Here is a 54,757-nt window from a genome sequence, read left to right as displayed (position 1 = left end):
TATTCCCGGGGTCTCCACGATCAAACGGGACGGAAAGGAAAGTTTGAGCGAGCGCGATCGGTCAATGCGAATTACATGACGTACACGGTTACTCTGCACAACGTTACCCGCGAGTCCGCGTCCGCGATCGAATCGTCACTGCGCGGCGTCAACGGTATCGATTCCGTCGACATCGACGTGGCCTCGGAGCGCGCGCTCGTGAACTCGACCACGCTGACCTACGGTGAAGTCCTCGACGCGATCCGGCAGACCGGAGCCGCCGCCTCCTGATCGGCGCGCAGCACGCACCTGGCAGCCCTCGGCAGCCACCGTCCCCAGGACACAGTGCGGAATGATGGGCGAGTGACGGATGTGTTCGACTCCGACTTCGCCCGTAACCCGTGGCCCACGCTCGAGCGACTGCGCATCGAAGGGGGCATTCACCGCGTTCGCACGCCCGATGGGCCACCGGCCTGGCTGGTGACGCGATACCGCGACGTACGGGCCGGGCTGCTGGATGAGCGGCTCTCCACCCGGGTCCGGTATGCCCAGGGAGACGACTACCGGGGCTTCTCGGTGCCGCCACCGCTGGACGCGATGCTCAGTGCCGCGCCGGCCGACCATGCACGCCTGCGCGGACTGGTGACCTCCGAGTTGTCGCCACGCCGATTGGCCGAGTGGACCGACCGCGCGCCCCGCTTGGTGGATTCGCTGCTGCACGAGGATGATTCGGGCGAGACCGTCGATCTCGTCGAGCGTCTTGCCGTGCCGCTTCCCGCCGCCGTGCTGGGCGAACTACTCGGCCTCGACGACCACACTGCCGAACGCCTTCGCGGCTGGGCGAATTCGACGCTACTGCCGTCGGCCGCACCACCGCGCGCCCGCGACACCCTGGCCACCATGCTCACGATCATCGCGGACGCCACCGCGCGGGCACCGCGCTCCGACACCGCGCTGGGGCGCTGGGTAGGGGCACACCAGACCTGCGGGTCGCCGACCGGTGCTGAGCTGACCGGGCTGCTGTTCTACCTGCTGTTCGTCTGGTATGAAGTGCTCGCCGATCTGATCGCCGGTTCGGTGCTCACCTTGCTCGGCAGTCCGGGCCTGCGGCAGACGTGGTACGCCCTGGGCGACAAGCGATCAGCCGTGGACGAGCTGCTGCGGCACCTCTCCCCGCAGGTGCTGGCCGGACCGCGCTTCGCGACCACCGACCTGGTCATCGGCGACACGACGATCGCCGCGGGACAGACGGTACTGCTGTGCCTGGCATCGGCCAACCACGATCCGGAAATCTTCCCGCGCCCAGCGGTACCGGACCTCGCCAGGGACCGCGCGGACCAGCTCGCGCTCGGCTACGGCATGCACGCCTGCTTGGGGAACGCGCTGGTACACACCGTCACCGCGGCCGCTCTCGAGCACGTCCTCAGCCGATGGCCGGATGCGGCGCTCGCGGTGGACGAACGAGAGATCGCCTGGCGCTCCGGTTTCCGCCATCGCGGACCACTGACACTACCGGTGCGGCTCCGATGAAATGGGGCGAGCGACGATGATCGCCCCACCTGCTACCGCTCTGGGATGCCGGGCCTCTCGTGGCCGACGCCCCTTCGGGGGCGACCACACCGGCATGTGCTGGCGGAGCAGGGACGAGTATGATCTACGCCACAGGCCCTGTCAACCACAGGAGACACGCTGATATGGGGGACGGCTTACACCCGTTTACACGGGCTCTCAACACACTCATCAACGGAATGCACCCGCCCGCAGGCAAAGACGGGCGACCGCAGGAGATCACCCACCGGGCGCTCGCCGAAGACATCCACCGCACCACCGGAACGCGCCTGTCCGCCAACTACCTCTGGAAGCTGCGCACCGGGCAGGCAGTGAACCCGTCCTACGAGACGCTGGAGGTGTTGCGCGGCTACTTCGGGCTCGACAGCCTGGATCCGTTCACCGACCCGCGACTGGCGGCAGCGCGCGGCAGCGAATTGGCATTGATCAACGCGCTCAAGGGAAATGCCGAACACGAGGTACTCGAACTGGTGCTGCGCGACGGGCTGCAACAGGGTACGGTCCGCGCTGAATCGGTGCTGGCGATGCTGGACATCCTGCGACGCATCGAGAACGAGCACAACGGGTGAGCGATGCGGATCGCGGCTTGGAGCAAGGACGGAGGTGACCAGCCGGTGCCGGATCGTCGCTGGCTGCGCCGGGAGCTGCGCGCCATGGGACTGCCCGGCCGGTTCACCGTCGGCGAGCTGGCCGAGGCCGTCGCCGAGCGGCGCGCCCGTCCCCTGCGGCTGCGCCCCGAGAGCTTCCCGGTCACCGGCCTCACCGGCGGCCTGCTGGTCACCGACGCGATCGATTTCATCGCCTATCAGCGCAACACATCCAAGATGCATCAGGATCACATCGTCTGTCACGAACTCGGCCATCTGCTCGCCGGCCACCGCACCGTCGACGTGCGCGGCGCGGAAGCCGTGCGGCTGCTCGCGCCGAACATCGACCCCGCGGTCGTGCGGCGCATGCTCGGGCGCACCAGCTACGCGCAGCCGCAGGAACGCGAGGCCGAACACCTCGCGAATATGCTGATGACGCACCACATCACGCAGTGGACGGCACGGGAGGAGTGGGTCCTGCCCGATTCCGCGCCGGTCGCCGCGCGCCGACTGCTGGACGCGCTGGGGCCGGGGCAGGGCTGAGCATGTGGTTCGCGCTGGTGTACGGCGGCGTGGGCGTCTTCGCCTTCGCGGCGTTCCTGTGGCGAACCGGTCTGGCCCTGCGCAACCCGGGCAACCCCGCGCGCTGGGCGGTCGCGTTCGCCATCCTCGCGGCGGGCATCGGGTTCGAAGCGGCTGTGCCGCGCACCTATACCTGGATCGATGACGTCTCCGGCGTGCCCAACCTGGCGTCTCTGGTGGTGTACGGGGCCATCGCGGGCGCGGTGCTCGCCCAAGTGGTCTGGACGGGGTTCATGGTGGCGGAGCGGGAACCGGACGCGAGCGCGGCACGGCGCGTGCTCGTCCCGCCGGTGCTCGTGCCCGTCGTGCTGGCGGCGCTGTTCACGGCGGCGCCGGTGCACGACGAGAGTCATCCCACCGACTTCGACGACCACTATGCGAAAGTCCCGCTGGCGGTGGCGTTCCTCGGCGTCTACCTCACCGTCTACTCGGCGGCGCTGATCCGCATCATCGTGTTGTGCCGCCGGTGGATGGGCGAGGTCGATCGAATCTGGTTGCGCCGCGGCCTGCGGCTGCTCGCGCTCGGCAGCGCCGTCGCGCTCGGCTACAGCGTGGGCAAGGTGATCGCGATCGGCGCGGCGTGGGCCGGTATCGATCTGCGTCTCCTCAACACCGATATCGCGCCCGCGTTCGCGAGCCTGGGCGCCACCGTCATGCTGGTCGGCTACCTGTGCCCCTCGTTGGCGCCGTGGCTGCTGCACACCACCGCCCGGCTGCGGGCGCTGCCGCGGCTGCGCCCGTTGTGGCTGGCCCTGCGCGAGGTGGACCCGGAACTGGCGCATCCGCCGGACCGGCGCGGCACGGCGGCCCGAGATCGGGTGTACCGCAGGGTGATCGAGATACGGGACTGGCTGTTGCGGTTGCGACCGCATCTGTCCGCCGAAGCGGTGGCGATCGCCGAGCGCTTGGCGACCGAACTGGCGATCCCGGATCGCAGCAGAGCCGCCGGGATCGAGGCCGCCCGCATCGCCGCGGCGCTACGGGCGCACCGGCTCGGTCTGCCGCCCACCGGCGACGACCAGTCGTTCCGTGAACCGAGTCGTCCCACGCTGGCCGCCGAGTCGGCCTGGCTGGTCGAGGTCGCCGTCCAATTCGAGACGGGGCCATTGGTTTCGGCGACCCTGGCCGAGCTGGAGAACACCGGCGATCCGGCGGCCCCGCGCTGAACTCAGTACGGGCGGCTCGGCACGCGCGTCCGCCGGATCGGCACCACGGTCCACCAGGTGACGCAGCGCCACACCCATTCCAGCGGGCCGTACTCGAACAACCGCAACCACACGGCACTGCACACCGCCTGCACCGCGATGATCCCGACCGCCAACCCGAGCACCGCCGCGTAGCTGCCGGAGCCGGACAGGCCGAGACGCGGTGCCGCGAGCAGGATCAGCGCGGTGGCGCCGACGTAGTTGGTCAAAGCCAGGCGACCCAGCGGTCGCAACACCTCCGCCAGTACCTGGCCCGGCTCGATGCGCAGCAACAGCAGCAGCCCGGTGACATAGGCCAGCGCGCCCAGTAGCCCAGCGACAGCCACGGCGGGAGTGGACCACAGCTCCAGATACGGCGTGCGGTATTCCCACCTGCCCGCCACTATCGCGGCGGGCAGGGCGAGGGCGAAGACCGCGGCGATCTGCCAGCCCCGCTCATCGAGTGTGTCCACGATCCCGGCGCGCGCGGTGGCCAGGCCGAGCAGGAACAACCCCGGCGCCAGGGCCAGCCCGCCGCCGAGGGCCAGCGCCACGCCGAAGGTCCCTACCAGTCCCGCCAGCAGCACCGCCCAGTTCGGCAGCGCCGCGGCGGGCAGCAGGATCGCCAGCCCGGCCAGCGCGTACGGCAGCAGCGCCTCACCCGGCTGGAACTGCTGATGGACCAGGCCGATCACCCCGAGCGCGAGCAAGCGGCGGATCAGGACCAGTCGCGGGCGCTCGCTCCGTTCCTCGGCACTGTCCAGCAGCAGTGCGAAGCCGATTCCGAACAGGAACGAGAAGATCGGGAAGAACCGTCCCTCGAACACCACCGACAGCGTGTGCCGGATCGGTAGCACCACGCCCGATTCGTCCGTCGCCGCGATGTCGGTGATCCGCCAGATGTTCACCACCAGCATGCCGCACAGCGCGAAGCCACGAACCGCGTCGAGTTCCTCGATGCGTAGCGGACCCGCGTCGTGGTGCATGGATTCACGGTATCCAGCGGCGGCCCCGAAGCCGGTATCTCGCGCCGAGATGTCGCCCACATTGATTAACGCACTAACTATTCATGCGCTAATTTAAGGGAGGACAAGGAGGACCGATGGAGACCGAGATCGAGGATCCGCTGCGCCTGGACCGGCAGGTGTGCTTCGCGCTGGCCGTGGCCAATCGCGCGGTGCTGGCCGTCTACCGTCCGCTGCTCGAACCGCTCGGGCTCACCCACCCGCAGTATCTGGTGATGCTGGCGCTCTGGGGCGAGGCGCCGATGTCGGTGAAAGCGATCGCCGAGGCCATCCAGCTCGACTCCCCCACACTGTCCCCGCTGCTCAAACGCCTCGAAGCCGCCGGGCTGATCAGTCGCGAACGCGACAGCCGAGACGAGCGCAACCTCGTGGTGAACCTGACCCCGGCCGGAGCCGAACTGCGCGCGAAGGCCGAGCGGATACCGCCCGCTGTCGTCCAACGCCTCGGCGTGACCCTGGCCGACCTCGAGCAGTTGCGCGATGTCCTCACCCGGGTGAACGAGGCGGCCCGCCGGTCGGTGCTCGCCGAGCCCCACGCCCCGTCCTCGAACCCAGGAGCCCGGTCATGACCCGAGAGCAACGACGGCCCGGTCCGATCCAGTGGATCGGCTACGCCTTCGGCCGCCGCCTGCCCGATTCGATGCGTGAGTGGGTGCGCGACGACCTGACCGGCAGGTTCGCCGCCACCCGGCACGTGCTGCGCGGACTGGTGCCGTTCACACCGTTGTTCGCGGTGTTCCTGCTCTTCCCCGGCGAGCTGTGGCTGCGCGGCGCGATGGTCCTGCTGGCGCTGCTGCTGGCCCTGTTCTACACGGTCGCTTTCATGCCGATGAACCGCGCGCATCGGCTCGCGAAGCACGGCTTGCCCGCGGATCTGGAGAATCCGCAGCGCGCGCGGCGCCGAGCGCTGGAACGAGCCAGGTACGCGGCTCAGCACCCACACTGAGCGCGCGGCTCGCGACCACCGGAGGCGGGGTGTCGCCCGTCCGGCGTCCCCGTGTTCGCACCGCTGGCGCCGCACCGATTCGGCGGTGACCGCGTCGAGGCGCTCGTCTGAGCCGCCCGCTAGGGGCTGGCGGCGAGGCCGACGAAGGCGGCGAACACAGCCAGGTGGACGCCGCCCTGCAGCAGCGTCGCCCGCCCAGGAACGATCGTCAGCCCACCGACGACGACGGTCAGCGCCAGCAGCACCATCTGCGTCGCCCCCAAGCCGAGCACCAAGGGGCCGTCCAGCCAGATGCTGGCCACGGCGATCGCCGGAATGGTGAGGCCGATGCTCGCCATGGCCGAACCCAGCGCCAGATTGAGACCGATCTGCACCTGGTCGCGGCGCGCGGCCCGCACCGCGGCGATCGTCTCGGGAAGCAGCACCAGCAACGCGATCACCACGCCGACCGCCGATTGCGGTAGACCCGCCGACTGGACGGCCGATTCCACGGCGGGCGAGACCACCTTCGCCAGCCCCACCACGCAGACCAGGGCGACCAGCAGCAGACCGAGGCTGGTGACGGCGTCGCGCACGGTGGGTGGCTCGACGCGCTCGTCGTCCTCGGCGACGACGCCGTCCGCCTCCACCGGCAGGAAGTCGTCCGGATGGCGCACGGTCTGCACCATCACGAACAAGCCGTACAGCGCGAGCGAGGCCACCGCGGCGAAGGCCAGCTGCGCGGGCGAGAACTCCGGGCCGGGTTTGCTCGTGGTGAAGGTCGGCAACACCAGGCTGAGCGTCGCCAGCGTCGCGACGGTGGCCAGCGCCGCACCCGTGCCTTCGGCGTTGAACACCGCCACGCGCCTGCGCAACGCCCCCACCAGCAGACAGAGACCGAGGATGCCGTTGCAGGTGATCATCGCAGCGGCGAAGACCGTGTCGCGGGCCAAGGTCGCGGTCTTGTCACCGCCCTGGGTCATCAGCGTGAGAATGAGCGCGACTTCGATCACGGTCACCGCGATGGCCAGCACCAGCGAGCCGAACGGCTCACCGACCCGGCGCGCCACCACCTCCGCGTGATGAACCGCCGAGAGCACCGCCCCGATCAACGCCACCACCACAACCGTCACCGCGACACCGGGCAGACTTCGGCCCCAGGTGACCGCGAGGGCGACGACGGCGAGCAATGGTACGAGCACGGTCCAACGGGCGATGAACAGACGGATCATGCCCACCATGCTCCCAGCAAATCGCTCGCATCCAGGTCAGGCGACCAATGTCCCCGCCCCGCCGCGGGTTCAGTCGTCCAGATCGATGCGCAGCGTGAGCAGGTCGGTGCCGACCAACCGGACGGCCGCGCTGTTGGCGCGCGGCAGGGCCGCCAACCGGGCACGCGGGTCGTCGTCGGGCAGCAGGTGGGCGGTGCCCGCGTGCCAGCGGCCGTGCAGCCGCAGCCGGACTCGATTGTCCGCCTTGATGTTCCGCACATACTGGGATCGCTCGCCGAACTCGGAGACCAGCCAGAATTCCCGGCCGATCTTTCGTCCGCCGATCGGAGTGATCCGCGGCTGACCGCTCACCCGGCCGGTGGTCTCCAGGAGAGTCTGCCCGGGCAGCGTACTGAGGATCGGATTGCCCAGTCGGCGCTGGAACGTCGTCACCACACGATGCTGGATATCGCGCAAGTTCGGCATGCCGCGACCGTAACACCGGGCGCACCCGTCGGCTGGCTTCGCCGCGTGTGCGATTCGGGCGTTGACCAGGGCACGGACCCGCACGCGGCGGACCGCGGCAGCCACAGGAACCGGGACGCAAACGCCCGCCCATCACGTCGCGCAGTATCGACCGTCCACGCCGCCGCACGGAGCCGAACAGGGCACGCGACGAGCAACCACGCGAGTCGCCATGCGCCGCAACAGCGCAATGTGATGCGCGCCATAGATCGCCGATCGGGCAATGCATCTCCTCCGCTGCCCCGGCCGGCATGCGTGCGCGAGTGCCGCCGTCCCTCGAGCGCGCCGGTGCGTCCGATCCGCCATAGCGTGTTCGGCCGCGAAAAGTACTGCCTGAACTGTGTTTTCCCGTCGTCCTGCTGGCGAAGCGATCGCGCGTGGTCCAGCGTTCCCGTCCGCGACGGCATGTCGAGGCGATGTCGTTACCGAAGAACATCCGACAAGGAATCGACCCCGCCCCGGTCGATAGGTGAGAATTTGGCGGTGCGCACCCAGTTCACTGCCGAGCTCATCGCGTTGACCAATGATCTGACGCTGATGTGCACGCTGGCCCACGACGCCGTCGAGCGTGTCACCGACGCGCTCGTCGACGCCGACCTCACCGCGACATACGAGGTCTTCGCGCTCGACGAGCAGTTGCAGAAGATGTACGGCGCTTGCGAGGCGCGCACCGTGGTGTTACTGGCGCTACAGGCTCCGGTGGCCCGCGACCTGCGGCATGTGGTGACCGCGATCCAGATCGCCGGTGAGCTGTCCCGCATCGGCTGGCTCGCCAGCCGGGTCGCCGACAAGGTGTATCAGAGTCACCCCGGACACGCTGCCGAGCAACCCATCCTGGACATCCTCGCCGCGATGGGCAAGCTGGCGGCCGAGCGTACGGCTTCGGCCGGGCGAGCGGTCGCCGGTCGGCATCCGCTGCCGGAGGAGGAGACGCCCGCGGACCATTCGATGGAAACGCTGCACCGGCAACTGCATTCCGCGCTGCGCGACCCCGCGTCCCAGCCGTCCACCGAAGTCGCGATCGACAACGCACTGCTGGGACACCACTTGGAGCGCTGTGCCGATCACACCGCGCGCATCGACCGGCTCATCCGTTTCCTCGACACCGGGGTACCCCCGACCGCCCAGCCCACCGACGACGAGTGAATCCGCGTCCTACAGTGGAGCCGTGCTGTTCGACCCTGCGGCGGGGGCACTGATCTCGGACGGTGGACTGGCCACCGAGCTGGAGGCGCGCGGCCACGACCTGTCCGACGCGTTGTGGTCGGCCCGTCTGCTCGTGGACGATCCCGCCGCGATCCGGTCCGTGCACGAAGCCTATTTCCGAGCAGGCGCCGACATCGCGACCACCGCCACCTACCAGGCTTCTTTCGATGGCTTCGCCGCGCGCGGGCTGACCAGGGCGCAGACGGTGGAGCTATGGCGACGCGGCGTGGCGCTGGCCCGTGCCGCGTGCGACGCCGAGGCCGCAGATCGACGCCGCTGGGTCGCCGCCTCGGTCGGCCCCTACGGCGCCGCGCTGGCGGACGGATCGGAATACCGTGGCCGCTACGGGCGCACCGTGGCCGAACTGCGGGCCTGGCACCGACCGCGCATGGAGGTGCTCGCGGAGGCGGGCGCGGACCTGCTGGCCCTGGAGACCGTTCCCGACGTCGACGAAGCCGAAGCGCTGGTCGACCTGGTGAACGACCTCGGCGTGCCCGCATGGCTGAGCTACACCGTCGACGGCGCGCGCACCAGAGCCGGGCAACCGCTCACCGATGCCTTCGCGGTGGCCGCGGGCTCGGACTCGATCGTCGCGATCGGCGTGAACTGCTGCGCGCCCGCCGATGTCGCCGCCGCGGTCGAACTCGCCGCGGGAACCGGCAAGCCCGTGGTCGCCTACCCGAACAGCGGTGAGGACTGGGATGCGGCGCGCCACCATTGGACCGGCCCCACCCGGTTCACCGCAGGGCAAGCCAGGGACTGGTTCGCCCGAGGCGCACGGATCATCGGCGGCTGCTGCCGGGTCGGCCCCGCGCAGATCACACGCCTGGCAACGGAACTACGAGGAACCTCGCCCGCCACCGGTTCACCCGACGCGGAAGCACCGGGCTGATCACCGACGCGGCGGGTTCACGTCTCCTCGAGCATGGGGAAACGCCCCGAACCGAGCAGCCCCGCGATCGCGTCCATCTTCGCCTGCGGCGCGGCGTAGTCGGGATGCGCGCGCAGCACCGACGCCGCGTCGTGCAGCCGGATCATCTGCCGTTCGGCCTCGGCCGCGGTGCGCCCGCCCGCGCTGACCGGATGGCGCGCGTACACCGGACGGCTCCGGTCGACCCGTCCCAGCGCCAGAGCTTTGTCCACGCGGCGTGAGCAGCGGCAGAACGCCGTCGGGTCGACCAGGCCACAGGTCGAGTTCAGGAAGTTCCCGAGCCGTTTCTTGGCGCGTTCCAACCGCTTTCGATAGGCGGCGGGGGTGATGTCGAGGATCCAGGCGGCCTCGGTGGAGTTCAGCTCGAACACGTCGCCGAGCACGAACGCGATCCGTTCGTCCCGGGCCAGGCATTGCAACATGCCTTGACTACAGGTGAGCCGCACCTCGGCAGTTAGAAGCACCGCTTCCGGTCCGCGATAGTCCGCCTCCGACAGACCGTCGGCCAGCCCGTCCCGGTAGGCGTCCAAGCTCAGTTCCGCGGCCTCCTGCGGGGTCTGCCGCCGCAGATTCAGCAGGTGGTTGACGCCGATGCGGTAGGCCCAGGTGAGCAGCTTCGCCTCGCCGCGCCAGGTGTGCAGATGATCGAGGACGCGCACCATGATCTCCTGCGTCGCGTCCTCGGCCTCCGCGGGCCGCCAGACCATGCGCAGCGCCAGCCGGTACAGCGGGTCCTGCAACAGGCGCACCACCTCGGCGACGGCGTCCCGGTCACCCGCGACCGCGCGGGCGACCATGGCCTTCTCGTCCGCCGCGACCCGCTCGTGCTCCGTGCTCATCCGGCCATCATTCGGCCCGCGCCGCGGTCGGCGCAAGCACTGCCGGGTCACAGCGCGGCCGAGATCACGCGCGAGCGGCGGCGCCGACCAAGGCGTGCCGATCGAGCCACTGCGCGACCGCCCGGCCGATCTCGTCCGGCCGATCCTCCGGCGCGTGGTGGCCCGCCGGAGGGATCGCGACGACCTCGGCGCTCGCGAAGGTGCTCGCGGCCCAGTCGATCGCCTCCGCCGATCCCAGCCCGACGCCGTTCTCCAACGCCATCAGCAACTTGGGCACCTCGGGCGTCGCGGCCGCCCAATCGTCGTAGTTCCGCACCACGGCGACCACGTCGGCGGGCTCGCCGTCCAGCGGGAACTCCCGCGGCCACACCAGCAGCGGCTTGCGCGAGGCCGGGGTCGGATACGGCGCCCGGTACACGTCGTGGTCCTCGGGCGACAGGTCGGCGACGCCCTTCGGCAGGTTGAACTCGATGAATATGTTCTCCTCCAGGATCATCCGCTCCCCTTCCGCCGAGCGAAACTTCCGGAACAGCTCGGCGCCGAGCGGAGGCAGCTCGTCGAAGCGCATCGGCCGCAGGAACGTTTCGATCAGCGCGATCCCGCGCACGCGGCCGGGATGCCGCGCGGCCCAGTCCATGCCCAGCGCGCCGCCCCAGTCGTGTCCGACCAGCACCACTCGGTCCAGCCCGAGCGCGTCGAACCAGGCGTCGAGGTAGGCGGCGTGATCGGTGAAACGGTAGGCGCTGTCCGGCTTGCCCGACTCCCCCATGCCGATCAGGTCCGGCGCCAGCACTCGGGTCCGGTCGGCCACGTGCGGAATGACGTTGCGCCACAGATGCGAGGAGGTCGGATTGCCGTGCAGGAACACGACGGGGATCTCTCCCGCACCGGTGTCGCGGTAGTTGATGAACGAGTCGATGACGTCGACGGTGGGCATGATGTGGTCCTTTCGGGTCCGGCTTTTCGCCTGCACCCGTTTGGACACAGGAATCACACCGCCTGTGACCGGATGTGGAGTGAGCATCGTCACAGGCCCGTCGAACCGGTCGTCGCGAGGGCGGCAACTCTCGGATACATCCGTACTCATGCAGTAGATGTGTGGCCGAAACTGAAGATCGGCTGAGAAACTTTTCGAACCGTGCGAACGAACTTGCCAATTCGCGCGGCATCTATCTACTGTCTTGATACGTAGAACAAAGCGTGATCGAGACGGAGCGGATGCGTGCTGCAACCGGAGAGCGGCTTCCCTGGTCACCGGCGCCCGCCGGACATCGATCACCCCTGATCATCACGAGTGAGTCCGGAGCAGGCGCGGCTCGACACCTCGGGACCTCCCCCTCATCAGCCCCGTGGTGTCGTCCCAGTGCGGGCTTCGGAGTGGACAACCATCCGCACAACCGCGCGGCTCCACCGGCCTCCTCGTGATCACCGCCCCCGAATCGGCGCCGGCACGGCGATTCGGGGGCGGCCCCGTTCTCCGGCTCGGCAGCTCTGGCGCACGGCCCGTTACCGGCCAGCTGTGCCGAATCTCATACGCGCCGATCGGTTGCGCGAAGCCGGTCCCTGGATACCTTTTCGCCGGTTACAGTTTCAAAGGGATTCGGCGTTAGGAAGTTCGATGAAGTCCACAGTGCAACGGCTGGCTCTGATCGGCATCATGGTGGCGACTTCCATCGGACTGGTCTCCTGCACAACCGTTCCGCCCGGCCAGTCGACCGCGTCTGGCTGCGGTTCCGGCGGACGGGCCTGCGCCGACGCGCCCGCCCCGATTCCCTCGCGCGACGCGCTCGCGCTGTTGAACGCGCTGCGCGTGGCCGACCGTGCGCCCAAGACCGGATACAGCCGTGACGAATTCGGGCCGCCCTGGTCCGACAACGTCTCGGTGCCCGGCGGCAACAACGGCTGCGACACCCGCAACGACATCCTCCAGCGCGACATGACCGACGTGACGTTCAAGTCGGGCAAGTGCATCGTCGCGACCGGAACGCTCGCCGACTTCTACACCGGAAAGACCATCGACTTCAAGCGCGGCACGAAGTCCTCCGACGACGTGCAGATCGACCATGTCGTCGCGCTCTCGGACGCGTGGCAGAAAGGCGCACAGAAGCTTTCCGCCGAACGCCGCCGCGACCTGGCCAACGACCCGCTGAACCTGCAGGCCGTGGACGGTCCGACCAACCAGTCCAAGAGCGACTCCGACGCGGCCGATTGGCTGCCGCCGAACAAGGGTTACCACTGCGCCTACGTGACCAGGCAGATCCAGGTGAAGACGGCCTACCAACTCTGGGTCACCGCGGCCGAAAAGGACGCCATGACGCGGATTCTCACCGCCTGCCCCTGAGTCCTAGGGGAACTCGATCACCACCTTCCCGAAGGGGTCTCCGGTGCGGAAATACCGGTAGGCCGCTTCGGCTTCCTCGAACGCGAACACGCGGTCGATGACGGGACGCATCCCGTGGGCGGTGATCGCTCGGTTCATCGCCTCGAACTGCGTCCGGCTGCCCACCGCGATGCGGCGAATCGACAGATACGACGTCCCGAACGGGTTGCCTACGGGCGCGTCGGTAGCGGGCAACGCGCCGATCATCGTGATCCGCGCGTTGTATCCGCCCGACCGCACGGATTTCGCCAGGGTCGGCATGCCCACCGCGTCGAGGATGTGTTCCACACCGTCGCCTCCGGTGCGGTCCAGCACGGCCAGCTCCCAGTCCGGTGTCCGGCTCCGATCGATCACCTCGTCGGCTCCCAGCGCGCGCAGCCGCTCGGCCTTTCGCGCGCTCGAGGTCACCGAGATGACGTGAGCGCCCAGCATTTTCGCGTGCTGCACACCGAAAAGGCCCACCGATCCACTGCCGACGGTCAAGACGGTCTCGCCGGGCAGCACCGGCAGCGGCGTGGTCAGCGCCGCCCACGCCACCACTCCGGCGCAGGTCAGCGTGGCGGCCTCCACGTCGGTGAGATGGTCGGGGACGTGCACCACCGAATCCTCCTCCAGCACCGCGTACGTGGCGAGCATGCCGGGATAGGTGGCGCCGTACTGCTCGACCACGTGCGCTTGGCGCTGTGGCCCGTCGATCCAGCGGACGAAGTAGGAGGCGGTCACCCGGTCGCCCAGCGCGGCGCGCGTCACTTCCTCGCCCACGGCGATCACCGCGCCGACACCGTCGCTGAGCGGGACGACGCCCGGGGTCGCGGGCAGCGGATACGTTCCGTCCAGCAACATCAGATCGCGACGATTCAGTGACGCCGCCAGCATCTGGATCACCACTTGGCGTGGCCCTGGCTCTGGCATCTCCTGCGGCGCGACGGTCAGCGCGTCCGCCCCGCGCGCGGGGTCGAGATGGTAGGCGACGGCCCGCATCATGCGACACCGATGTACTGGTGGTCCCACCGGATCCGGCCCGCGTCGTCGAGCGCGATGACGTCGTATCCGCCGCCGACGACCGCCCCGTCGGTCTTCGTCACCATGTGCCAGGTCAGGCCGATCAGGTTCAAGGACAGACGAACCGCCTGCCCCTTGGGTACGAACACGTGCTCACCAGGGGCGACGAATTCCTCGTAGGCGCGATCCACGCGCCGGTCCAGCGCTTCGTAGCCGCGGATCTCCACGGTCGGGATCGGGAAGGACAGTCGGGCAAGCGCCTCCCGCATCTCCTGCGGCGGATCCACCAGCACCTGGGCGCCGTCCTCGGACCACAGTTCCCGGATCAGCTTGTGCCTGGCCTGCGCGTCGGATTCGTTCCACAGCGCGATGTAGCGATCGGCGAATCGGGACAGTTCCTGTGCATCGAGTTGATTGCTCATGGGACGGAGTCTTGCCGTCGTTCGGAGCCTGCGCGATTCCCCGCAAGGTATGGCGAAGCCGCCGCCCGACGCCCGATACTGCTGCCATGACGACGGCGGCCGAGTCCACCGGGTTCGCCCGGCAGCTCAAGCATTGGCGCACGCTGCGACGGGTCAGCCAGCTGGATCTCGCGATCCGCGCCGACACCACGCAGCGTCATCTCAGCTTCCTGGAACAGGGCCGCTCACGCCCCGGACGCACGATGGTGGTGCGGTTGGCCGAATCACTGGAGCTGTCACTGCGTGAGCGCAACGGACTGCTGCTCGCCGCGGGTTACGCGCCGGTCTTCCCCGAATCGGCGCTCGATACCGCGGAATTGGCGCCGATGCTGGAGGCGTTGCGGGCGATCCTGGACGGCCACCTGCCCTACCCGGCGCTGGTGGTCCGGCCGCACGGCGTCCTGCTCGCCGCCAACGCGGCCTTCGAGGTACTCACCGAGGGCGCCGCGCCGTGGCTGCTGGAGCCGCCGGTCAACGTGCTGCGGCTCGCGCTACACCCGGACGGCTTGGCCGCCCGCGTGCTCAACCTGCCGGAATGGGGACGGCACGTCACCGAGGCGCTGCGCAACCGGATGGCCCGCAGCCCCGATCCCGCCTTGGACGAGCTGATCGCCGAGCTGGAGACGTATCTGCCCCAGGCCGAACCGGGACCGGACCATCTCGGTTTCGCGGTGCCGCTGCGCCTGCGCTGCGCCGAAGGGGAATTGCGTTTGATCACCACGCTCACCTCGTTCGCCACCGCGGTGGACGTCACGCTCGCCGAGTTGCAATTGGAGGCGTTCCTGCCCGGCGACGAGCGGACCGCGCGAATTCTGCGCGACCGCGCGGCGCGATACTGAGCGGGCCCGCGCTCACCAGTGCAGCGCCGCGGCGGTCAGCCGCTGACGGACCAGCTCGACGTGCGGGCGGACAGCGGGTCCGGGCCGACGCACCAGGAATGCCGTGTTGATCGGCGGATCCTCCGGTTCCAACAGCGCGACGAGCGATCCCGAATCCAGTTCGGCCGCACAGAGATATCGCGGCAGCACACTGATCCCCGCGCCCGCCGCGACCGCCGCGGCGACCGCGCGCAGATCGGCGACGACCACCGCGGCCTCGGCGGCGAGCCGGACGCCGAAGACGTGCCGCCAATACCGGCGCAGGATCGGCAGATCCGGGGCGTAACTGACCAGCGGAACATCGGACAACGCGACCGGGCCCTTGGTCCGCAACAGGTCGCCGTCGACGCGCGCGGCGACCTGCGGCCCGGCGACGAGCACGAACTCCTCGTCACCCAGCGGTTCGGCGACCACCGTCCGGCCTCTGGGCCGGACCGTCGACACCACCAGGTCGAAGTGGCCGGCCCGCAGCCCGCCGAGCAAGTCGTCGGTCAGCCCCGCGTGGACCGCCAGTCGAACCCCTCGCTCGACCAGTGGCGCCAGCGCGGGGAGCCCGTGCACCGCGAGGAACTCGGCGGGTCCGGCGAGACGAACGGCGGGCTGTGGCGCGGGTTCGGCCCGGTGGACCGGACCCGCCACGGTGTCCAGCGCGTCCAGCGGCGCGGCGATGCGCGCCGCCAGCTCGGTCGCCGCCGCGGTCGGCGCGACGCCGCGCGGCAATCGGTCGAACAGTCGCGCGCCGAGCCGCTTCTCCAACGCCTGCAATTGGCCGGTCACGGTCGGCTGGGACAAGCCGACCAGCCGCGCCCCGGCTGTGATCGAACCGGCCCGGTGCACGGCCAGGAAGGTGCGCAACTGGTTCAGATCCAGATTTCCATCGGAATCCCTATCGCTCACCACGCAACTCTATTCCGCCGCCGATAGCCGCACCGGAGGTCCCCCGGGTCGCTCGGACCCGAGGGACCTCCGGCCGACTCAGACCGACGCGAGCTCGTGCTCGGCGGGAGCGTCCCAGTCGATCCGGTAGCGCTGCTCCGGTCCCATGGTCTTCTCCGGTTTCATCACGGTCTTGGCCATGACCGGCATGAGCAACTGCATGACCTTGCGTCCCACCGGCCCCGGCGTCTTGCTGTGATTGATCTTCGCCGCGCGCGCCGCGACGCCTTCCACCCGCTCGCGCCGCAAGCGCTCGTACACCGCGAACGCCTCCGGAGCGGGCAGATCACGCAAGCAGCGGGCCAGCTGCACGGCGCTCTCGATCGCCAGCGACGCGCCCTGACCGGAACTGTTGGACGGAGCGTGCACCGCATCGCCGACCAGCACCATCCGCCCGCGATACCAGTGCGGCACCGGCGGCATGATGTGCAGCGCGCCGACCACCTCCAACTGCTCCTCGGTGGTGCGCCGAGCGAGCTCGCCGCCAGGGGTGTCGTCGCCGTAGACCTCGCGCAAGATGCGCAACCAGTGCGCGCTCGGCACCGCCCGCGCCGCGGTGAGCGACAGATACTCCTTGTGCGGCAGGTTCGCTCCCCATGCCACCCGCCCGTCCCCGAGCGGCCAGTACAGGTAGTAGGCCCGCTTGCCGAACGCGAAGGTCATGGTGTCCGGGGGGATGTCGGCGTCGCACTCGGTGGTCGCGCCGAAGCCCAGCATGCCGGTGTAGTCGGGGCCGGGCGCCTTCGGGTCGATCAGCGTGCGCACCCGCGAGCGGATGCCGTCCGCGCCGATCAGCACGTCGGCGGTGGCTGTGCTGCCGTCGGCGAACTGGGCGGTGATGCCCGACGCGTCTTCGCGCACATCGACCAGGCGCTTGTCGTACTCGAACGGAACGCCCGCCGCGACCGCGTGCCGGTGCAGCGTTCGGTGCAGCTCGCTGCGATCGACCAGTTGCAGCGGCGGCATATCGGGGATGCCGGGCATCGCCAGCACCTTCGCGCCGACGGACATGTTCATGTTGCGGACCGGAAGCGCGATGGCGCGGACCGGGTCGCCCGCCCCGATGATGTCGAGCGCGGCGACGCCGTTCGGCGCGAGCGCGAGTCCGCTGCCGATGCCATAGGAAGGGCCGGGATAGGCCTCGTAGACGCGGGCGTCGATGCCCGCTTTGCGCAGGGCCGTCGCGACGACGGGGCCGGCGATGCCGCCACCGATCACCAGGGCGGTACGTGTTGTGGACATGGGTGTCTCCAGGATTCGTGCGATACGGGTTTCGGTTCCCGGACCGACACACGCGCCACCCACCCGGTTATCCTGTGGTTGCCAGCCTTGTAGCCGGGTGCGCGTTCGCGGGCGCGGTTCGAGACTGTTCGATCGGGCCCGGCGGCGGTGTTGCCGCACCTTCGCCGGGCCCGGTTTCTCGGCTAGTCCTCGGCCATCCCCCTCTCCACCATTTCGGCGACCTCCGACGGCAGCGCGCCGCGCTCGTGCCACTCGCGCCATTGCGCCAGTCCGGGGAAGGTGCCCTCGGTCAGTTCCGCGCGCAGCGAGCGCGTCCACGCCGCCTCGGCTTCGAGCATCGCCAGTCCGAACTCGGACTCGACGATGAACAGTCGCGGCAACGCGCCCGCGAGTTCGCCGAGTTCACGACGTACGGTCTCGATGGTTCGATCCAGCGCTTCGAGGCGGGTGGCGAGCAGCTCGACCACCTCGGAAGGCGGAAGCACCGCGAGAATCGACAGCCCCGCGACGAACCGGTGCGGTTCCGGTTCCGGAGTCGAAAGCAGTTCCCTGGTCCAATCGGCCATCTCGGCGCGACCCTCGTCGGTGATCCGATAGATGACTCGCTCGGGACGTGCGCCCGCCCGTTCACTGCCGACGACCTCGAGGAACCCGACCTTGGCCATGTTCTGCACGACCGTGTAGAGCGAACCCCATTTGATCGCCATGTCGTGGTCCTTGCCCCGGTCACGCAGGGTCTGGGCGATTTCGTAGCGATGCATCGGGCGGTCGACGATCACGGACAGCACCGCGAGCGCCAGCAGGTTGTCGACCTTGCGTTTCTTCATCGCGGCACCTCCTCCTTACTCGTCTACGAATATACGTCTACGAGTAATCGACCGCAAGAGCGGTCAGGCGGGCACCGTTTCCTGCTCGCGCGCGTGGTCCTCCAGCAACTTCGTGGCGATGTTCGTCAGCGCCTGATCCAGCAGTGCGCGATCGGCCGGGTCGGCCTCGTTCCAGTCGTCGAGCCTGGTGTCGAGCCAGCGCCGCCAGGCCGCCTTGATCCGATCCATCTCGGCCGCACCGGAATCGGTGAGCCGCAAGCGTTTACCCTCTCGCGTCAGATAGCCCTCCGCGCCGACCTGGTCGTAGATCGGCTCGATCACCTCCTGGGGCACTCGGTGCGCCCAGGCGATTCCGGCCAGCGTGGCGTCACCGCGCACCCGGTCGCGCAGATACACCTGGCCGAGCGCCCATGCCTCACCGCGTGTGAGGTCGCTGTCCGCGTCGGCGAGGATGCGCGCGCCGATCGGATCCTCCGCCCCCGCTCGGTGCATGGTGCCCGCGATGGCGCGTTCCAGTTGCACCAGCCGATCGGGCGAGTCGGGCACCGAGAACCCTTCGCCCACATCGCCCGCCCCCGCCCGCGCGCTGTCACGCAGCGGCACCTCGGGCAGGAACCACGCGACCACGAATCCGACCAGCACGATCGGAACGACCCAGAAGAACACGTAATCGATCGAGTCCGCGTACGCATCGATGATCGGCGCCGACTGTTCGGCGGGCAACGCGCGCAACGCCTGCGGGTCCGCCGCGACCCCGGGTGGCACCACGCGCACCTGAGCCAGCGCGGCGGCGAGGTTGGGGCCGATCTGGTTGCTGTAGAGCGTGCCGAAGATGGCCGTCCCGAAGGCGCTACCGAGCGTGCGGAAGAACGTGACACCGGAGGTCGCGGTACCCAGCTGGGCGTAGGGCACGGTGTTCTGCACGACGATGGTGAGCACCTGCATCGCCAGTCCGATACCCAGGCCGAGGATCAGCATGTACAGCGACTCCAGCAATGTGCCGGTGGTCCGGCCCATCGTCGACATCAAGTACAGGCCGAGCGCCATGACCAACGTGCCCGCGATCGGGAAGTACCGGTAGCGGCCGGTCTTGCCGACCACCTGCCCGGACAGGATCGAGGTGGTGAACAGGCCCACCACCAGCGGCAGTGTGCGAACACCCGACATGGTGGCCGAAACACCGTCGACGTATTGCAGATACGCGGGCAGGTAGGTCATCGAGCCGAGCATGGCGAAGCCGACGATGAAACTGAGGATCGAGCACACCGTGAACACCCGGCTGCGGAACAACCCCATCGGGAGCATCGGTTCCGCTGCGCGCAACTCGACCCCGACGAACGTGACGAGCAGGAAAGCCGCCGCGGCGAACAGGCCGACGATCGTCGGCGAGCCCCACGCGTACTGCTGCCCGCCCCATTCCAGGCCGAGAATCAGGCAGGAGACGCCCAGCGCCACCAAGCCGATGCCGAGGTAATCGATGATCGGCCTGGCCGCCGCGCGCACCCGTGGGATGGTGCGGGCCGCCAACGTGATCATCACCACCGCGACCGGCACATTGACGTAGAAGCACCAGCGCCAGCTGGCGTGGTCGGTGAACAGGCCGCCCAGCGTCGGACCGATCACCGTGGTCACGCCGAATACCGCACCCAGCGCGCCCTGGTACTTACCCCGCTGCCGCAACGGGATGATGTCGGCGATCAGCGCCATCGACGTGACCATCAGTCCGCCCGCGCCGAAGCCCTGGATCCCGCGAGCGAGGACCAGCACCAGCATGCCGTTCGCCAGGCCTGCGACCATCGAGCCGACGATGAAGATCACCGCACTGATCTGGAACACCAGCTTGCGGCCGAACAGATCGCCGAGCTTTCCGGCGAGGGCGGTCGCCACCGCCTCGGCGAGCAGGTACGAGGTGACGACCCACGCCATGTGCCCCGCCCCGCCGAGGTCGGCGACGATGGTGGGCAGCGCGGTGGACACGATGGTCTGGTCCAGCGCTGCCATGAGCATGCCGAGCACGATGGTGCCGAATACGATGTTGGTCTTGGCCCTGCCCATCGGGGCAACAGGGTCCGCGGCGACAGCAACCGAACCGGCCATCAGCCCAGTATGGGCTTTTGCCGCGTCGATGGATATCCAGCGACACGGCAGCGAATCAGCCGGGTTCGCCCTCCGGCGCTTCCTCCGGCCGCTCGATGAGCGACATCGCGATGGGCACGAGCAGATCGACGAGTTCGGCCACCGACGGACGCGGATCGGCGAGCACCCACTCGTGCGCCAGCCCGTTGATCGCGCCGATCAAGGCGCTCGCCCCCCACCCCGGCGTGCCGCGCACCCGCGAACCGGGAGCAACCACCGGAACCACGTGGGTTTCCAGCACGGAAGCCCACCCGTGCCTGCGTTCGCGGCGGTGGCGCTCCATCCGTTCGCTCACGCCCACCACTTCGATGAAGGCGACCTTGGCGCGGTAGGGATCGGCGCCGATCGACTCGAGATAAGCGGTCACCACGGCGGTCATCGCGGCGCGCAGGTCGAACCGCGGGTCGAGCGCGTCCATCCGCGCGACCACGGCCGCGGCGGCCTCGTCCTGGATCCGGTCGTACGCGGCGACCAGAACGTCCTCCCTGGTCTGGAACTCCTCGTAGAACTGACGCTTGGACAGACCCGCGGCGGCGCACACGTCGGCCAGCGAGCAATCGGCGTAACCGCGCTCGGCGAAGATCCGGGTGGCCGCGTCGAGGAACCGCTGACGCCGCTCGGCTTTCCGCTCCACGACGGCACGCCCGCCGTATTGCCTGCCCACTGTCGCCGTCATATCTCTCACCGTAGCGAAATCCCGGCGACCACGAACTACCCCGCATGCCTTGGCCGCCGCCCGATTCGTACTTGTGATCCGGGTCATGACGCCGCATACTCGGGTCCAGTCTGAAACCGATGGGGCTCACAAATGTGGCTCACAGAACGAAGAGGTTCTCGCGTGGTCATTTCGCGCAAGCACGCACCGAAGCTGCTCGCGGCGCTCGCCGTGGTGGCGGTGGGACTGCCCTTCCTCCCCGCCTCGGCAGCCGCCGAGCCCGCGCCGGACGATCCGGCGGTCCAGCCCGCACTGCCGTTCCCCCTTCCGCCGCTGCCGCCGGGCTTCGACCCGGCGTTCTATCGCCCGCCCGCGCAGACCTACACCGACTTGTCCCCCGGCCAGATCATCGCCGCACGCCAGGTGAATCTGGCGAACCTGTCGCTGCTCCCGGTGAACGTGGACGCCTGGCAGTTGTCCTACCGCTCCACCAACTCCCGCGGCGAGGCCATCCCCGCCGTGGCCACGGTGATCAAGCCGCGCGGCTACGTCGCCGACCGGCCACTGTTCTCCTACCAGATCGCCGAAGACTCGACCGGCAACTACTGCATGCCGTCGTATCAACTCCAGATGGGTTCCATCCCCGCGACCTTGACCGGCTCCACCCTGGTGGCGGCCCAGTTCCTCGAGGTGCAGGCCGCACTGGCCCAAGGCTGGGCCGCGGTGATCCCCGACCACCAGGGGCCCGACTCGGCTTACGCCGCAGGTCCTTTGGCGGGCCGGATCACGCTCGACGGCATTCGCGCCGCGGAGAACTTCGCACCGATGCAACTGTCCGGAACCGGGACCAGGGTCGGGATGATGGGCTACTCCGGCGGCGCGATCGCCACCGGCTGGGCCGCCGAACTGAAGCGCGACTACGCACCCGAACTCAACGTGGTCGGCACCGCGGAGGGCGGCATCCCCGCCGACCTGTCGGCCGCATTGCGGATGGCCAACGGCAATCTCTCCGCCGGGCTGATCTTCGCGGGCGCGCTCGGCGTCTCGCGCGAATATCCCGAGCTGCGGAAATTCCTCGACGAGAACGCGAACGGCCTGGGCAAGCTCATGATCGCGGGCAAGGAACAACTCTGCGCGAGCTACCAGGCCGCGCTGTTCCCGTTCGCCGACGACCTCGGGATGCTGGCGAAGAATCCCTTCACCGACCCCGCTGTCGCCGACGTGCTGCACAAGACGAAGCTCGGCAAGGCCGTGCCGGACATGCCGATGCTGATGTACCAGGCCAATGCCGACTGGCTGATCCCGGTCGGACCGGTCAACGAGCTGGTCGGAACCTATGCCGAGGACCCGGGCGCGCGGGTCGAGTACATCCGCGACCACTTCAGCGAGCACCTGACCCTGGACCCGATCGCGGCACCGCGCGCGCTGCTGTGGCTGAAGGACCGCTTCGCGGGCGCGCCGGTGACCGGCGGCGTCACCATCACCGATGTCGGCTCGATGACGTTGGACCCCGCCACCTGGCAGGTGTGGAGCGACACGGTGGGTACCGTACTCGCGGCCGCCTTCGGGCAACCCATCGGCAGCGGCCGCTGAACGACCCGGCCGACAGCTCGTGTCGCGGGCGCGTTCCGCGACACGAGCCCTTGCGTCTGAGACGATCGATGCCGATATCTTCCCCGGAAACTTACTCCAGAGTAAGGTTGGCGCATGGCGTGGAAACCAGCTGAGATCCCGGACCAGACGGGACGCACCTTTGTCATCACCGGCGCGAACGGCGGCTTGGGCGCCGTCACCACGAAAGTCCTTGCGTCCAAGGGCGCGACCGTGATCATGGCCTGCCGCAACGCGGTCAAGGCGAAAGAGGTCGCCGCGGGCATCGACGGCGATGTCCGCGTGGCGGAACTGGACCTGGCCGATCTGTCCTCGGTGCGCAAGTTCGCCGACGACAGCGGCGAATTCGACGTCCTGGTCAACAACGCCGGCCTGATGAACATCCCGTTCTCGCGAACCAAAGACGGCTTCGAGACCCAGTGGGGCGTCAATCACCTCGGGCACTTCGCGCTCACCGGCCTGCTGCTGGACCGGATCACCGATCGGGTGGTCACCCTCTCCAGCATCGCGCACAAGCAGACGCCGAAGCTCTGGATCGACGACCTCGACTACGAAAAGCGCCGCTACCAGCGCAATCTCGCCTATGCGCAGGCCAAGCTGTGCAATCTGATGTTCGCCCGTGAACTGCAGCGCAGGCTGCGTGAATCCGGCTCCCGCAAGCGCTCCTACGCGGTGCACCCCGGTGTCTCGGCCACCGACCTCTTCGCGCACACCGAGACCCCGCTCGACCACATCTCCAAGCCGTTCATCCGCCTGATCGGGCACTCGCCCGCCAAGGCCGCGCACTCGACGTTGTTCGCCGCCACCATGCCGGACGCCGATCCCGAGACCTACTGGGGCCCGACCCGGCTCTTCGGCAGCCAGGGCCCGGTGAAACCCTCGTCGTCCACCCGCCTGTCGCAGAACAAGGACCTGTGGCAGCGGCTGTGGGCAGAGTCGGAGCGCAAGACCGGAGTCACCTACTCGTTCTGAGCGGAGCAACACCGGAGCAGTCAGCGGGCAACTGCACGCCGGGGGCCCGGTTGTCGATGCGCCCGGAAGGGTCCGCGTCGTGCGCGCGGCCCCTGCGGACGAACCGGGCCGACTCGTCGAGTCCACCGCAGGCGGAGTCCGGCCGCGTGCTCGGTGGCACGCGCCGGAGCGGACGCCCGATGCGCGTTGCCACATGGCGGCGAGCGGCACCACTCGTGACGACTGCGTGATTTGCAGCGGCGCGCTGCCACATCGGAAGCCACATCCGGCAGCGGGCGCGCGGCCGTCGTCTCGGCATCCGACACCGCCCCGAGCGCCGGTCCGCTCCGCACCGGTCGTCGCCTCGATGACCGTGGTCACAGCAGGCGCGGGACGGCGTACCTTGTTCTACGGCCCGCGTAGTAGAACGGGTACCGTAGAAGCCGTGTCCGCCTCACCCCGCCGCTCGGCACACAACCGCCCGGCCCTCATCGCGCTGGTGATCGTCGCCGCGCTGGGCTGCCTGGGGCTGGCCTGGTGGCAGTGGGAACGGTACGAGTCCGCGACCGGCACCGCACAGAATCTCGGCTACGCGCTGCAGTGGCCCCTGTTCGCGGGTTTCGCCGTCTTCGCCTACTTCCGGTTCGTGCGGCTGGAACGCGAGGCAGGCGAACCAGAGGAAAAGAACGAGTCCGCCGCGGCTTCGCGGCGTGATGCACCCACAGCCAGGCGCGCCGCGAAGCCGATCGCGCCGACCGAACTCCCGGCGGGACTGCTGCCCGAGCGCCCGAAGGCCGTCCGGGATGAGGACCCCGTGCTCGCCGAGTACAACCGATACCTCGCCGCGCTGCACGCCGACGACATCGAAGAACAGGTCCGCACGGCAGGCCTGCACACCCGCGAGAGGAGCGCCGGTTGACCACCAGCGAGAATTCCACCGAGACCACCGCTGCCCCGGCCAGGGCCGGGAACGCCGCCAAGATCGGTCCGGCGCTGCTGCGCTATCGGGCGCTGGCCTGGATCACCGGCCTCTGGTTGCTGCTGCTCACCGGTGAGATGATCGCCAAGTACGGCTTCGACGTGGCCACCCCCAGCTGGATCGCGGTCGTGCACGGCTGGGTGTACTTCGTCTACCTGCTGGTCACCGCCGACCTCGCGGTCAAGGTCCGCTGGCCGGTCCTGCGCACCGTCGGCACCCTGCTCGCGGGCACCATCCCGTTGCTGTCGTTCTTCGTCGAACACGTCAACGCCAAGCAGGTCAAGCAGACCTTCGGCGTCTGAGGCGTCAGCCTTCGGCGAGCGCGGCCAGCGCGGGCGTCAACTGGGCCAGCGCCCGCCCGCGATGCGACACCGCGTCCTTCTGGGCGGGCGTCAACTGGGCCGCGGTGACATCGCCGCCTTCCGGGACGAACAGCGGGTCATAGCCGAAACCGCCGTCGCCCACCGGCTTCCGCCCGATCGAGCCGGGCCATTCGCCGCGCACCACGGTCTCCGCGCCGCCGGGCACCACCAGCGCGCATGTGGACACGAACCGCCCGCCGCGCCGCTCGTCCGGCACATCCGACAGCTGTGCCAGCAGCAGCGCGTTGTTCGCCGCGTCGTCGCCGTGCTTGCCCGACCAGCGCGCCGACAGCACACCCGGCATGCCGTTCAACGCGTCCACCTCGATACCGGAATCGTCGGCGACGCAAGCCAATCCGGTGGCCGCGGCGCCGTCGCGCGCTTTGGCAAGCGCGTTCTCCTCGAACGTCGCGCCGGTCTCGGGCGCCTCGTCGTACGGGGGAACATCGTTCAATCCGACGATCTCGATCCCGGCGATGCCTGCCTCGTCGAGGATGCGGCGCAGTTCGTTCAGTTTCTTGGTGTTGCGGCTGGCCACCAGCAGATGGCGGGTCATCACTTCCTCTTCGACTCGGCGGGCTCGGGAAGCACACCGGGATACGGCAGCGCCAGCGCCTCTTTCTGCACGACGAACAACTGCTCGCAGGACGCGAGCGCGGCATCGAGCAACTTGTCCAGCGTGGAGCGCGGGAAGGTGGCGCCCTCGCCGGTGCCCTGGATCTCCACCAGCGTTCCGGTATCGGTGGCGACCACGTTCATATCGACCTCGGCGCGCGAGTCCTCCTCGTAGGGCAGATCCACCCGCACCCGGCCGTCGACCACGCCGACGCTCACCGCGGCGATCGCACAGGAGATCGGCTGCGGGTCGGCCAGCGCGCCCGCCGCGCCGAGATAGGTCACGGCATCCGCCAACGCCACGTAGGCGCCGGTGATGGCGGCCGTCCTGGTACCGCCGTCGGCCTGGAGCACATCGCAGTCGATGGCGATGGTGTTCTCCCCGATCGCGGCGAGGTCGATGCAGGCGCGCAGCGAGCGGCCGATCAGACGGCTGATCTCCTGGGTCCGTCCGCCGATCCGGCCCTTCACCGATTCCCGCCCGCTGCGAGTGTGCGTCGCGGCTGGCAACATCGCGTACTCGGCGGTGAGCCAGCCCAACCCGGAGTCACGCCGCCACGGCGGCACCCCCTCGGTGACGCTCGCGGTGCACATCACCCGCGTCTGCCCGAACTCCACCAGCACCGAACCAGCTGGATGCGTGGTGAAACCACGGGTGATCCGGACCTCGCGGAGCTCATCGTCCGCCCTGCCATCGGCTCGTCTCGACACGGCCACAGCCTACTGTGTTCAATTTGCCGCGACTTCGTCGCGGCGTGTTCGCGGCCCCGTCATGGCTCGCGTTTGCGCGGCCGCCGCTTGCTCCTTCGTCGCGTACGCGACGGCCGCGCAAACGCGAGCCGGGCCGCGAACGGCGCATGCTCGGTCTCGCTTCGCTCGAAACCCGTGGTTGAGGCGAGCTGGGCGCGTCGGTATCGCAGTTCGCCACCCGGTGCACGCGGTGTGCAGTGAGCTGGCTCGAAAGACGTGGTCGCGGTGCGCTGGGCATGTCGATATCAAAAGCAGACCGGCGTGCTGCCGCGCGGGGTGCGCAAGGCCGGTGACGCGGTTCCGCTCGTGAAGTTCGCGTCATGCCCGGCGTTACCCGGGATTCGGTCAGAGATCGAAGGTTTCGCCCGGAGCCACCGCGTGCACGGGGCCGGTGAACTCTGCTTTCGCCTCGGCGATCACGTCCTCGCGGGAGGTCCACGGGGGGATGTGGGTGAGCAGCAGTTCCTTCACGCCTGCCCGGGCGGCGATCTGGCCGGCCTCGGTGCCCGAAAGGTGAATGCCGGGAGGGCGATTCGCCGGGTCGTGGGTCCAGGAGGCTTCCGCCATCAGGATGTCGGCGCCCTGCGCGAGTTCGTGGACCTGGGGGCACAGTGCCGTGTCGCCGGTGTAGACGAAAGTGCGTCCGGCGGCGGTGACGATCCGCAGACCGTAGGACTCCGGGGGGTGGTACATCCGGCGCGCGGTGACGGTGTGACCCGGCCCGAAGGAGATGGGCTCGCCTTCGACCCAGCGCCGCATGTCGATCACATCGGACCAGTCGTCGCATTCGCCGCCGACCTCGGCGGAGGCGTTGCCGATGCGCAACGAGGCGTCCGACGGGCCGCGCACGATCGCCTTGCCCTCCGGGGGCGTCGGGTGGTAGCGGCGCCATACCAGCAAACCGGGCAGGTCCAGGCAGTGGTCGGCGTGCAGATGGGTCAGGAAGATGTCGACCTCACCGGGATCGGCATGGCGCTGCAACGCGCCCAGCACTCCCGGACCGAAATCGATCACCGTCGGCCGCATGTCCGGGCCGGTCAGCAGGTAACCCGACGCGGGAGAGTCCGGGCCGGACACACTGCCCGAGCACCCGAGGACGGTAAGGCGCATTCCCCCATGCTGCCACGCGGAATTCTCACTCAAGAAAGGATCCCCCCACATCTCCGGCGGGCCGCCCGGTCACCGCGGCGACGCGCCGATTCCGGCTCGGTCCCCGCGGCGGATTCGTCGTGCATCTCCAGAGAGTACCCAGCCGGCCAGCAATCCACTCAACGCGCCGAATAGATGCCCCTGCCAAGAGATTCCGGGCTGTCCCGGCAGAACGCCCCACAGCAGCGACCCGTAGAGGGCCAGCACCACGAGACCGAGCACGATCTGCCCGACGTTGCGCGCGAACCAGCCACGGGAGATGAGGAAGGTCAGCCAGCCGAACACCAGCGACGACGCGCCGATATGCGTACTCCCCGTCGCCCCGGTGAGCCAGACGCCGAGCCCGGCCCCCAGCCAGATGATCGCGGTCGCGGCCAGCCCGCGGCCGATGCCCGTCACCAGGACCAGGAAGCCGAGCACCAGCACCGGGAGCGTATTGCCGATCAGATGTGGCCAGCCGCCGTGCAACAACGGGGCGAACAGGATGCCGGTCAGCCCGTCGGCGCGGCGCGGCTCGATGCCCGCGTGGTCGAGCCTGCCACCGACGGCGGTGTCGACCCCTTCGACGCCGTACAGCACCCCCACGAATCCGGCGATCAGCACGCCGGCCCGCAGCCACAGTTGCTTGATCGCGGCGAAGCCCGCGGTGGCGGGCGCTGTGGGCACACCGGCGGGCTTGCCCAACTGCGCACGAAGCGCAGCCGGCCGATCAGGGTCGAACGACGGCCCGAGTCCCGCGCCGGTCATGGCCACCTCCTCGCCGTTGCGGGGACGTGGCCCCGCCTCACCGAGGGTACCGGCGCGGCCGGGAATCAGGCCCAGAGCTGGCCGTCGAGCCGCTCTTCCGCCTCTTCGAGCGTGCCGTCGTAGGCCCCGGTCGACAGGTATTTCCATCCGCCGTCGGCGACCACGAACGCGATGTCGGCGCGCGTGCCCGCCTTGACCGCCTTGCGGGCGACGCCGAGCGCGGCGTGCAGGATGGCGCCGGTGGAGATCCCGGCGAAGATGCCCTCTTCGAGCACCAGTTCGCGGGTGCGTTTCACCGCGTCGTACGGGCCGACCGAGAAACGGGTGGTCAGCACGCTCTCGTCGTACAACTCGGGGATGAATCCCTCGTCGATGTTGCGCAGGCCGTAGACCAGTTCGCCGTAACGCGGTTCGGCGGCCACGATCTCGATGCCGGGCACCTTCTCCCGCAGGAAGCGGCCGGTCCCCATCAGCGTGCCCGTGGTGCCGAGACCCGCGACGAAATGGGTGATCTCGGGCAGGTCGGCCAGGATCTCCGGGCCGGTTGTCTCGTAGTGCGCCGCCGTGTTCGCCGGATTGCCGTACTGGTAGAGCATCACCCAATCGGGGTTCTCCGCGGCGATCTTCTTCGCCAGCGCGACGGCCTGATTGGAGCCGCCCGCGGCCGGGGAATCGATGATCCTGGCCCCGAACATGGTGAGCAACTGCCGCCGCTCCACCGAGGTGTTCTCGGGCATCACGCAGACCAGCTGGTATCCCTTGAGCTTCGCCGCCATGGCCAGCGAGATGCCCGTGTTGCCGCTGGTGGGTTCGAGAATCGTGCAACCGGGCCGCAGCAGCCCGTCGGCCTCGGCCTGCTCGATCATCCGCAGGGCGGGCCGGTCCTTGATCGAGCCGGTGGGGTTGCGATCCTCCAGCTTGGCCCACAGCCGCACATGCTCGTCACCGTCCCATCGCGGGGACAGGGTGCGCAGCCCGACCAGCGGGGTATTGCCGAGAGTCGCGATCAGCGATTCGTAACGCGCCACGGGACGGGTCAGCCTCCGGCCACGGCGGGCAGGATCGTGACGCTGGCGTCCTCGGGCACTTCGGCGGCCAGCCCGCCCGCGAAGCGCACGTCTTCGTCGTCGACGTAGATATTGACGTAGCGGTTCAGCTTGCCGTCCTTCAGCAGGCGCTCAGCGAGCCCGGGGTGGTTGGCCTCCAGGTCGTCGATCAGCGCCGACAGCGTGGCCCCCTCGGCCTGCACGCGCTTCTCACCTCCGGTGAGGCCGCGCATGATGGTCGGAATGGAGACGGTTACCGGCATGGGTACTCCTCGGTTTCGCGAACAGGCATCGGTCTAGTTCTCGTACGCGTCGACGATCCGCACCGGCTCCTCGGTGACCTCGCCGTCGACGATCCGGTAGCTGCGCAGCTCGTGCCGCTCGGGATCGCGGGTGGAGATCAGCACGTAGTGCGCGAACGGCTCGGAGGCGTACGACACGTCGGTCCGGCTCGGATAGGCCTCGGTGGCGGTGTGCGAGTGGTAGATGACGACCGGCGCCTCGTCGGCGTCGTCCATCGCGCGCCACACCTTCAACTGCTCGCCGGAGTCGAAGCGGTAGAACGTGGGCGAACGCTCGGCGTTGACCATGGCGATGAAGCGCTCCGGACGATCCGAGCCCTCCGGCCCCGCGATGACACCGCAGGCCTCATCGGGGTGATCGGCGCGCGCGTGCGCCACCATCGCCTCCACGAGGTCGGCCCTGATCACCAGCACGAGTCGCACACCTTTCCACAACGCCGACCCATCGCAGTCGACAACGAGCCAGGATATTCGGCTATTCCCCCGGCGACGTCGCCCGGTCCCCCGGTTCCCGGCATCGCCTGTTCAAACACCGAACAGGTCGTTGTAGGCCGGGATGCCCGCCACTTGGTGCGCCGAGCGGATAGCGTCGACGATGGCGCGTTCGACGCAGACGGCGGCGGCGGTGCAGATCTGGTCCAGGACAAGCAGATCGGCGGGGAAGGCGGGCGGCAACGGCAAGTCGCCGCCCTCCTCCGCCGTTCCGGTGGCGAGCGCGAAGAGGGTGTCCCCGTCCAGGGGCGAGTGCGCGGGACGGATCGCCCTGGCCAGCCCGTCGTGCGCGGTGGCCGCGACGCGCTTGCATCCAGCCGGGTCGAGCGGAGCGTCCGTGGCCACGACGCCGATCGTGGTGTTGAGCACGGTGCCCTTCACCGGCAGCGCGTTCGCCGCCGCCAGTTGCTCCGGGGTCGCCTGCCGCAGACCGAAGAATCCGGGCCCATCGGTGCCGCACCCCCACGGCAACCCCGTGCGGGGATCGAACACCGAGCCGACCGGATTCGCCACGACCAGCGCCGCGACGGTGATTCCCGCGGCCACGCCATCGCCCAGCACGTTGCTCGCCGTGCCGATCCCGCCTTTGATCGAACCGGCGCGCGCGCCGACGCCCGCACCGACCGAACCGCGAGCGAAGTCGACGTCCGCCGCCGCGGCGGCCCGGTAGCCGAACTCGGCGGTCGGACGGATGTCCCACGCGCCGACCGGAAGATCGAAGATCACCGCGCCGGGGACGATGGGCACCACCCGGCTCGGGTCCGCCGGGTCCATCACGATGCCCGCGCCGTTCTCCTCCAGCCACCGCATCACGCCGTCGGCCGCGGCGAGCCCGAAGGCGCTGCCGCCGGTGAGCAGGATCGCGTCGATCTGCCGGACGGTGTTCATCGGATCGAGCAGATCGGTCTCACGGGTACCAGGCCCGCCGCCGCGCACGTCGACCGCCGCCACCGCGCCGCCCGGCACGCGCACCACCGTGCATCCCGTCGCCGATCCGGAACCGAGCGTGGCGTCCGGATCGAGGACGTGATGATGACCGACCAGTACTCCGGGCACATCGGTGAGCGAGTTGCGTTCACCCGGTTCGGCATTCACCATCGGTACTCCTCACGGCGCGGGACTGCTGGTCGGTTCGCGCCGATCATCGCAGCGCGACCGGTCAAGGAGCCAGCGCCTGGAGCAGCGAGTCCTGCATCCAAGTCAGCCAGTGGTACACGTCCAGGTGCGGGGCGCGCGGATCGTCGGGATCGAGATGGTCGGGCGTGTCGGCATCGATGTTCAGCACCGTGCCCAGCGCCAGCCGCACGTCGGTGAGCGCGGTCAACCACGCGTCGGCCTGCTCGGGGGTGATGACGATCTTGCCGCCCGCGCTCGGCACGGTGTCCAGCACGACCGAGCCCGCCGCCAGCTTGGCGTCGATGATGTCGGGCTCGTGCAGACCGCGCAGCGCGCTGTTGAGGTCGGCGCGTTCGGCGTCCGGCGAGCCGGGCTCGTTGCGGTGGAAGTCCGGCAGCAGTCTGCGCAGCCGCGGATCCTCCGGCGGGACGGTGTTGCCGGATCGCAGTCCGGTGAGGGCGGCCAAGTCGTCGTCGGGCGCCGACCCGGCGCGCTCGGTGAGCAGTCCGGAGACCGCACCGACCAGGGACCGAAGCACGTTGGCCTCACGTGCGTCCATTTCGGATCGCAGTTTGAGACCGCTCAGCGAGTTCTTCCTGCTCCACTTGCGCACGGCGTCAGGGTAGTCGCGCTGGTCAGTCGTCCCGCTGCATGGTGGCCCAAAGTCCGGCGGCGTGCAGTCGCTGGACATCGTGTTCCATCTTGTCGCGGGAACCGGACGAGACCACCGCCTTGCCCTCGTTGTGGACCTTGAGCATCAGCTCGGTCGCCTTCGCTTTGCTGTAGCCGAAAAGCTTCTGGAAGATATACGTGACGTAGTGCATGAGATTGACCGGATCGTCCCAGACCACGGTCACCCACGGGCGGTCCTCCGCCTCCAGGATCTCGGTGTACTCCACCGCTTCGGGTGTCGCCTGTGCCGCCGACAATGTCGCGTTCGCGGCGTCCACAACGACGTCACCCCGGACTGTGTTGCACAAGGCCATAGGGTCAAGGGTACGACTCGACACCGGATAAACAACACCCACGCAGCCCCGATTCGGGTTTTCGCCGGTTCACCGGGCCGATGCCGGACGGCGTGAGCCGACCGTTCTGTCTACAGTGACAGCGTGGACCTGCGTGACGGCGTGACCAGCACGGCACTGCTGACCGACCAGTACGAACTGACCATGCTCGCCGCGGCGCTCGCCGATGGTTCGGCGCATCGGCAGTGCACCTTCGAGGTGTTCGCTAGACGTTTGCCAAACGGTCGCCGCTACGGCGTCGTCGGGGGTACCGGCCGGGTGCTCGACGCGCTGCGGCAGTTCCGGTTCGGCGATGCGGAACTGTCCGTCGCCGCCTCGTTCTCGGATCGGCGGACGTTGGACTGGCTGCGTGACTACCGATTCACCGGCGACATCGACGGCTACCCGGAGGGCGAGCTGTACTTCCCGGGCTCCCCGATCCTCTCGGTGCGCGGCAGCTTCGCCGAATGCGTCGTGCTGGAGACGCTGGTCCTCTCGATTCTCAATCACGACAGCGCGATCGCGGCCGCCGCGGCGCGGATGGTCAGCGCCGCGGGCGGCCGCCGGATGATCGAGATGGGTTCGCGGCGCACCCACGAGCTGGCCGCGGCGGACTGCGCGCGCGCCGCGTATCTCGCCGGTTTCGACGCCACCTCGAACTTGGAGGCGGTACGCCGCTACGGGATCCCGGGGGCGGGCACCAGCGCGCACGCGTTCGTCTTGCTGCACAGCGGCCCCGACGGGGCGCACGAGGCCGAAGCGTTCCGCAGCCAGGTGCAGACGCTGGGAGTCGGGACGACGCTGCTGGTGGACACCTTCGACATCACCAGGGGGGTCGCGACGGCCATCGAGGTCGCGGGAACAGAGCTGGGCGGCGTGCGGATCGACTCCGGCGATCTCGGTGTCCTGGCCAGGCAGGTGCGCGACCAGCTCGACGCGCTCGGGGCCACCAAGACCCGCATCGTGGTCTCCGGCGATCTCGACGAGTACGCCATCGCCGCGCTGCGCGCCGAGCCGGTCGACGTCTACGGTGTCGGAACGGCCCTGGTCACCGGCTCCGGCGCGCCGACGGCCGGGATGGTCTACAAGCTGGTCGAAGTCGAAGGGGTGCCGGTCGCCAAACGCAGCAGTCACAAGCAGTCTCGTGGCGGTACGAAGAAGGCGCTCCGCTTGGCCCGCGACACCGGCACGATCGTCGAGGAGATCGTCTATCCGGCGGCGGGGCCGATGCCGCCCCGCAACGGCTTCCGATCTCGTGAGCTGCTGGTCCCCTTGATCCGGGAGGGCAAGCAGGTCGATGACCTGCCCACCCTCGCCGAGAGCCGCGACCTGGTCGCGCGCGGACTGATCAGCCTGCCGTGGGAGGGCCTCAAGCTGTCGGCGGGTGAACCCGCCGTGGTGACCACCTTCGTCTGAGGTCAGCGCCTGCGCTCGTCGACGCGGGTCACCAGCCGCAGCCCGGCGGCGAAGAGCAGCGCGAACACCAATCCGGTGATCCCGAACCACACCCATGCCGACGGCTCCGCGGGGCGGGAGCCGAGCAGGAAGAAGACCGCCAGGAACACGGTGGTGGCGACGATTACGCTGCGGAACAGTTTGGCAGGGCTCATGAGGGTCTCCGTGCTGGAAGGCGGCGCATCCGGCCGCCGACGAAAGGGGCACCCGGTAATCACCGTGGGCGCAGGCCGCGTTTACATCGCGCGCATGTGAATTTCCCGCGAGTCGGCTGAACGAGCGTCCGACCGAGCGGCAGAATCTGAAACAGTTGTTCAGCCACATCGCGGGAGGTCGCCATGACCCGGGCACTGATCATCGTCGACGTCCAGAACGATTTCTGCGAGGGCGGTTCGCTCGCGGTCGCGGGCGGCGCCGCCGTGGCGGCCCGGATCAGTGAGCACCTCGCGGCGGCGAACTACGGCGTGATCGTGGCCACCCGCGATCATCACATCGATCCCGGTGCGCATTTCTCCGACGCGCCCGACTACATCGACAGCTGGCCGCCGCACTGCCGGGTCGGCACGCCGGGCGCCGACTTCCACCCCGCCCTGACCACCGAACCCATCGATGCGGTCTTCTCCAAGGGCGCGTACTCGGCGGCCTACTCCGGGTTCGAGGGCACGACCGAGAACGGCACCGGGCTGGCCGACTGGCTGCACGACCGCGGCGTCGACGCCGTCGACGTGGTTGGCATCGCGACCGATCACTGCGTGCGCGCCACCGCGCTGGACGCGCGCATCGAGGGTTTCGACACCCGCGTCCTGCTCGATCTCACCGCGGGAGTCGCACCCGAAACGGTCGCCCTCGCACTGGACCGCATGCGCGGGGCCGGCGTCGACCTGGAAGGCGGCATCACCCGATAGACCGTCCGGTCTCCGCGACCGCCCTGCCCTGTCGGAGGCGCCGAGTAGGCTGCTCGCGTGCCCGAACTGCCCCCCGTATCCGATCTTCTGGCTACCGCCGTACACGCGCTGGGCGGCAAGGAGCGCGCCGGGCAGGTGACGATGGCCGCGGCGGTGGACCACGCGATCGATACCAAGGAGCATCTCGCCGTGCAGGCGGGCACGGGCACCGGCAAGTCGCTGGCGTATCTGGTGCCGAGCCTGCGCCACGCCGTGCGCACCGGCCGCACGGTGGTGGTCTCCACGGCCACGATCGCGCTGCAACGTCAGCTGGTCGACCGTGACCTTCCGCGCTTGGCCGAGGCGCTCAGCGGCCCGTTGGGACGCACGCCGAAGTTCGCCATCCTCAAGGGCCGCAACAACTATCTGTGCTTGAACAAGATCAACAGCGCCGTACCGGACGAGCCCGCCGAAGCGGAGTTGTTCGACGCGTTCGCGATCTCGCGCCTCGGTCGCGAAGTGCAACGGCTCAACGAATGGGCCTCCGACACCGACACCGGCGACCGCGACGAACTCGCTCCCGGCGTGAGCGATCGGGCCTGGCGGCAGGTGAGCGTGTCGTCGCGGGAATGCCTGGGCAAGTCGCGTTGCTCCTTCGGCCAGGATTGCTTCGCCGAACGCGCCAGAACCGAGTCGGCGCAGGCCGACGTGGTGGTGACCAACCACGCGCTGCTGGCCATCGACGCGATCAGCGGCATCCAGGTGCTCCCCGAACACGACGTCGTGGTCATCGATGAGGCGCACGAGCTGGTCGACCGGGTCACCGGCGTGGCCACCGCCGAACTGACCTCCGCCGCGATCAGCGCGGCGGCCCGGCGTTGCGCCAAGCTCATCGACGAGCAGGAGGTCGACCGCCTGGAGGGCGCCGCAGAGGCCTGGCACACCGTGCTGGACGAGCTGCCCGCCGCCCGGTGGGACACCCTGCCCGACGGCGTGGCCCCGGTACTGGCCCTGGTCCGCGACGGCGCGTGGAACGCGCGCACCGCGCTCGCGCCCCCTGGCAGCACCGCCGCGCAGGGCGACCCGGAGAGTTCCGCCGCCCGCACCATGGCCTTGGCCGCGCTCGACGAGGTGCACGACAGCGCGGTCCGCGCGCTGACGGCGTTCGACGAGCCCGATCCCGCCGCCCGCCGCGACGTCATCTGGCTGGCCGCCGACGAGATCCGGGGCGTCGTGCGCCGGTCGCTGCGAATGGCGCCGCTGTCGGTGGGCGGGCTGCTGCGCAGCAGGCTCTTCGGTGCCGCGACCGTCGTGCTCACCTCAGCCACGTTGCAGATCGGCGGCTCGTTCGACGGCCTCGCGGTCACCTGGGGCCTGCCCGCGCAGTCGGGCAATCGCACCGACCCGGCCACCGCGAACGGCGCGCAGGCGCCGTCGGACGCCGACAGCGTGCGCTGGAGTTCGCTCGATGTGGGCTCACCGTTCGACCATGCCAAGTCCGGCATCCTCTACGTCGCCAAACACCTGCCCGCGCCGGGCCGCGACGGGCTCGCACCGGCCTACCTGGACGAGATCGAGCGACTGATCACGGCCGCGGGCGGACGCACCCTCGGCTTGTTCTCCTCGATGCGCGCCGCCCGCGCGGCCACCGACGCACTCCGCGAACGGTTGCACACACCGGTGCTGTGCCAGGGCGAGGACGCGACGGGCGCGTTGGTCCGCAAGTTCGCCGACGACCCGGAGACCTCCCTGTTCGGCACGCTGTCGCTGTGGCAGGGCGTCGACGTGCCTGGACCGTCGCTGAGTCTGGTGATCCTCGACCGCATCCCTTTTCCCCGCCCGGACGATCCGCTGCTGGCGGCCAGGCAACGCGCCGTGGAGATGCGTGGCGGCAACGGCTTCATGACCGTGGCCGCCAACCACGCGGCTCTGCTGCTCGCGCAGGGCACCGGCCGCCTGCTGCGCAGCGTCGACGATCGCGGTGTGGTGGCCATCCTGGATTCCCGCCTCGCGACCGCCCGCTATGGCGGATACCTGCGCGCGTCGCTGCCGCCGTACTGGGAGACGGCCGACCCTGAGGTCGTGGTCAAAGCACTGAGCAGGCTGGCCGCCGCGGCGAAGGTGTGACAACGGCGCACGGCCACCACGCCACCTCGAACAGCGTGGCCGGCAACGCGAGCGCCGCGAATCCGTTGCGCCGCACGCTCAGAGCACCCACTTCAGGATCAACGTGAGCACGCCCGTGACGACGGCGAGGATCAGCGCCCCCACACCCCACACGAATCCATGCCGCTCCCACGGACGCCCGGCGTCCAACGAGAACTTACCCGGCCCGGTGAAGGGCAGCGCCGCGCCGACCACCGCGAACAGCAGACCCATCTCGTAACCGCCCAGCAGGCCACCGGCCCAGGTGGCGTTGATCGCGTTGATCATCGTGCCCAGCACGATCGCTCCGGCCAGCGGCGTCAGCAGACCGAGCAGCAAGAGGAGGCCGCCGGTTAGTTCGCTCAACCCCGCCAGCGTCCCGAATACCTTGCCCGGGTTGTAGCCCATCTTCTCGAAGCCGTCGGCGTTGGCTTGCAGACCGGGCCCGCCCCACCAGCCGAACAGCTTCTGCGCGCCGTGCGCCGCGAGCAGGCCGCCGAAGACGACTCGCACGACCAGCAGGCCGATGTCGGGGGCGATTCGGTCCAGCTCGGAATCGGTTCCGGTTCTGTCGAGTACGGATTTGATCGTCATGGTGGTCCTCATCCCTGCGCTGTCGTTCCCGGACATGATCGTTACTTCGGCGAAGAAAGCGGACTGCGGTCCGATTATCGCACGAACGGGGGCAACTACCCAACCTCTCGGTCTATTCCACGGTCGGGCGGGAAGGATGGTTCAGCGCTCGGGCGAGCGGAAAGTCATTCCGCGAGGAAGAAGAAGTAGCCGAGGAACACCAGCATCAGTGCCCACATCGCCGGATGCACATCCTTGACGCGGCCCTTGGCCGCCATGACCACCGGGTACAGCAGCATCCCCATGGCCAGGCCGTTGGCGATCGAGTACGTCAGCGGCATCATCACAATGGTGATGAACGCGGGCACCGAGTACTCCAGGCGGTTCCAGTCGATCTGCCCCAGCGATCGGGCCATCAGGATGCCGACCACGATGAGCGCGGGCGCGGTCACCTCGCTGGAGCCCGCGACGACCGCGAAGATCGGAAAACAGAACATGGCCACGAAGAACCAGCCCGCCGTGGTGAGGGCGGTCAGCCCGGTCCGTCCGCCCGCCGAGACGCCCGCGGTCGATTCCACGTAGGCGGTGGTGGTCGAGGTGCCGATGACCGCACCCGCCATGGTGCCCACCGAGTCCGCCGCCAGCGCGCTCGCCGCGCGCGGCAACTTACCGTTCGCGTCCAGCAGCCCGGCCTGGTTCGCGACGCCGATCAGCGTGCCGGATGCGTCGAAGAAGTCGACGAACAGCATGGTCAGCACCACCACGACCATCTGACCGGTGAACGCGTCGGGCAGATGGACGATCGCCTGACCGAAGGTCTGCTCGAGCCCATGCGGCGCGGCGAACAAGCCCTTGGGGAGCGCGACCAAGCCGCTGACGATGCCGACGAGGGTGGTCAGGACGATGCCGTAGAGCACGGCGCCGTGCCAGCCGCGCACGAGGAACACCACGGTCACCAGCAACCCGAACAGCGCGAGCAGGGTGGTGCCCTTGGTGAAGTCGCCCAGGGTGACCAGCGTCGCCTCGCTGTTCACCACGATCCCGGCGTTCTTCAAGCCGAGGAAGGCGACGAACAGTCCGATGCCGGCGCCCACGGCGAGCTTCAATTGCATCGGGATCGCGTTGAGGATGCGTTCGCGAATCCGCGTCACCGCCAGGACGAAGAAGATAGCGCCGGACAGGAACGTGCCCGACAGCGCGACCTGCCAGGGAATCCCCATGCCGAGCACCACCGTGTAGGCGAAGAACGCGTTGAGTCCCATGCCCGGCGCGAGCGCGATCGGATATCGCGCCCACAGCCCCATGACCAGCGTGCCGAATACCGCGGCGACAGCGGTCGCGGTGAACACCGCCTGCATCGGGATGCCTTTGTCACCCAGCGCGCCCTGATCGCCGAGCACGGCGGGGTTGACCGCGAGGACGTACGACATGGCGAGGAACGTGACCGTCCCCGCCATGAGTTCGCGCTTCACGGTCGAGCCGGTCGAGCGAACCCCGAAGTATCCGTCGAGGCGTCCTCGGGTCCGGTGCAGAACGTCGGTGACCATGGGTGACTCCAGTACAGGAACGATTCGGGGCGGGCCAAGGGCACGGTAGCCGACGGTTCACTGCCCGCGACACCCACGGCGGCGCCACCGTGACCGGCGCCACCGGGGTCAAGCGCTCGGAGCGGAGACCAGTCCGAATTCGGCGTCGGAGGCCAGCAGATCGTTGTGCGGCAGCACCCGCACGGTGTACCCGACCGCGCCGGACAGCGGCAGCGGCGTGTCCACGGTGAACAGCTCGGCGCCCGCGTCGGACCCGACGTGCGTCATCGGGATCGTCGTGGTGTCGGAGAGATCGTCGGTCGACGAGACCCGGCCGAGCACCGCCTGCACCACCACGTCCGGCACGCTCAAGCCACCGAGCTCGACCCGCGCGGTGAGCGACAACCGCGCCCCGATCACCGGCGTGTCCGGCAGCCCGGCACTGTCCACCTGGATCACCTTGACCGAGGGCCACGCCGACTCGACCCGGTGGCGGTACTCGGCGATGGCGCGCGCCACCGCGAAATCGTCGGCCGTCGCCCGCTGCGACGCCGCGGCGGCGGGAGCGTAGTACTCCACCGCGTAGTCGCGGACCATCCGGGAAGCCAGCACCTTCGGCCCCAAGGTCTGCAACGTGTGGCGAACCATCTCGACCCAGCGCACCGGCATCCCGGACGCGTCGCGCTCGTAGAAACGCGGCGCCACCGCACGCTCGAACAAGTCGTAGAGCGCGGCGGCCTCCAGATCGTCGCGGCGGTGCTCGTCCCGGACGCCCTCCGCGGTCGGAATGGCCCACCCGTTCTCGCCGTCGTACATCTCGTCCCACCAGCCGTCGCGGATGGAGAGATTGAGCCCGCCGTTCAGCGCGGATTTCATGCCGGAGGTGCCGCAGGCCTCGAGCGGGCGCAGCGGATTGTTCAGCCAGACGTCGCAGCCCCAGTACAGGTAGCGAGCCATTGATATGTCGTAGTCGGGCAGGAAGACGATCCGGTGCCGCACCTCGGGATCGTCGGCGAAGCGGACCACCTGCTGGATCAGCGCCTTGCCGCCATCGTCGGCCGGATGACTCTTACCCGCGACGACCAGTTGCATCGGCCGCCGCGGATCCAGCAGCAGGGCGCGCAGTCGCTGCGGATCGCGCAGCATCAGGGTGAGGCGCTTGTAGGTCGGCACTCGCCGGGCGAACCCGACGGTCAGCACATCGGGGTCGAAAACGCCGTTCACCCAGCCGAGTTCGGCCTCCGCGGCGCCACGCTGCAACCAGGACGCGCGCAGCCTGCGGCGCACCTCCTCGACGAGGATGCCGCGCAGGGTGTTGCGGGTCGACCACAACTCGGTGAGATCGACGTCGCGCAGCCGTTCCCAGCCACGCCCCTCCTCGACCAGCTCCGCGCCGATGTGTTCGCGCGCCTTGTCCACCCACTCGCGCGCGGCCCAGGTGGTGGCGTGCACACCGTTGGTGACCGAACCGATCGGCACCTCGGCCGGGTCGAAGCCCGGCCACAGCGAAGCGAACATGGACCGGCTCACCTCGCCGTGCAGCTTCGACACGCCGTTGGCGCGCTGCGCCAGGCGCAAGCCCATGTGCGCCATGTTGAAGACCGACGGATCGGCCTCCCGGCCGAGAGCCACGATCCGGTCCACCGAAAGCCCCGGCAGCAGAGCGGATTCGGATTCCCCGTGCGCGCCGCCGAAATAACGCCGCACCATCGGCATGGGGAACCGGTCGATGCCCGCCGGGACCGGAGTATGCGTGGTGAACACCGTGCCCGCCCGAACGGCGGCGAGCGCGGAATCGAAATCCTGCCCGGCCGCGACGAATTCGCGGATCCGCTCCACGCCGAGGAAACCCGCGTGGCCCTCGTTCATGTGGAACACATCGGGATCGGGCAGTCCGGCGGACGCGGTGTACGCGCGCACCGCCCGCACACCGCCGATGCCAGCGAGAATCTCCTGACGGATGCGATGCTCCTGGTCACCTCCATAGAGCCGGTCGGTCACCGCACGCAACTCCGGGTCGTTCTCGGCGATGTCGGAGTCGAGCAGCAGCAGCGGAACCCGGCCGACCTGCGCGATCCACACCCGAGCACGCAGCACCCTGCGGTCGGGCATCGCGACGTGGATGAGCACGGGCGAACCGCCGGAGGTGAGCGCCCGCAGCGGCAAGCCCTGCGGATCCAGCGCCGGATAGTGCTCGGCTTGCCAGCCGTCCGTCGTCAGCGACTGCCGGAAGTAGCCCGAGCGGTACAGCAATCCCACGCCGATCAGCGGCAGGCCGAGGTCGGAGGCGGCCTTCAGGTGGTCTCCGGCCAAAATGCCAAGGCCGCCCGAATAATTCGGCAACACCTCGGTGACGCCGAACTCCATCGAGAAGTAGGCGATGCCCCGCACTCCTTCCTCGCCCGCCCGGCGCTGGAACCAGCCCGGCGCGGCCAAGTACTCGCGCAGGTCCGCCGCCGCGGAGTCCACACGCGCGACGTAGCCGGGGTCGGCGGCAAGTTCGTCCAGCCGCGCCGCGGGCACCTCGCCCAGCATCCGGACCGGGTCGTGCCCCATCTCTTGCCACCGCTGGGGATCGAGCGCGGCGAACAGGTCCTGCGTCGGCGGATGCCACGACCAGCGCAGATTCGTGGCGAGCTCCCCCAGGGCGGCCAGGCGCTCGGGCAGATGGGCACGGACGGTGAAACGACGCAATGCCTTCATTGGGTAGAACCTACACGCCGACCGCGGGACGCGCCCTGCCCGACCACGGCCCGGAACCGCCTTCCGACCAGCGTGTTTCCCGGCAGCATAACGCTCTTCATCGTCACGGAACGGCCACACGCCGCACACCGGCACCCCCGTGCCCGCTACCCGATCGAGACCCGCGCTCGCTTGTGAACTCCGGAACGCGGGGCAAACCCACAAGCTGTGCGGACCAACCGGCCGCACCAACCGAATCAGTACGGGAGTGATCGAGATGTGGATGACAGCACACCCAAATCGCGCCCGCGATCGGCGCTGGTCGCGCGCTGGAGCAGCGATCACAGGGTTCGGAGCGCTCGCGGCGGCATTCGTTCTCGTCGCACCCGCCGCCGGCGCGGCGGTCACGACGGCGACCGCCAGCCCGGCCCAAGGCACCAGTTTCGGCTTCGGAAACTACGGAACCAACTGCCAGTACCGGGTGACGGCGACGGTGGACAACAATCCCTCGACCGAATCGGTTCAGTTCGCCGACAGTGCCGGGGGCACCTTCTCACCGAACCCCGCACCGGTGGTCGGCAGCCAGGCCACCACGGTCTGGATCCCCGAGGCGACCGGGCAACACACCATTTCCGCGACACAAGGCGCCACGCCCGCTTGGACTTCACCGGTGATGACGGTGGGCAACGGGATGAACCTCGGCTTCGCGTGCATGGTCATGCCCTGATCGACGGTTCGGGCATGTCGAGTTGAGCGCCCGGGTGGCCACCCAGTGGACGAGCGAGCCCCGTCTGTGGCCACCCGGGCACCTCGCTTCCGAAAGCGGGAAAATCGGTAGCCCGAGCAGGACCGGGATGACAGCATCGGCTGATGCCGCACTGGGTCGACGTTCTTCCGCAATTCCTTCCGGCCTGCCTGCTCATCGCCGCGCTGCCCGGGCCTGCGACCGCACTGTTCCTGCAGCGCGCGGTGCGGGACGGCCGCACCGCGGGCCTGGCGGCGGTGGCCGGGAACGAGATCGGCGTACTCGGCTGGACGCTGGCGGGCGGGGCGGGACTGTCCGTCCTACTCGTCGCGAACCGCGCCATGAACACGGCCGTGCACGTCATCGGCGCGCTGGTCCTGATCTGGTTCGGCGTGCAGGCGTGGCGGAATGCCCGTGGTGGCGAGGAGTTCGGCAGCGCGATGACGAGGATGCTCCCGGCGGGTCACACGCCCGCCGCCGCGTTCCGCGCCTCGCTGATCTCGATCGCGGCCAACCCCAAGGCGGCGATTTTCGGATTGACAATCCTTCCCCAATTCCTTCCGTCCGAGGGGCCGGTGCTGCCCACGGTGGTGACCCTGGCGCTGATCCAGTTGGTGATCGACACCGCGTGGTGCGTCGGCGTGGTCATGGCCGCCGACCGCGCGGGCGCCTGGCTGCGCCGCACCGGTATCCGGCAGCGGGTAGAGCGTGCGCTCGGCGCGGTCCTGGTCGCGCTCGGCCTGGGCCTCGCCGCCGACGCACGCTGAGGCGAATGCCCAGCTGGCCCGCCACCGTGTGAGGCCAGGAACCGGGCACGAAAAATCGGCTGGTCCGGTCCGAAAGGCGGGTTGCCGGTAGGTTGGGGTCCGTGACCGGCCGCATCGCTATCGATGACACTGCCCCGTCCATCCCAGGCGGCCGGCCCGCCAAGGCGGTGGTCGGCGAGGTATTCCCGGTGCGCACCGTGGTTTGGCGAGAGGGGCACGACGCCGTCGCCGCCACACTCGTCGTGCGCGCCCCCGGCGCGTCGCGACCCACCCGCGTCCGCATGACGCCGGACTACGAGCCCGACGTCTTCAACGCGACCTTCACACCGAACACGCCTGGAGCCTGGACCTACCGGATCGAAGGCTGGAGCGATCCGATCGCGACCTGGCGATCGGCGATCGAGGCGAAGCTTGCCGTCGGGCAGAGCGCCGTCGATCTGGCCAACGATCTCGAGCTGGGCGCCCGCCTGTTCGACCGCGCGGCGCAGGCCGTCCCGAAGAAACAGTTCGAGCGCTTGCGCGCGGTCGCCGCCGCGCTGCGCGGTGACGAGCAACTCCCCGCACGGGTGGCCCCGGCCTTCACCGAGGAGGTCGCCGGTATCCTGCGCGCCACGCCGCTGCGCGACCTGGTCACCCGCGGGCCGCAGCACACCGTCCTGGTCGAGCGGCACCGCGCGCTCTACGGCTCCTGGTACGAGTTCTTTCCGCGCTCGACCGGCGGCCGCGACGCCACCGGCGAGCCGGTTCACGGCACCTTCGTCACCGCGGCCAAGGACCTTCCGCGCATCGCCGCCATGGGCTTCGACGTGGTGTACCTGCCGCCGATCCACCCGATCGGCGAGGTCAACCGCAAGGGCCGCAACAACGCGCTCACGGCAGAGTCCGGCGACGTCGGCTCGCCGTGGGCCATCGGCTCGCGGCACGGCGGTCACGACGCCGTGCATCCGGAATTGGGCACCGAAGCCGATTTCGCCGAGTTCGTCAGGGCGGCGCGGGAACTGGGCCTCGAGGTCGCGCTCGACCTCGCCTTGCAGTGCGCGCCGGACCATCCATGGGTCGAGGCGCACCCCGAGTGGTTCACCACCTTGCCCGACAACACCATCGCCTACGCGGAGAACCCGCCGAAGAAGTACCAGGACATCTATCCGGTCAACTTCGACAACGACCCCGACGGCCTCTACGCCGAAGTGCTGCGCGTCGTCAAACACTGGATCGGCCTGGGCGTCAACATCTTCCGCGTCGACAATCCGCACACCAAGCCCGCCGACTTCTGGGAGTGGCTGATCGCGAACGTGTGGCGCACCGACCCGGACGTTATCTTCCTGTCCGAGGCGTTCACCCGCCCCGCCCGGCTCTACGGGCTCGCCCGGCGCGGATTCAGCCAGTCCTACACGTATTTCACCTGGCGCGTGGCCAAATGGGAGCTGACCGAGTTCGGCAACGAATTGGCCGCGAAGGCCGACGAGGCCCGCCCGAACCTCTTCGTGAACACGCCGGACATCCTGCACGAGAGCCTCCAGCACGGCGGGCCGGGCATGTTCGCCATCCGCGCCGTCCTGGCCGCCACCCTCGCGCCCACCTGGGGCGTCTACTCCGGCTTCGAGCTGTTCGAGCATCAGGCGGTGCGCCCGGACAGCGAGGAGTACCTCGATTCGGAGAAATACGAGCTGCGCCCGCGCCCGTTCGCCGAGGCGCTGGCGCGCGGAGAATCGCTGGAACCCTGGCTCACTCGGCTCAACGAGATCCGCCGGGCCCACCCCGCCTTGCAACAGCTGCGCTGCCTGCATTTCCACCACGTGGACAACGACGCGCTGATCGCCTATTCCAAGCTCGATCCCGCAAGTGGCGACGCGGTGCTGGTCGTGGTGAATCTCAATCCTTTCGGCGCCGAATGGGGCATGCTCTCGCTCGACCTGCCCGCGATCGGCCGCGAGTGGCACGACCACCCGGTGGTGTACGACGAGGTCAGCGGCGAGGAATACCACTGGGCCCAAACCAATTACGTGCGATTGGACCCCGCGCGGGCCGTGGCGCACATCATCGCCCTGCCCCCGGTGTCCCAGCAGGCTCGCACCGAGCTGGCCTACCGCAGGACGCTGCGATGAAACGTCGCGACCTCATGCTGCTCGCGGCGGGCACCCATACCGACCCGCACACCGTGCTCGGCGCACACCCCCATCCGGACGGCACCGCCGTGCGGGTGCTGCGCCCGCACGCCGAAACCGTGTCGGTGCGGGTCGGCGGCGACGACCACGTGCTGAAGTCCGTGGGCCACGGCGTATTCGCCGCGGTGCTGCCGTACCCGGAGATCGATGACTATCGCGTCGTGACGACCTACCCCGGCGGCCAGACCGTCATCGGCGCCGACGGCTACCGCTTCCTGCCCACGCTCGGCAAACTCGACCTGCACCTGATCGGCGAAGGCCGCCACGAACGCCTGTGGGACGTGCTCGGGGCGCACCCGCGCCGCTACAGCACCCTCGACGGTGACGTCGCGGGCACATCGTTCGCGGTATGGGCGCCGAACGCGCGCGGCGTCACCGTGATCGGGGACTTCGACGGCTGGAGCGGCACCACCGCGCCCATGCGCACGCTGGGGTCGTCCGGGATCTGGGAAGTCTTCATCCCGGGTGTCGAGCCGGGCGCCAAGTACAAATACCGCGTGCACGGCGCCGACGGGCGGACCGTCGATCACGCCGACCCGCTGGCATTCGCCACCGAACTACCACCGGCCACGGCGTCGGTGGTCACCGAAAGCCATTACGTGTGGCAGGACAGCGCCTGGCTCGGGCAGCGCGCGGCCACCGATCCCACCCGCGCCCCGATGAGCGTCTACGAGGTGCATCTCGGTTCCTGGCGGCCCGGCCTCGGCTACCGCGAACTGGCCGACCAGCTCGCCGAGTACGTGCGGGCGACCGGATACACCCACATCGAGCTGCTCCCCATCGCCGAGCATCCGTTCGGCGGCTCGTGGGGCTACCAGGTCACCTCCTACTACGCGCCGACGGCGCGATTCGGTTCCCCGGACGACTTCCGAGCGTTCGTCGACCGCATGCACGCGGCGGGCATCGGCGTCCTGCTGGACTGGGTCCCCGCCCACTTCCCGCGCGACGAGTGGGCGCTGGCCCGATTCGACGGCACTCCGCTCTACGAGCACGCCGACCCGCGCCGGGGTGAGCAACTCGACTGGGGCACTTACGTGTTCGACTTCGGCAGGCACGAGGTACGCAACTTCCTCATCGCCAACGCTCGCTACTGGGTCGAGGAATTCCACATCGACGGCCTGCGCGTCGACGCGGTCGCCTCCATGCTCTACCTGGACTACTCCCGCGCCGAAGGCCAGTGGGAGCCCAACGTGCACGGCGGCCGGGAGAACCTGGAGGCCGTCGACTTCCTGCAGGACCTCAACGAGACGCTGCATCGGCATCACCCCGGCGTCGTGACGATCGCGGAGGAGTCCACCACCTGGCCCGGCGTCACCCGCGGCATCGACGTCGGCGGTCTCGGCTTCACCATGAAATGGAACATGGGCTGGATGCACGACACCCTCGGGTTCCTCGGCCGCGACCCGGTGCACCGCTCCTGGCACCACAGCGAGATCACCTTCTCACTGGTCTACGCCTGGAGCGAGAACTACGTGCTCCCGATCAGCCACGACGAGGTCGTGCACGGCAAAGGCACGCTGTGGACCAGAATGCCGGGCGACGATTTCGCCAAAGCCGCGGGCGTGCGGGCGCTGCTGGCCTACATGTGGGCCCACCCGGGTAAACAACTGCTGTTCATGGGCCAGGATTTCGGCCAGTTCCGGGAGTGGTCACACGATCGCGGTCTGGACTGGCACGAACGGGACAACCCGCTGCACCAAGGCATCACCACGCTGGTGCGTGACCTGAACGCCGTCTACCGCGCCCACCCCGCCCTGTGGAGCCAGGACACCACACCCGGTGGCTACGCCTGGATCGAGGCGGACGACCGCGCGAACAACGTGCTGGCGTTCCTGCGCTACGGCTCCGACGGCTCCGTTGTCGCCTGCGTCTACAACTTCTCCGGGTCGGCGCACGACGCGTACCGGATCGGCCTGCCGCACGCGGGCTCATGGCTGGAGATCCTCAACAGCGACGCCGCGGACTACGGCGGCTCCGGCCTCGGCAACTTGGGCGAGGTGACGGCGAGCGCCGAGCCGTGGCACGACCGGCCCGCCTCGGCCACCGTGACGCTCGCACCCCACGGCGCGGTCTGGCTGCGCCCCGCCTGACGGGTCGCCCGGCGAACCGAGCCCTGCCCGACCCCGACGTGCGCCGGTCCCCGAAGCACGGACTCAGGTGAGCAGCTGACGCCTCGGTGCGAGACCCGAGTCCGATGCGCGAATCCAGAGCAGACTCGGCGGACGCCCACTATGAGCGGCGAGCGATGGTCATCGCGACCGGTAGCGCAGGTCGGTCACAACACCGCCCCGGATCGGATACCCGACGCCTGGGCGCAACCAGGGGCGGTGACGCGGCCGGCTGGTTCGCGGACCGCCCCGCGCGGCGGCTCAGTACAGCGCCGCGGCCAGCTTGCGGCGCGCGGCCACGACGAACGGCTCGGCTTGATCGAACAGCTCGAACAGCTCGAGCAGGCGGGTGCGCGCCTTGGTGCGCTCGTCGCCGGAAGTGCGCTTGACGACGCCGATCAACCGATCGAAGGCCGCTTCGGGCCGCTGCTGGAACAATTCGAGATCGGCGGCGCGAATCGCGGCATCGACGTTCGACGGGTCGGCATCGGCATCCTCGATCGCCGACTCCGGCAGCTCCTGGGCCCGCGCGAGGAAGCGCAGCTGACGCAGCGCGCCCTTGGCTTCGTCGTTCGTCGGCTCCGCGTCGAGAATCGCCTGGTACGCCGCCTCGGCGCCGGCCAGGTCACCGTGCTCGAGCGCCGCCTCGGCCGCCGCGAAACGCGGGTCCTCGGCCTGCGGCTGCGGCTCCCCGCCACCCTCCAGCTTGCCCGCAACCGCGTCGACCACGGCGTTCAGCCACTGCCGCACCTGCGGCTCCGGCTGGGCGCCCTCGAAATCGGCCAGCGGCTGCCCCGCCGCGATCGCGATGACCGTCGGGATGCCCTGCACCCGCAGCGCCTGCGCGATGCGCATGTTGGCCTCGGCCTCGACGATCGCCAGGTCCCAACTGCCGCCGTCGGCGGCCACCAGCCGCTCCAGCGTCCGCACCAGTTCGACGCTGCCCGGACTGCGCTGCGAGTACAGCACGACCACCACCGGCACCTGCATCGAACGACGCAGCACCTTGGTCTCGAAATCGGCCTCGGATACCGCGTAGTCGCCACCGGCCGGAGCGCCCCCGCCACCGGCGGGCTGCTTCAGGCTGGACAGATCGACCGCGCCGGACATGGCGGCGGCGACAGCGGGCGAAGGACGGCGTGCGGCTGGTCGATTCACGACCTCCAGTTTGTCACGACGTGGCGGATGCGGGCGCCCCGGACTCGACCGAACCGGCGTTGCTCAGCTCACCCAACCGCCCCGTGCGCACCGCCCAGACCTCGAACAGCACCGTGCAGAACGGCGGAATGCTCGACAGCAGCGCGAGGACGGTGGTCTTGACGTTCCAGCCCAGCTCGCGCGCCGCCACGATCGCGGTGATGACGAACAGCACGAACACGATGCCGTGCGTCATGCCGAACACCTTGACCGGCCACAGCACCGGCTCCGGAATCCGCTTGAACACCATGCCGATGATCAGCAGCAGCCAGGAGATCGCCTCGAGCACCGCGATGAAACGAAACCGCTTGGCCACCGTGCTCAGGTCGAAGACATTGCCCATGCGCCCATTCTGCCGGATGCACTACAGGCTGTCGTAGTGAGCTGTGTCTAATTGCTGTGTTCAATTTGCAGCGCCTGCGGCGCTGCGTGTTCGCGGCCCCCTTATGGCTCGCGTGTGCGCGACCGCCGCTTGCTCCTTCGTCGCGTACGCGGCGGCCGCGCACACGCGAGCCGGGCCGCGAACGGAACAGGCTCGGTCTCGCTTCGCTCGAAAGACGTGGTTGCGGTGCGCTGGGCGCGTCGGCATACGAACTCGAGACCACGACCACGCGAACGGGTGGCCGCCGTAGCGGCGTCACGTGCTCGGACCCGCACAGTCGTTGCTGCGGTGCACGAGGCTCGCCCCTTCGCGACCCACGTGGCGGTGCGCAAGCGTCGGCCGGGCCGCGAACGGAACAGGCTTGATCTCGCTTCGCTCGAAAGAACGTGGTTGAGATGGGGCGGCCGCGTGATTCGGTGATCTGTCGACCGCGATTTCGTTTCCAGCGGGTGGTGAGGTGTCCAACGCTGACCCCCCTTCTGCACGAAGACCTGCCGCTCGTAGCCGCATTGCTCGCCGATGGCAAGGCGACCGCTGCCTACGGCTCGCCACGAGCCGAGCGGCCGCTCGTCGCCCCGATCTGTCCCCTTGGGGATGGCTGGTGGTCCTCAGCAGAACGACCGATGGCCGCCCACGTCGGGGCGGCCATCGGCACGATTCGGCGCGGGGCATCGCCCCGCCGGGCTCAGACGCGAACGATCAGCGCGTCACCCTGTCCGCCGCCGCCGCAGAGCGCGGCCGCGCCGACGCCGCCGCCGCGGCGCTTCAGCTCCAGCACCAGGTGCAGCAGGATGCGGGCGCCGGACATGCCCAGCGGGTGGCCGATGGCGATGGCGCCGCCGTTGACGTTCACCTTCTCCGGATCGATGCCCAGCTTGCGGGTGGACGCGATGCCGACGGCGGCGAACGCCTCGTTGATCTCCACCAGGTCCAGGTCGGCGGGCGAGATGCCTTCGCGTGCGCAGGCTTTGGCGATCGCGTTGGCGGGCTGGTCCTGCAGCGTCGAATCCGGACCCGCGACCACACCCGCCGCACCGATCTCGGCGATCCAGCTCAGCCCCAGCGACTGCGCCTTCTCCTTGCTCATCACCACGACCGCCGCGGCTCCGTCGGAGATCTGCGACGCGGTGCCCGCGGTGATGGTGCCGTCCTTGCGGAACGCCGGACGCAACTTACCCAGCGACTCCACCGTAGTGTCGGCGCGAATGCCCTCGTCCGTGGTCACCAGCACCGGATCACCCTTGCGCTGCGGCACCGCGACCGGGACCACCTCGTCGTCGAACACGCCGTTCTTCCACGCCGCCGCCGCACGCTGGTGCGAAGCCGCCGCGAACGCGTCCTGATCCTCGCGGCTGATCCGATCGGCCTCGTTGCGCGCTTCGGTCAGCGCGCCCATGGCCTGATCGGTGAAGATGTCGTGCAGGCCGTCGTAGGCCATGTGGTCACGCAGCGTCACGTCGCCGTACTTGAAGCCCTCCCGGCTCTTCTCCAGCATGTGCGGCGCCCGGCTCATCGACTCCTGGCCACCCGCGACGACGATCTCGTACTCGCCCGCCCGGATCAGCTGGTCGGCCAGCGCGATCGCGTTGATGCCCGACAGGCAGACTTTGTTCAGCGTCAGCGCGGGCACGTCCATCGGGATGCCCGCCGCCACCGCCGCCTGCCGGGCCGGGATCTGGCCCGCGCCCGCGGTGAGCACCTGACCCATGATCACGTAGTCGACCTGGTCGGGCGCGACACCGCCCTTCTCCAGCGCCGCCTTGATCGCGAACCCGCCCAGATCGGAACCGCTGAAGTCCTTCAGACCTCCGAGCAGCCTGCCGACCGGGGTACGCGCACCGGAGACGATCACGGAAGTGGTCACGACGAGCCTCGCATTCGTAGATCGGACCTGCTCGCGCCCACACCGGGCAATGCGAGAGCAGGTGTTCTACTCAACGGTAGCGGGTGCGTCACGCGCGCCCCGTGCCAGGTCGCGCTACTTTCGAATGGTGAGCAACGTTACCGAACAGTCATCTTTCATCCCCGCGGACTACGTGACCGCGGTGGACCACGTCGGCATCGCGGTGCCGGATCTCGACACCGCCGTCGCCTGGTACGCGGAGAACCTCGGCATGATCGAGACCCATCGCGAGGTCAACGAGGCTCAGGGCGTGCACGAGGCGATGCTGTCGCTGCCCGGCGCACCCGACCGCGCCACTGCCCTGCAGTTGCTGGCGCCGCTCAACGCGGAATCGACGATCGCGAAGTTCATCGACCGCAGCGGGCCCGGCTTGCAGCAACTGGCCTACCGGGTGACCGACATCGAGGCCGTCTCCGCGTACCTGCGCGCCAAGGGTCTGCGTTTGCTGTACGAGGCTCCACGGCACGGAACGGCCGATTCTCGCATCAATTTCATTCACCCGAAGGATGCTGGAGGTGTGCTGATCGAGTTGGTCGAACCGAACGCTAATGTTACGCACTAGTATCGGCGTCAGGTCGGGAAAACTCGTTGGAATGACATTCGCAGTCGAGTCACCATCGGCTGTCTTCAGGCTGTAGTTTGTGTGCCATGTCGTCACCCGAGTCCGATCGCAATCGCTTCGTTGCACTGCCCTTCACCGTTGTGCGCAAGGGTTATGCGCAAGACGAGGTGCGTAATTACTTCGACCGCTTCGACGCGGAACTGAGAGTCACCGCCACCGACCGCGATGCGGCTGCGGCACAAGCACGTAACCTCGCGAGCCAGCTGGAAGACGCGCGCGACGAGATCGACGAACTCCGCAAGGAGGTCGACCGACTCTCGGTGCCGCCGACCACCGCGGAAGGCATGTCCGACCGCATCTCCCGCATGCTCCGTCTCGCCTCCGACGAGGCGTCCGAGGTCCGTGCCCTGGCGCAGGCCGAGGCCGCCGAGATGGTGTCGATCGCCGAGCAGCAGGCCACCGAGATGCGTGGCAAGTACGAGTCGCTGCTCGCGGAGACCAAGGAGAAGCGCGAGGCGCTCGAAATCGAATTCGAGCAGACCCTCGCGAACGCACGCACCGAGTCCGCCAAGATCATCGAGGCCGCTCAGGCCGAGGCCGACCGCATCGCGAAGGAAGCCGACGCGAAGCGCAAGGCCACCCAGCAGGACTTCGAGGCCACCATGGCCGAGCGTCGCACCAAGCTCACCCGCGCCATGGAAGAGCTGGAAGCCACCAGCCGCGCCGAGGCCGCCCAGCGGATCAAGGACGCGACCGACGAGGCCAACCGCCTCATCACCTCCGCCACCCAGACCTCCGAGCGCAAGATCGCGCACGCGAAGGAGCTGGCCGAGGAGATGCGCGTGCTGCGCGGCCGCGTGCTCGCCCAGCTGCTCGGTATCCGCGGTCAGCTCGACTCGGTGCCGGCGATGCTCGCCGCGGTCAACCGGGAAAGCGAATTGCTGGACGGCGTTCCGGATCAGCGCAAGTCGATCGGCGGCAACACCAAGTCGGTCACCGGTTCCCGTCAGAAGGCGATCCCCGAGGTCGCCACCGAGGACGACGATATCGACTCGGAAGAGCGCGAGAGCGCCGACGTCAGCAACTGACGTCGGACTGCGGCGACTACAGCAAAACTGAACCGAATTCACCGAAGGCCGCCCCCACCGGGGCGGCCTTCCTTAATTCCGCACCCGTTTGCTGGGCATCAGGACCAGCGCCGGGTGATCTTCCGAGTACGGCGACCGTTCCAGCACCCGCGATGCCAATGCCTGCGGTCGTCTTCTCCGCCATGAGCGGGCCACGCGACGAGGTGCGCTACGCCGGGCGGAATCTCGTGGTCACAGCCCGGGCAGCGGTAGGTCTTCACAGCGCGGGTGCCCGGAATGGTGCGGACCACGTAAGTCTCGTCACCGTCCGGGCCTGATTCGGTCCGTCCGAAGACATCGCCGATCGGCGCGCCTCCCGACCGCGAGTGATCAGCGTGGCGATCCGAACGCGGTTTCCGGCGGGGCATGCGACAAGCCTATTACTCGGCCGCGTGCGCCCCGCATGCCCCCGAGTTCAGAACAAGCGGAATTCGTTGCTCTCCGTGCCACGCAGGGCGTCGTAATCGAGTGTGAGGCAGCGGATGCCGCGATCCTCGGCAAGGGTGCGCGCCTGCGGCTTGATCTGCTGGGCGGCGAAAACGCCCGCCACCGGAGCCAGCAGCGGATCCCGGTTCAGCAACTCGAGGTAGCGGGTGAGCTGTTCGACGCCGTCGATCTCACCGCGCCGTTTGATCTCCACCGCCACGGTGCCGCCGTCGGCGTCCCGGCACAGCAGGTCCACCGGGCCGATCGCGGTCATGTACTCGCGGCGGATGAGCGTGTAGCCGGTGCCGAGTGTATGCACGTGCTCGGCCAGCAGCTCTTGGAGATGAGCCTCCACACCGTCTTTAACCAAGCCCGGGTCCACGCCGAGTTCGTGGGAGGAGTCGTGCTCGATGTCCTCGATGGTGATGCGAAGTTCCTCGCCGGCCTTGTTGGCGACGACCCACAGCGCCTTCGCTCCCTCCGGGAGCTGCGCGTCGCCGTTGCGTTCCTCCAGCCAGCAGGGCGGGCTCATCCAGTTCAGCGGCTTGTACGAGCCGCCGTCGGAGTGCACGAGCACCGAGCCGTCCGCTTTCACCAGCAGTAGCCTGCGGGCCATCGGAAGATGGGCGGTGAGTCGCCCTACGTAGTCGACCTGACAGCGAGCAATCACTAGGCGCACCCAAGCACTGTAGGCGAACGCCCGCACGCCCCCGTCGTCAGCCCATGAGCAGAATCGCCGCGAGAACCACGCTGACGGCGAGCAGGGCGCTTTCGATCCGGGTCAGCCGCCGACGGGTGGTCGTCCTGGCCCAGACCATGCAGAACCCGACCACGGTGCCGATCATCAACGCCACCATGTGGCCGACCTGGGTGAAGGTGTGCTCGATGAGCACACCCTCGACCGCGACGATGAACCAGAGCGTCGACCAGGCGGCGCGCCACCGGTAGGGCAGGGCGGCCACCAGCGCGCCGACCAAAGCCATGGCGCCGTAGCTGACACCGACGTCTTCGGCCCAGCGGATGCTCGTGGGCACCCATCCGGCCTCAACGCCCACCCACAGCCCCGCCGCGACGAACAACGTGGCGCCGATGTGGCCGGCCAGGAAAACCCGCACCAACCGCAACGCGCCGAAGCGCAGTTCGGCGAGAGCGAGCAGACAGGCCAGCAGCGGGATGATCACCCACGACCCGACGACGTCGCCGATCACGAACGCGCTTGCCAGCAACGTCCCGATCCGGCCGTCCAGCAGGTTGTGCAGGTTCGTGCTCGCGTGCAGAACTACCCTCGTCTGCGCGGAGTCGCTCAGCACGGAGAAGATCGCCGAGACGACGACCAGCCCCGCCAAGTACACAGCCGTCGCGGGCAGCCTCGGCCGCCACCAACGCGGTCGCGTCGAGGTGGCGGGGGCTGGCGGCGCCGGGTGACCCGGCGTCGTCGCGACGACCATACATACCTCCGTTGTTCGCGCGGGACAGCGATCCGTCTCCACCATCCATCATCATCGTCCGCGCGCTGTGTGTGCTTGTAGTTCCCTCTGAAATTGCTGCGAAACGTTCTCGCCGCATGAACGACGAAAGGCCCTCGACGGTGTCGAGGGCCTTTCGTGAAAGGATGTTCCGGCGGTGTCCTACTCTCCCACACCCTGTCGAGTGCAGTACCATCGGCGCTGGCAGGCTTAGCTTCCGGGTTCGGAATGGGACCGGGCGTTTCCCCACCGCTATGGCCGCCGTAACTCTATGAAACTATCCACACCCCCAGCCCACACCCGAAGGATATGGGACTCCACCACAAGGGACGGAGTGTTTTCCGGGGGTATCTGTGTGTTGTTTCAGATACCGCACAGTGGACGCGTAGCAACCTTTGTTGGTAAGTCCTCGGCCGATTAGTACCGGTCACCTCCACACG

General features: G+C 69.0%; 56 protein-coding genes and 1 rRNA gene. 24 read left to right on the top strand and 33 right to left on the bottom strand.

The window, feature by feature from the left end; all coding sequences use genetic code 11:
- The first annotated feature begins 75 nt into the window (after positions 1-75).
- From ABZ824_RS29660 to ABZ824_RS29640, 5 genes are all read left to right on the top strand, one after another.
- Complete coding sequence (locus ABZ824_RS29660) at positions 76-270, top strand: heavy-metal-associated domain-containing protein (protein ID WP_067802986.1); 195 nt, start codon at positions 76-78, stop codon at positions 268-270.
- A 72-nt stretch (positions 271-342) separates the two neighbouring features.
- Positions 343-1,509, top strand: a complete 1,167-nt coding sequence (locus ABZ824_RS29655) for a cytochrome P450 (protein WP_356966930.1) — start codon at positions 343-345, stop codon at positions 1,507-1,509.
- A gap of 218 nt (positions 1,510-1,727) precedes the next feature.
- Complete coding sequence (locus ABZ824_RS29650) at positions 1,728-2,117, top strand: hypothetical protein (protein WP_356966928.1); 390 nt, start codon at positions 1,728-1,730, stop codon at positions 2,115-2,117.
- 3 nt (positions 2,118-2,120) lie between these two features.
- Positions 2,121-2,678, top strand: a complete 558-nt coding sequence (locus ABZ824_RS29645; RefSeq protein ID WP_356966926.1) for a hypothetical protein — start codon at positions 2,121-2,123, stop codon at positions 2,676-2,678.
- A 2-nt stretch (positions 2,679-2,680) separates the two neighbouring features.
- Positions 2,681-3,883: an MAB_1171c family putative transporter gene (locus ABZ824_RS29640; protein ID WP_356966924.1), complete on the top strand. Its 1,203-nt coding sequence runs from the start codon at positions 2,681-2,683 to the stop codon at positions 3,881-3,883.
- Positions 3,884-3,885: 2 nt separating this feature from the next.
- Here ABZ824_RS29640 and ABZ824_RS29635 read toward each other — a convergent pair whose 3' ends face one another.
- Positions 3,886-4,887: a DUF418 domain-containing protein gene (locus tag ABZ824_RS29635; RefSeq protein ID WP_356966922.1), complete on the bottom strand. Its 1,002-nt coding sequence runs from the start codon at positions 4,885-4,887 to the stop codon at positions 3,886-3,888.
- A gap of 116 nt (positions 4,888-5,003) precedes the next feature.
- On the opposite strand from ABZ824_RS29635, the gene ABZ824_RS29630 reads away from it, so the two are divergent.
- Together ABZ824_RS29630 and ABZ824_RS29625 are read left to right on the top strand one after the other, a co-directional pair.
- Positions 5,004-5,495, top strand: a complete 492-nt coding sequence (locus tag ABZ824_RS29630; RefSeq protein WP_356966920.1) for a MarR family transcriptional regulator — start codon at positions 5,004-5,006, stop codon at positions 5,493-5,495.
- Complete coding sequence (locus tag ABZ824_RS29625) at positions 5,492-5,872, top strand: DUF5313 family protein (protein ID WP_356966918.1); 381 nt, start codon at positions 5,492-5,494, stop codon at positions 5,870-5,872. Before ABZ824_RS29630 ends, ABZ824_RS29625 begins: the two co-directional genes overlap by 4 nt.
- 119 nt (positions 5,873-5,991) lie before the next feature.
- Here ABZ824_RS29625 and ABZ824_RS29620 read toward each other — a convergent pair whose 3' ends face one another.
- Entirely contained in the window at positions 5,992-7,083 is a 1,092-nt protein-coding gene (locus ABZ824_RS29620; RefSeq protein ID WP_356966917.1) for an ionic transporter y4hA, read from the bottom strand.
- 69 nt (positions 7,084-7,152) lie between these two features.
- Complete coding sequence (locus tag ABZ824_RS29615) at positions 7,153-7,548, bottom strand: nitroreductase/quinone reductase family protein (protein ID WP_355075629.1); 396 nt, start codon at positions 7,546-7,548, stop codon at positions 7,153-7,155.
- A gap of 522 nt (positions 7,549-8,070) precedes the next feature.
- Between ABZ824_RS29615 and ABZ824_RS29610 the strand changes: the two genes are divergently transcribed.
- Both ABZ824_RS29610 and mmuM read left to right on the top strand, forming a co-directional pair.
- The gene (locus ABZ824_RS29610) at positions 8,071-8,733 is read left to right on the top strand and encodes a PhoU domain-containing protein (RefSeq protein ID WP_356966915.1); all 663 of its coding nucleotides are present in this window, start codon (positions 8,071-8,073) and stop codon (positions 8,731-8,733) included.
- Between the two features lie 49 nt (positions 8,734-8,782).
- Complete coding sequence (gene mmuM, locus ABZ824_RS29605; protein WP_356967171.1) at positions 8,783-9,685, top strand: homocysteine S-methyltransferase; 903 nt, start codon at positions 8,783-8,785, stop codon at positions 9,683-9,685.
- A 17-nt stretch (positions 9,686-9,702) separates the two neighbouring features.
- On the opposite strand, the gene ABZ824_RS29600 is transcribed toward mmuM, so the two are convergent.
- Positions 9,703-10,563, bottom strand: coding sequence for a sigma-70 family RNA polymerase sigma factor (locus ABZ824_RS29600; RefSeq protein ID WP_356966913.1), 861 nt, complete (start codon positions 10,561-10,563; stop codon positions 9,703-9,705).
- Positions 10,564-10,627: 64 nt separating this feature from the next.
- Positions 10,628-11,587 (bottom strand): haloalkane dehalogenase, encoded by a 960-nt coding sequence (locus tag ABZ824_RS29595; protein ID WP_356967169.1) that lies wholly within the window; start codon positions 11,585-11,587, stop codon positions 10,628-10,630.
- A gap of 594 nt (positions 11,588-12,181) precedes the next feature.
- On the opposite strand from ABZ824_RS29595, the gene ABZ824_RS29590 reads away from it, so the two are divergent.
- On the top strand, positions 12,182-12,904 hold the full coding sequence (locus ABZ824_RS29590) for an HNH endonuclease family protein (RefSeq protein ID WP_355075622.1): 723 nt from the start codon (positions 12,182-12,184) through the stop codon (positions 12,902-12,904).
- 3 nt (positions 12,905-12,907) lie between these two features.
- On the opposite strand, the gene ABZ824_RS29585 is transcribed toward ABZ824_RS29590, so the two are convergent.
- Together ABZ824_RS29585 and ABZ824_RS29580 are read right to left on the bottom strand one after the other, a co-directional pair.
- A complete protein-coding gene (locus ABZ824_RS29585) occupies positions 12,908-13,927 on the bottom strand; it encodes an NAD(P)-dependent alcohol dehydrogenase (protein WP_356966912.1) in 1,020 nt (339 codons plus the stop codon).
- Positions 13,924-14,367, bottom strand: coding sequence for a hypothetical protein (locus ABZ824_RS29580; RefSeq protein WP_356966910.1), 444 nt, complete (start codon positions 14,365-14,367; stop codon positions 13,924-13,926). The genes ABZ824_RS29585 and ABZ824_RS29580 overlap by 4 nt, the downstream gene beginning before the upstream one ends.
- Before the next feature lie 86 nt (positions 14,368-14,453).
- Between ABZ824_RS29580 and ABZ824_RS29575 the strand changes: the two genes are divergently transcribed.
- Complete coding sequence (locus ABZ824_RS29575) at positions 14,454-15,245, top strand: helix-turn-helix transcriptional regulator (protein ID WP_356966908.1); 792 nt, start codon at positions 14,454-14,456, stop codon at positions 15,243-15,245.
- Positions 15,246-15,257: 12 nt separating this feature from the next.
- Here ABZ824_RS29575 and ABZ824_RS29570 read toward each other — a convergent pair whose 3' ends face one another.
- The 5 genes from ABZ824_RS29570 to ABZ824_RS29550 all read right to left on the bottom strand — a co-directional run bounded on the left by ABZ824_RS29570 (position 15,258) and on the right by ABZ824_RS29550 (position 21,101).
- Positions 15,258-16,181, bottom strand: a complete 924-nt coding sequence (locus tag ABZ824_RS29570; protein ID WP_355075618.1) for a LysR family transcriptional regulator — start codon at positions 16,179-16,181, stop codon at positions 15,258-15,260.
- Between the two features lie 78 nt (positions 16,182-16,259).
- Positions 16,260-17,462: an FAD-dependent monooxygenase gene (locus ABZ824_RS29565; protein ID WP_356966906.1), complete on the bottom strand. Its 1,203-nt coding sequence runs from the start codon at positions 17,460-17,462 to the stop codon at positions 16,260-16,262.
- Between the two features lie 182 nt (positions 17,463-17,644).
- Entirely contained in the window at positions 17,645-18,289 is a 645-nt protein-coding gene (locus ABZ824_RS29560; protein WP_356966904.1) for a PadR family transcriptional regulator, read from the bottom strand.
- Between the two features lie 63 nt (positions 18,290-18,352).
- Positions 18,353-20,386, bottom strand: coding sequence for an MDR family MFS transporter (locus ABZ824_RS29555; RefSeq protein ID WP_356966902.1), 2,034 nt, complete (start codon positions 20,384-20,386; stop codon positions 18,353-18,355).
- Between the two features lie 55 nt (positions 20,387-20,441).
- The gene (locus tag ABZ824_RS29550; RefSeq protein WP_356966900.1) at positions 20,442-21,101 is read right to left on the bottom strand and encodes a TetR/AcrR family transcriptional regulator; all 660 of its coding nucleotides are present in this window, start codon (positions 21,099-21,101) and stop codon (positions 20,442-20,444) included.
- 162 nt (positions 21,102-21,263) lie between these two features.
- Between ABZ824_RS29550 and ABZ824_RS29545 the strand changes: the two genes are divergently transcribed.
- The 4 genes from ABZ824_RS29545 (at position 21,264) to ABZ824_RS29530 (ending at position 24,923) form a co-directional block, all read left to right on the top strand.
- Positions 21,264-22,673 carry a lipase family protein gene (locus ABZ824_RS29545; protein WP_356966898.1) on the top strand — a complete coding sequence of 470 codons (1,410 nt, stop codon included), beginning with the start codon at positions 21,264-21,266 and terminating at the stop codon, positions 22,671-22,673.
- 114 nt (positions 22,674-22,787) lie between these two features.
- Positions 22,788-23,663, top strand: a complete 876-nt coding sequence (locus tag ABZ824_RS29540; protein ID WP_356966897.1) for an oxidoreductase — start codon at positions 22,788-22,790, stop codon at positions 23,661-23,663.
- A gap of 424 nt (positions 23,664-24,087) precedes the next feature.
- Positions 24,088-24,561, top strand: coding sequence for a transcriptional regulator (locus tag ABZ824_RS29535; RefSeq protein ID WP_356966895.1), 474 nt, complete (start codon positions 24,088-24,090; stop codon positions 24,559-24,561).
- Between the two features lie 62 nt (positions 24,562-24,623).
- A complete protein-coding gene (locus ABZ824_RS29530) occupies positions 24,624-24,923 on the top strand; it encodes a DUF3817 domain-containing protein (protein ID WP_245562483.1) in 300 nt (99 codons plus the stop codon).
- Positions 24,924-24,927: 4 nt separating this feature from the next.
- Here the strand turns inward: ABZ824_RS29530 and rdgB are convergent, their stop codons facing one another.
- The 10 genes from rdgB to clpS form a co-directional block, all read right to left on the bottom strand.
- Positions 24,928-25,539, bottom strand: coding sequence for an RdgB/HAM1 family non-canonical purine NTP pyrophosphatase (rdgB, locus tag ABZ824_RS29525; RefSeq protein ID WP_356966894.1), 612 nt, complete (start codon positions 25,537-25,539; stop codon positions 24,928-24,930).
- Positions 25,539-26,309: a ribonuclease PH gene (gene rph, locus ABZ824_RS29520; protein WP_355075601.1), complete on the bottom strand. Its 771-nt coding sequence runs from the start codon at positions 26,307-26,309 to the stop codon at positions 25,539-25,541. Before rph ends, rdgB begins: the two co-directional genes overlap by 1 nt.
- Positions 26,310-26,693: 384 nt before the next feature.
- Positions 26,694-27,458: a cyclic nucleotide-degrading phosphodiesterase gene (locus tag ABZ824_RS29515; RefSeq protein ID WP_356966892.1), complete on the bottom strand. Its 765-nt coding sequence runs from the start codon at positions 27,456-27,458 to the stop codon at positions 26,694-26,696.
- A gap of 69 nt (positions 27,459-27,527) precedes the next feature.
- Positions 27,528-28,244 carry a rhomboid family intramembrane serine protease gene (locus ABZ824_RS29510; protein WP_356966890.1) on the bottom strand — a complete coding sequence of 239 codons (717 nt, stop codon included), beginning with the start codon at positions 28,242-28,244 and terminating at the stop codon, positions 27,528-27,530.
- 65 nt (positions 28,245-28,309) lie between these two features.
- Positions 28,310-29,272, bottom strand: a complete 963-nt coding sequence (locus ABZ824_RS29505; RefSeq protein WP_356966888.1) for a cysteine synthase — start codon at positions 29,270-29,272, stop codon at positions 28,310-28,312.
- Positions 29,273-29,280: 8 nt separating this feature from the next.
- On the bottom strand, positions 29,281-29,553 hold the full coding sequence (locus ABZ824_RS29500) for a MoaD/ThiS family protein (protein ID WP_355075593.1): 273 nt from the start codon (positions 29,551-29,553) through the stop codon (positions 29,281-29,283).
- 33 nt (positions 29,554-29,586) lie between these two features.
- The gene (locus ABZ824_RS29495) at positions 29,587-30,006 is read right to left on the bottom strand and encodes a M67 family metallopeptidase (protein ID WP_355075591.1); all 420 of its coding nucleotides are present in this window, start codon (positions 30,004-30,006) and stop codon (positions 29,587-29,589) included.
- 111 nt (positions 30,007-30,117) lie between these two features.
- Positions 30,118-31,182, bottom strand: coding sequence for a P1 family peptidase (locus ABZ824_RS29490; RefSeq protein WP_356966886.1), 1,065 nt, complete (start codon positions 31,180-31,182; stop codon positions 30,118-30,120).
- Between the two features lie 61 nt (positions 31,183-31,243).
- Positions 31,244-31,813 (bottom strand): DUF2017 domain-containing protein, encoded by a 570-nt coding sequence (locus ABZ824_RS29485; protein ID WP_355075589.1) that lies wholly within the window; start codon positions 31,811-31,813, stop codon positions 31,244-31,246.
- Between the two features lie 22 nt (positions 31,814-31,835).
- A complete protein-coding gene (gene clpS, locus ABZ824_RS29480) occupies positions 31,836-32,186 on the bottom strand; it encodes an ATP-dependent Clp protease adapter ClpS (RefSeq protein WP_039796380.1) in 351 nt (116 codons plus the stop codon).
- A gap of 123 nt (positions 32,187-32,309) precedes the next feature.
- Here clpS and ABZ824_RS29475 point away from each other — a divergent pair, with 123 nt between their 5' ends.
- Positions 32,310-33,620, top strand: a complete 1,311-nt coding sequence (locus ABZ824_RS29475; RefSeq protein WP_355075587.1) for a nicotinate phosphoribosyltransferase — start codon at positions 32,310-32,312, stop codon at positions 33,618-33,620.
- 2 nt (positions 33,621-33,622) lie between these two features.
- Here the strand turns inward: ABZ824_RS29475 and ABZ824_RS29470 are convergent, their stop codons facing one another.
- Positions 33,623-33,814 (bottom strand): hypothetical protein, encoded by a 192-nt coding sequence (locus ABZ824_RS29470; protein ID WP_356966884.1) that lies wholly within the window; start codon positions 33,812-33,814, stop codon positions 33,623-33,625.
- Positions 33,815-33,997: 183 nt separating this feature from the next.
- Between ABZ824_RS29470 and ABZ824_RS29465 the strand changes: the two genes are divergently transcribed.
- Positions 33,998-34,564, top strand: coding sequence for an isochorismatase family protein (locus ABZ824_RS29465; RefSeq protein WP_356966882.1), 567 nt, complete (start codon positions 33,998-34,000; stop codon positions 34,562-34,564).
- Between the two features lie 57 nt (positions 34,565-34,621).
- Entirely contained in the window at positions 34,622-36,670 is a 2,049-nt protein-coding gene (locus tag ABZ824_RS29460) for an ATP-dependent DNA helicase (protein ID WP_356966880.1), read from the top strand.
- A 78-nt stretch (positions 36,671-36,748) separates the two neighbouring features.
- Here ABZ824_RS29460 and ABZ824_RS29455 read toward each other — a convergent pair whose 3' ends face one another.
- The 3 genes from ABZ824_RS29455 to glgP form a co-directional block, all read right to left on the bottom strand.
- Complete coding sequence (locus tag ABZ824_RS29455) at positions 36,749-37,282, bottom strand: DoxX family protein (protein ID WP_356966879.1); 534 nt, start codon at positions 37,280-37,282, stop codon at positions 36,749-36,751.
- A gap of 164 nt (positions 37,283-37,446) precedes the next feature.
- A complete protein-coding gene (locus ABZ824_RS29450) occupies positions 37,447-38,808 on the bottom strand; it encodes an NCS2 family permease (protein ID WP_356966878.1) in 1,362 nt (453 codons plus the stop codon).
- A gap of 108 nt (positions 38,809-38,916) precedes the next feature.
- Complete coding sequence (gene glgP / locus ABZ824_RS29445) at positions 38,917-41,490, bottom strand: alpha-glucan family phosphorylase (protein ID WP_356966877.1); 2,574 nt, start codon at positions 41,488-41,490, stop codon at positions 38,917-38,919.
- Positions 41,491-41,752: 262 nt separating this feature from the next.
- Between glgP and ABZ824_RS29440 the strand changes: the two genes are divergently transcribed.
- From ABZ824_RS29440 to glgB, 4 genes are all read left to right on the top strand, one after another.
- Complete coding sequence (locus tag ABZ824_RS29440) at positions 41,753-42,196, top strand: hypothetical protein (RefSeq protein ID WP_355075574.1); 444 nt, start codon at positions 41,753-41,755, stop codon at positions 42,194-42,196.
- A 143-nt stretch (positions 42,197-42,339) separates the two neighbouring features.
- The gene (locus ABZ824_RS29435) at positions 42,340-42,981 is read left to right on the top strand and encodes a LysE family translocator (protein WP_356966875.1); all 642 of its coding nucleotides are present in this window, start codon (positions 42,340-42,342) and stop codon (positions 42,979-42,981) included.
- Between the two features lie 101 nt (positions 42,982-43,082).
- Positions 43,083-45,086 carry an alpha-1,4-glucan--maltose-1-phosphate maltosyltransferase gene (locus ABZ824_RS29430; RefSeq protein WP_356966874.1) on the top strand — a complete coding sequence of 668 codons (2,004 nt, stop codon included), beginning with the start codon at positions 43,083-43,085 and terminating at the stop codon, positions 45,084-45,086.
- Entirely contained in the window at positions 45,083-47,236 is a 2,154-nt protein-coding gene (glgB, locus tag ABZ824_RS29425) for a 1,4-alpha-glucan branching protein GlgB (protein ID WP_356966873.1), read from the top strand. Before ABZ824_RS29430 ends, glgB begins: the two co-directional genes overlap by 4 nt.
- 279 nt (positions 47,237-47,515) lie before the next feature.
- Here glgB and ABZ824_RS29420 read toward each other — a convergent pair whose 3' ends face one another.
- From ABZ824_RS29420 to ABZ824_RS29410, 3 genes are all read right to left on the bottom strand, one after another.
- Positions 47,516-48,364, bottom strand: coding sequence for a tetratricopeptide repeat protein (locus tag ABZ824_RS29420; RefSeq protein WP_355075969.1), 849 nt, complete (start codon positions 48,362-48,364; stop codon positions 47,516-47,518).
- 61 nt (positions 48,365-48,425) lie between these two features.
- Positions 48,426-48,794: a DUF3817 domain-containing protein gene (locus ABZ824_RS29415; protein WP_355075568.1), complete on the bottom strand. Its 369-nt coding sequence runs from the start codon at positions 48,792-48,794 to the stop codon at positions 48,426-48,428.
- Between the two features lie 724 nt (positions 48,795-49,518).
- Complete coding sequence (locus ABZ824_RS29410) at positions 49,519-50,697, bottom strand: acetyl-CoA C-acetyltransferase (protein ID WP_355081520.1); 1,179 nt, start codon at positions 50,695-50,697, stop codon at positions 49,519-49,521.
- 127 nt (positions 50,698-50,824) lie between these two features.
- Here ABZ824_RS29410 and mce point away from each other — a divergent pair, with 127 nt between their 5' ends.
- Positions 50,825-51,298: a methylmalonyl-CoA epimerase gene (gene mce / locus ABZ824_RS29405; protein ID WP_356966872.1), complete on the top strand. Its 474-nt coding sequence runs from the start codon at positions 50,825-50,827 to the stop codon at positions 51,296-51,298.
- Between the two features lie 86 nt (positions 51,299-51,384).
- The gene (locus ABZ824_RS29400) at positions 51,385-52,386 is read left to right on the top strand and encodes a hypothetical protein (protein ID WP_355081524.1); all 1,002 of its coding nucleotides are present in this window, start codon (positions 51,385-51,387) and stop codon (positions 52,384-52,386) included.
- A 98-nt stretch (positions 52,387-52,484) separates the two neighbouring features.
- On the opposite strand, the gene ABZ824_RS29395 is transcribed toward ABZ824_RS29400, so the two are convergent.
- The 4 genes from ABZ824_RS29395 to rrf form a co-directional block, all read right to left on the bottom strand.
- Positions 52,485-52,793, bottom strand: a complete 309-nt coding sequence (locus tag ABZ824_RS29395; protein WP_356966870.1) for an ATP/GTP-binding protein — start codon at positions 52,791-52,793, stop codon at positions 52,485-52,487.
- Between the two features lie 47 nt (positions 52,794-52,840).
- Positions 52,841-53,530: an endonuclease NucS gene (nucS, locus tag ABZ824_RS29390; protein ID WP_355081528.1), complete on the bottom strand. Its 690-nt coding sequence runs from the start codon at positions 53,528-53,530 to the stop codon at positions 52,841-52,843.
- Positions 53,531-53,567: 37 nt separating this feature from the next.
- On the bottom strand, positions 53,568-54,299 hold the full coding sequence (locus tag ABZ824_RS29385; protein ID WP_355081530.1) for a rhomboid-like protein: 732 nt from the start codon (positions 54,297-54,299) through the stop codon (positions 53,568-53,570).
- Between the two features lie 167 nt (positions 54,300-54,466).
- Positions 54,467-54,583 (bottom strand): 5S ribosomal RNA (gene rrf / locus ABZ824_RS29380).
- Positions 54,584-54,757 lie beyond the last annotated feature (174 nt).

This window comes from Nocardia sp. NPDC047038, assembly GCF_040644075.1.
Lineage (GTDB): Bacteria > Actinomycetota > Actinomycetes > Mycobacteriales > Mycobacteriaceae > Nocardia > Nocardia sichangensis.
Note: the sequence above shows the minus strand (reverse complement) of the source record. Positions and strands in the feature narration are given on the sequence as shown.

Excerpts from the sequence above, each read along its gene's own strand:
- ABZ824_RS29650 (WP_356966928.1), top strand. The coding sequence starts at position 1,728 with ATGCACCCGCCCGCAGGCAAAGACGGGCGACCGCAGGAGATCACCCAC.
- ABZ824_RS29585 (WP_356966912.1), bottom strand. The coding sequence starts at position 13,927 with ATGATGCGGGCCGTCGCCTACCATCTCGACCCCGCGCGCGGGGCGGAC.
- clpS (WP_039796380.1), bottom strand. The coding sequence starts at position 32,186 with ATGGCCTTGTGCAACACAGTCCGGGGTGACGTCGTTGTGGACGCCGCG.
- ABZ824_RS29435 (WP_356966875.1), top strand. The coding sequence starts at position 42,340 with ATGCCGCACTGGGTCGACGTTCTTCCGCAATTCCTTCCGGCCTGCCTG.
- ABZ824_RS29590 (WP_355075622.1), top strand. The coding sequence starts at position 12,182 with ATGAAGTCCACAGTGCAACGGCTGGCTCTGATCGGCATCATGGTGGCG.
- ABZ824_RS29500 (WP_355075593.1), bottom strand. The coding sequence starts at position 29,553 with ATGCCGGTAACCGTCTCCATTCCGACCATCATGCGCGGCCTCACCGGA.
- ABZ824_RS29490 (WP_356966886.1), bottom strand. The coding sequence starts at position 31,182 with ATGGTGAATGCCGAACCGGGTGAACGCAACTCGCTCACCGATGTGCCC.
- ABZ824_RS29600 (WP_356966913.1), bottom strand. The coding sequence starts at position 10,563 with ATGAGCACGGAGCACGAGCGGGTCGCGGCGGACGAGAAGGCCATGGTC.
- ABZ824_RS29580 (WP_356966910.1), bottom strand. The coding sequence starts at position 14,367 with ATGAGCAATCAACTCGATGCACAGGAACTGTCCCGATTCGCCGATCGC.
- ABZ824_RS29550 (WP_356966900.1), bottom strand. The coding sequence starts at position 21,101 with ATGACGGCGACAGTGGGCAGGCAATACGGCGGGCGTGCCGTCGTGGAG.
- ABZ824_RS29395 (WP_356966870.1), bottom strand. The coding sequence starts at position 52,793 with ATGCCCCGCCGGAAACCGCGTTCGGATCGCCACGCTGATCACTCGCGG.
- ABZ824_RS29470 (WP_356966884.1), bottom strand. The coding sequence starts at position 33,814 with ATGAGCCCTGCCAAACTGTTCCGCAGCGTAATCGTCGCCACCACCGTG.
- ABZ824_RS29635 (WP_356966922.1), bottom strand. The coding sequence starts at position 4,887 with ATGCACCACGACGCGGGTCCGCTACGCATCGAGGAACTCGACGCGGTT.
- ABZ824_RS29455 (WP_356966879.1), bottom strand. The coding sequence starts at position 37,282 with ATGACGATCAAATCCGTACTCGACAGAACCGGAACCGATTCCGAGCTG.
- ABZ824_RS29660 (WP_067802986.1), top strand. The coding sequence starts at position 76 with ATGACGTACACGGTTACTCTGCACAACGTTACCCGCGAGTCCGCGTCC.
- ABZ824_RS29540 (WP_356966897.1), top strand. The coding sequence starts at position 22,788 with ATGGCGTGGAAACCAGCTGAGATCCCGGACCAGACGGGACGCACCTTT.
- ABZ824_RS29565 (WP_356966906.1), bottom strand. The coding sequence starts at position 17,462 with ATGTCCACAACACGTACCGCCCTGGTGATCGGTGGCGGCATCGCCGGC.
- glgB (WP_356966873.1), top strand. The coding sequence starts at position 45,083 with ATGAAACGTCGCGACCTCATGCTGCTCGCGGCGGGCACCCATACCGAC.
- ABZ824_RS29385 (WP_355081530.1), bottom strand. The coding sequence starts at position 54,299 with ATGGTCGTCGCGACGACGCCGGGTCACCCGGCGCCGCCAGCCCCCGCC.
- ABZ824_RS29560 (WP_356966904.1), bottom strand. The coding sequence starts at position 18,289 with ATGAAGAAACGCAAGGTCGACAACCTGCTGGCGCTCGCGGTGCTGTCC.
- ABZ824_RS29575 (WP_356966908.1), top strand. The coding sequence starts at position 14,454 with ATGACGACGGCGGCCGAGTCCACCGGGTTCGCCCGGCAGCTCAAGCAT.
- ABZ824_RS29595 (WP_356967169.1), bottom strand. The coding sequence starts at position 11,587 with ATGCTCACTCCACATCCGGTCACAGGCGGTGTGATTCCTGTGTCCAAA.
- ABZ824_RS29400 (WP_355081524.1), top strand. The coding sequence starts at position 51,385 with ATGTCGTCACCCGAGTCCGATCGCAATCGCTTCGTTGCACTGCCCTTC.
- ABZ824_RS29640 (WP_356966924.1), top strand. The coding sequence starts at position 2,681 with ATGTGGTTCGCGCTGGTGTACGGCGGCGTGGGCGTCTTCGCCTTCGCG.
- ABZ824_RS29645 (WP_356966926.1), top strand. The coding sequence starts at position 2,121 with ATGCGGATCGCGGCTTGGAGCAAGGACGGAGGTGACCAGCCGGTGCCG.
- ABZ824_RS29555 (WP_356966902.1), bottom strand. The coding sequence starts at position 20,386 with ATGGCCGGTTCGGTTGCTGTCGCCGCGGACCCTGTTGCCCCGATGGGC.
- ABZ824_RS29625 (WP_356966918.1), top strand. The coding sequence starts at position 5,492 with ATGACCCGAGAGCAACGACGGCCCGGTCCGATCCAGTGGATCGGCTAC.
- ABZ824_RS29510 (WP_356966890.1), bottom strand. The coding sequence starts at position 28,244 with ATGACCGGCGCGGGACTCGGGCCGTCGTTCGACCCTGATCGGCCGGCT.
- glgP (WP_356966877.1), bottom strand. The coding sequence starts at position 41,490 with ATGAAGGCATTGCGTCGTTTCACCGTCCGTGCCCATCTGCCCGAGCGC.
- ABZ824_RS29415 (WP_355075568.1), bottom strand. The coding sequence starts at position 48,794 with ATGGGCAATGTCTTCGACCTGAGCACGGTGGCCAAGCGGTTTCGTTTC.
- ABZ824_RS29620 (WP_356966917.1), bottom strand. The coding sequence starts at position 7,083 with ATGATCCGTCTGTTCATCGCCCGTTGGACCGTGCTCGTACCATTGCTC.
- ABZ824_RS29440 (WP_355075574.1), top strand. The coding sequence starts at position 41,753 with ATGACAGCACACCCAAATCGCGCCCGCGATCGGCGCTGGTCGCGCGCT.
- ABZ824_RS29615 (WP_355075629.1), bottom strand. The coding sequence starts at position 7,548 with ATGCCGAACTTGCGCGATATCCAGCATCGTGTGGTGACGACGTTCCAG.
- ABZ824_RS29630 (WP_356966920.1), top strand. The coding sequence starts at position 5,004 with ATGGAGACCGAGATCGAGGATCCGCTGCGCCTGGACCGGCAGGTGTGC.
- ABZ824_RS29465 (WP_356966882.1), top strand. The coding sequence starts at position 33,998 with ATGACCCGGGCACTGATCATCGTCGACGTCCAGAACGATTTCTGCGAG.
- rdgB (WP_356966894.1), bottom strand. The coding sequence starts at position 25,539 with ATGACCCGCCATCTGCTGGTGGCCAGCCGCAACACCAAGAAACTGAAC.
- ABZ824_RS29515 (WP_356966892.1), bottom strand. The coding sequence starts at position 27,458 with ATGCGCCTTACCGTCCTCGGGTGCTCGGGCAGTGTGTCCGGCCCGGAC.
- ABZ824_RS29420 (WP_355075969.1), bottom strand. The coding sequence starts at position 48,364 with ATGTCCGGCGCGGTCGATCTGTCCAGCCTGAAGCAGCCCGCCGGTGGC.
- ABZ824_RS29450 (WP_356966878.1), bottom strand. The coding sequence starts at position 38,808 with ATGGTCACCGACGTTCTGCACCGGACCCGAGGACGCCTCGACGGATAC.